This window comes from Paraburkholderia atlantica (assembly GCF_009362785.1).
GTDB classification, from domain to species: domain Bacteria; phylum Pseudomonadota; class Gammaproteobacteria; order Burkholderiales; family Burkholderiaceae; genus Paraburkholderia; species Paraburkholderia atlantica.
On record NZ_WHNQ01000004.1, the window covers coordinates 285,563 to 343,233 of the forward strand.

Annotated in this window: 50 protein-coding genes (2 of these 50 running past the window's edge); 23 read left to right on the forward strand and 27 right to left on the reverse strand. The window is 64.0% G+C overall.

What is annotated here, in order from left to right; genetic code table 11:
* Both GCT19_RS07915 and GCT19_RS07920 read right to left on the reverse strand, forming a co-directional pair.
* Positions 1–2,130: the 5' portion of a DUF802 domain-containing protein gene (locus tag GCT19_RS07915; RefSeq protein WP_152851558.1), read on the reverse strand. The gene continues 750 nt to the left of window position 1, outside the view; only the first 2,130 of its 2,880 coding nucleotides appear in the window; its start codon is at positions 2,128–2,130; its stop codon lies off the left edge, out of view.
* A gap of 10 nt (positions 2,131–2,140) precedes the next feature.
* A complete protein-coding gene (locus GCT19_RS07920; RefSeq protein WP_018434178.1) occupies positions 2,141–3,007 on the reverse strand; it encodes a DUF3348 domain-containing protein in 867 nt (288 codons plus the stop codon).
* Positions 3,008–3,260: 253 nt separating this feature from the next.
* Between GCT19_RS07920 and GCT19_RS07925 the strand changes: the two genes are divergently transcribed.
* The 4 genes from GCT19_RS07925 to GCT19_RS07940 all read left to right on the forward strand — a co-directional run bounded on the left by GCT19_RS07925 (position 3,261) and on the right by GCT19_RS07940 (position 8,684).
* The gene (locus GCT19_RS07925; RefSeq protein ID WP_152851559.1) at positions 3,261–4,493 is read left to right on the forward strand and encodes an NAD(P)/FAD-dependent oxidoreductase; all 1,233 of its coding nucleotides are present in this window, start codon (positions 3,261–3,263) and stop codon (positions 4,491–4,493) included.
* 428 nt (positions 4,494–4,921) lie between these two features.
* Positions 4,922–7,168, forward strand: coding sequence for a TonB-dependent receptor (locus tag GCT19_RS07930; RefSeq protein WP_152851560.1), 2,247 nt, complete (start codon positions 4,922–4,924; stop codon positions 7,166–7,168).
* Entirely contained in the window at positions 7,168–8,004 is an 837-nt protein-coding gene (locus tag GCT19_RS07935) for a tetratricopeptide repeat protein (RefSeq protein WP_152851561.1), read from the forward strand. The genes GCT19_RS07930 and GCT19_RS07935 overlap by 1 nt, the downstream gene beginning before the upstream one ends.
* Complete coding sequence (locus GCT19_RS07940) at positions 8,001–8,684, forward strand: Fe2+-dependent dioxygenase (RefSeq protein ID WP_152851562.1); 684 nt, start codon at positions 8,001–8,003, stop codon at positions 8,682–8,684. Before GCT19_RS07935 ends, GCT19_RS07940 begins: the two co-directional genes overlap by 4 nt.
* 90 nt (positions 8,685–8,774) lie before the next feature.
* Here the strand turns inward: GCT19_RS07940 and mctP are convergent, their stop codons facing one another.
* Positions 8,775–10,256, reverse strand: a complete 1,482-nt coding sequence (gene mctP, locus GCT19_RS07945) for a monocarboxylate uptake permease MctP (RefSeq protein WP_018434173.1) — start codon at positions 10,254–10,256, stop codon at positions 8,775–8,777.
* On the reverse strand, positions 10,253–10,450 hold the full coding sequence (locus GCT19_RS07950; RefSeq protein WP_018434172.1) for a DUF3311 domain-containing protein: 198 nt from the start codon (positions 10,448–10,450) through the stop codon (positions 10,253–10,255). Before GCT19_RS07950 ends, mctP begins: the two co-directional genes overlap by 4 nt.
* A gap of 205 nt (positions 10,451–10,655) precedes the next feature.
* Here GCT19_RS07950 and GCT19_RS07955 point away from each other — a divergent pair, with 205 nt between their 5' ends.
* From GCT19_RS07955 to GCT19_RS07985, 7 genes are all read left to right on the forward strand, one after another.
* The gene (locus GCT19_RS07955; protein ID WP_152851563.1) at positions 10,656–12,071 is read left to right on the forward strand and encodes a cache domain-containing protein; all 1,416 of its coding nucleotides are present in this window, start codon (positions 10,656–10,658) and stop codon (positions 12,069–12,071) included.
* On the forward strand, positions 12,068–12,721 hold the full coding sequence (locus tag GCT19_RS07960; protein ID WP_018434170.1) for a response regulator: 654 nt from the start codon (positions 12,068–12,070) through the stop codon (positions 12,719–12,721). Before GCT19_RS07955 ends, GCT19_RS07960 begins: the two co-directional genes overlap by 4 nt.
* Positions 12,722–12,771: 50 nt before the next feature.
* Positions 12,772–13,314, forward strand: coding sequence for a hypothetical protein (locus GCT19_RS07965; protein ID WP_152851564.1), 543 nt, complete (start codon positions 12,772–12,774; stop codon positions 13,312–13,314).
* A gap of 183 nt (positions 13,315–13,497) precedes the next feature.
* Positions 13,498–15,420, forward strand: a complete 1,923-nt coding sequence (locus GCT19_RS07970) for an arylsulfatase (protein ID WP_152851641.1) — start codon at positions 13,498–13,500, stop codon at positions 15,418–15,420.
* Between the two features lie 7 nt (positions 15,421–15,427).
* A complete protein-coding gene (locus tag GCT19_RS07975; protein WP_152851565.1) occupies positions 15,428–16,519 on the forward strand; it encodes a formylglycine-generating enzyme family protein in 1,092 nt (363 codons plus the stop codon).
* Positions 16,516–17,310: a MetQ/NlpA family lipoprotein gene (locus GCT19_RS07980; RefSeq protein WP_152851566.1), complete on the forward strand. Its 795-nt coding sequence runs from the start codon at positions 16,516–16,518 to the stop codon at positions 17,308–17,310. Before GCT19_RS07975 ends, GCT19_RS07980 begins: the two co-directional genes overlap by 4 nt.
* Before the next feature lie 56 nt (positions 17,311–17,366).
* Positions 17,367–18,257: a hypothetical protein gene (locus GCT19_RS07985; RefSeq protein ID WP_152851567.1), complete on the forward strand. Its 891-nt coding sequence runs from the start codon at positions 17,367–17,369 to the stop codon at positions 18,255–18,257.
* 33 nt (positions 18,258–18,290) lie between these two features.
* Here GCT19_RS07985 and cls read toward each other — a convergent pair whose 3' ends face one another.
* The 4 genes from cls to GCT19_RS08005 all read right to left on the reverse strand — a co-directional run bounded on the left by cls (position 18,291) and on the right by GCT19_RS08005 (position 21,636).
* Positions 18,291–19,565, reverse strand: a complete 1,275-nt coding sequence (gene cls / locus GCT19_RS07990) for a cardiolipin synthase (RefSeq protein WP_152851568.1) — start codon at positions 19,563–19,565, stop codon at positions 18,291–18,293.
* A 151-nt stretch (positions 19,566–19,716) separates the two neighbouring features.
* Positions 19,717–20,223, reverse strand: coding sequence for a hypothetical protein (locus GCT19_RS07995; RefSeq protein ID WP_152851569.1), 507 nt, complete (start codon positions 20,221–20,223; stop codon positions 19,717–19,719).
* 22 nt (positions 20,224–20,245) lie between these two features.
* Positions 20,246–21,088 carry an H-NS histone family protein gene (locus tag GCT19_RS08000; protein WP_152851570.1) on the reverse strand — a complete coding sequence of 281 codons (843 nt, stop codon included), beginning with the start codon at positions 21,086–21,088 and terminating at the stop codon, positions 20,246–20,248.
* 209 nt (positions 21,089–21,297) lie between these two features.
* Positions 21,298–21,636, reverse strand: coding sequence for a hypothetical protein (locus GCT19_RS08005; RefSeq protein ID WP_018434161.1), 339 nt, complete (start codon positions 21,634–21,636; stop codon positions 21,298–21,300).
* 405 nt (positions 21,637–22,041) lie between these two features.
* Between GCT19_RS08005 and GCT19_RS08010 the strand changes: the two genes are divergently transcribed.
* Complete coding sequence (locus GCT19_RS08010; RefSeq protein ID WP_026228443.1) at positions 22,042–22,293, forward strand: hypothetical protein; 252 nt, start codon at positions 22,042–22,044, stop codon at positions 22,291–22,293.
* A 21-nt stretch (positions 22,294–22,314) separates the two neighbouring features.
* On the opposite strand, the gene GCT19_RS08015 is transcribed toward GCT19_RS08010, so the two are convergent.
* The 3 genes from GCT19_RS08015 to GCT19_RS08025 all read right to left on the reverse strand — a co-directional run bounded on the left by GCT19_RS08015 (position 22,315) and on the right by GCT19_RS08025 (position 24,579).
* Positions 22,315–23,388, reverse strand: a complete 1,074-nt coding sequence (locus GCT19_RS08015; RefSeq protein WP_018434160.1) for a DUF6765 family protein — start codon at positions 23,386–23,388, stop codon at positions 22,315–22,317.
* A 275-nt stretch (positions 23,389–23,663) separates the two neighbouring features.
* Complete coding sequence (locus GCT19_RS08020; protein WP_152851571.1) at positions 23,664–24,125, reverse strand: DUF488 domain-containing protein; 462 nt, start codon at positions 24,123–24,125, stop codon at positions 23,664–23,666.
* Between the two features lie 103 nt (positions 24,126–24,228).
* Positions 24,229–24,579: an FKBP-type peptidyl-prolyl cis-trans isomerase gene (locus GCT19_RS08025; RefSeq protein WP_373685682.1), complete on the reverse strand. Its 351-nt coding sequence runs from the start codon at positions 24,577–24,579 to the stop codon at positions 24,229–24,231.
* 250 nt (positions 24,580–24,829) lie between these two features.
* Between GCT19_RS08025 and GCT19_RS08030 the strand changes: the two genes are divergently transcribed.
* From GCT19_RS08030 to GCT19_RS08055, 6 genes are all read left to right on the forward strand, one after another.
* A complete protein-coding gene (locus GCT19_RS08030) occupies positions 24,830–27,472 on the forward strand; it encodes a ligase-associated DNA damage response DEXH box helicase (protein ID WP_152851572.1) in 2,643 nt (880 codons plus the stop codon).
* Positions 27,469–28,131, forward strand: coding sequence for a ligase-associated DNA damage response endonuclease PdeM (gene pdeM / locus GCT19_RS08035; protein WP_152851573.1), 663 nt, complete (start codon positions 27,469–27,471; stop codon positions 28,129–28,131). Before GCT19_RS08030 ends, pdeM begins: the two co-directional genes overlap by 4 nt.
* Positions 28,132–28,364: 233 nt before the next feature.
* Positions 28,365–30,998: a hypothetical protein gene (locus GCT19_RS42650; protein ID WP_193727381.1), complete on the forward strand. Its 2,634-nt coding sequence runs from the start codon at positions 28,365–28,367 to the stop codon at positions 30,996–30,998.
* An 873-nt stretch (positions 30,999–31,871) separates the two neighbouring features.
* Positions 31,872–33,260: an FAD-binding oxidoreductase gene (locus GCT19_RS08045; protein WP_152851574.1), complete on the forward strand. Its 1,389-nt coding sequence runs from the start codon at positions 31,872–31,874 to the stop codon at positions 33,258–33,260.
* Positions 33,261–33,540: 280 nt separating this feature from the next.
* Positions 33,541–34,131 carry a BPSL1445 family SYLF domain-containing lipoprotein gene (locus GCT19_RS08050; protein ID WP_152851575.1) on the forward strand — a complete coding sequence of 197 codons (591 nt, stop codon included), beginning with the start codon at positions 33,541–33,543 and terminating at the stop codon, positions 34,129–34,131.
* 265 nt (positions 34,132–34,396) lie between these two features.
* The gene (locus GCT19_RS08055) at positions 34,397–35,884 is read left to right on the forward strand and encodes a SulP family inorganic anion transporter (RefSeq protein WP_152851576.1); all 1,488 of its coding nucleotides are present in this window, start codon (positions 34,397–34,399) and stop codon (positions 35,882–35,884) included.
* 70 nt (positions 35,885–35,954) lie between these two features.
* On the opposite strand, the gene GCT19_RS08060 is transcribed toward GCT19_RS08055, so the two are convergent.
* Both GCT19_RS08060 and GCT19_RS08065 read right to left on the reverse strand, forming a co-directional pair.
* Positions 35,955–37,514 (reverse strand): methyl-accepting chemotaxis protein, encoded by a 1,560-nt coding sequence (locus tag GCT19_RS08060; RefSeq protein WP_018434153.1) that lies wholly within the window; start codon positions 37,512–37,514, stop codon positions 35,955–35,957.
* Positions 37,515–37,640: 126 nt separating this feature from the next.
* Positions 37,641–38,180 carry a YbaK/EbsC family protein gene (locus tag GCT19_RS08065; protein ID WP_026228442.1) on the reverse strand — a complete coding sequence of 180 codons (540 nt, stop codon included), beginning with the start codon at positions 38,178–38,180 and terminating at the stop codon, positions 37,641–37,643.
* A 193-nt stretch (positions 38,181–38,373) separates the two neighbouring features.
* Here GCT19_RS08065 and GCT19_RS08070 point away from each other — a divergent pair, with 193 nt between their 5' ends.
* Positions 38,374–39,645: a YihY/virulence factor BrkB family protein gene (locus GCT19_RS08070; protein ID WP_152851577.1), complete on the forward strand. Its 1,272-nt coding sequence runs from the start codon at positions 38,374–38,376 to the stop codon at positions 39,643–39,645.
* Between the two features lie 387 nt (positions 39,646–40,032).
* Complete coding sequence (locus GCT19_RS08075; protein WP_018434150.1) at positions 40,033–41,220, forward strand: porin; 1,188 nt, start codon at positions 40,033–40,035, stop codon at positions 41,218–41,220.
* Between the two features lie 110 nt (positions 41,221–41,330).
* Here the strand turns inward: GCT19_RS08075 and GCT19_RS08080 are convergent, their stop codons facing one another.
* The 6 genes from GCT19_RS08080 to pdxR all read right to left on the reverse strand — a co-directional run bounded on the left by GCT19_RS08080 (position 41,331) and on the right by pdxR (position 48,341).
* Positions 41,331–42,203, reverse strand: a complete 873-nt coding sequence (locus GCT19_RS08080) for a proteasome-type protease (RefSeq protein ID WP_026228441.1) — start codon at positions 42,201–42,203, stop codon at positions 41,331–41,333.
* Positions 42,204–42,321: 118 nt separating this feature from the next.
* Positions 42,322–43,122, reverse strand: coding sequence for a transglutaminase family protein (locus GCT19_RS08085; protein ID WP_152851578.1), 801 nt, complete (start codon positions 43,120–43,122; stop codon positions 42,322–42,324).
* A gap of 12 nt (positions 43,123–43,134) precedes the next feature.
* The gene (locus GCT19_RS08090) at positions 43,135–44,085 is read right to left on the reverse strand and encodes an alpha-E domain-containing protein (RefSeq protein WP_018434147.1); all 951 of its coding nucleotides are present in this window, start codon (positions 44,083–44,085) and stop codon (positions 43,135–43,137) included.
* Positions 44,086–44,203: 118 nt separating this feature from the next.
* Positions 44,204–45,613 carry a circularly permuted type 2 ATP-grasp protein gene (locus tag GCT19_RS08095; RefSeq protein WP_026228440.1) on the reverse strand — a complete coding sequence of 470 codons (1,410 nt, stop codon included), beginning with the start codon at positions 45,611–45,613 and terminating at the stop codon, positions 44,204–44,206.
* 413 nt (positions 45,614–46,026) lie between these two features.
* A complete protein-coding gene (locus GCT19_RS08100; RefSeq protein ID WP_013092256.1) occupies positions 46,027–46,479 on the reverse strand; it encodes an HU family DNA-binding protein in 453 nt (150 codons plus the stop codon).
* A 374-nt stretch (positions 46,480–46,853) separates the two neighbouring features.
* Positions 46,854–48,341 (reverse strand): MocR-like pyridoxine biosynthesis transcription factor PdxR, encoded by a 1,488-nt coding sequence (gene pdxR, locus GCT19_RS08105; protein ID WP_152851579.1) that lies wholly within the window; start codon positions 48,339–48,341, stop codon positions 46,854–46,856.
* Positions 48,342–48,458: 117 nt separating this feature from the next.
* Here pdxR and GCT19_RS08110 point away from each other — a divergent pair, with 117 nt between their 5' ends.
* Positions 48,459–48,896 (forward strand): carboxymuconolactone decarboxylase family protein, encoded by a 438-nt coding sequence (locus GCT19_RS08110; protein ID WP_152851580.1) that lies wholly within the window; start codon positions 48,459–48,461, stop codon positions 48,894–48,896.
* Between the two features lie 27 nt (positions 48,897–48,923).
* Here GCT19_RS08110 and GCT19_RS08115 read toward each other — a convergent pair whose 3' ends face one another.
* From GCT19_RS08115 to GCT19_RS44790, 3 genes are all read right to left on the reverse strand, one after another.
* The gene (locus tag GCT19_RS08115) at positions 48,924–49,223 is read right to left on the reverse strand and encodes a hypothetical protein (protein WP_026228439.1); all 300 of its coding nucleotides are present in this window, start codon (positions 49,221–49,223) and stop codon (positions 48,924–48,926) included.
* An 88-nt stretch (positions 49,224–49,311) separates the two neighbouring features.
* Complete coding sequence (panE, locus tag GCT19_RS08120; protein ID WP_152851581.1) at positions 49,312–50,247, reverse strand: 2-dehydropantoate 2-reductase; 936 nt, start codon at positions 50,245–50,247, stop codon at positions 49,312–49,314.
* 253 nt (positions 50,248–50,500) lie between these two features.
* Entirely contained in the window at positions 50,501–50,575 is a 75-nt protein-coding gene (locus GCT19_RS44790) for a DUF2778 domain-containing protein (protein WP_265102381.1), read from the reverse strand.
* Here GCT19_RS44790 and GCT19_RS44365 point away from each other — a divergent pair.
* On the forward strand, positions 50,568–50,777 hold the full coding sequence (locus GCT19_RS44365) for a hypothetical protein (RefSeq protein WP_265334611.1): 210 nt from the start codon (positions 50,568–50,570) through the stop codon (positions 50,775–50,777). The genes GCT19_RS44790 and GCT19_RS44365 overlap by 8 nt on opposite strands.
* Positions 50,778–51,033: 256 nt before the next feature.
* Here the strand turns inward: GCT19_RS44365 and GCT19_RS08130 are convergent, their stop codons facing one another.
* The 5 genes from GCT19_RS08130 to GCT19_RS08150 all read right to left on the reverse strand — a co-directional run bounded on the left by GCT19_RS08130 (position 51,034) and on the right by GCT19_RS08150 (position 56,153).
* Complete coding sequence (locus tag GCT19_RS08130; protein WP_152851582.1) at positions 51,034–52,455, reverse strand: efflux transporter outer membrane subunit; 1,422 nt, start codon at positions 52,453–52,455, stop codon at positions 51,034–51,036.
* A 9-nt stretch (positions 52,456–52,464) separates the two neighbouring features.
* Positions 52,465–54,036, reverse strand: a complete 1,572-nt coding sequence (locus GCT19_RS08135) for a DHA2 family efflux MFS transporter permease subunit (RefSeq protein ID WP_026228437.1) — start codon at positions 54,034–54,036, stop codon at positions 52,465–52,467.
* Positions 54,037–54,043: 7 nt separating this feature from the next.
* Entirely contained in the window at positions 54,044–55,144 is a 1,101-nt protein-coding gene (locus tag GCT19_RS08140) for an HlyD family secretion protein (protein WP_026228436.1), read from the reverse strand.
* An 81-nt stretch (positions 55,145–55,225) separates the two neighbouring features.
* Positions 55,226–55,648, reverse strand: coding sequence for a MarR family winged helix-turn-helix transcriptional regulator (locus tag GCT19_RS08145; protein WP_152851583.1), 423 nt, complete (start codon positions 55,646–55,648; stop codon positions 55,226–55,228).
* Between the two features lie 82 nt (positions 55,649–55,730).
* Positions 55,731–56,153 (reverse strand): MarR family winged helix-turn-helix transcriptional regulator, encoded by a 423-nt coding sequence (locus GCT19_RS08150; RefSeq protein ID WP_152851584.1) that lies wholly within the window; start codon positions 56,151–56,153, stop codon positions 55,731–55,733.
* A 424-nt stretch (positions 56,154–56,577) separates the two neighbouring features.
* Between GCT19_RS08150 and GCT19_RS08155 the strand changes: the two genes are divergently transcribed.
* Positions 56,578–57,671: the start of a TonB-dependent receptor gene (locus GCT19_RS08155; RefSeq protein WP_018434135.1), read on the forward strand. Its footprint extends 1,252 nt past the window's final position; the window shows 1,094 of its 2,346 coding nt (coding positions 1–1,094); the start codon lies at positions 56,578–56,580; its stop codon lies beyond the right edge, outside the window.

Below are 57,671 nucleotides of genomic sequence, written 5' to 3' on the forward strand. Positions count from 1 at the left end.
GCGCTGTTCGTCGCGCGCGGCGAGTTCGGCTTGCAGGTTTGCTGCGGCCTTCGGTGCTTCGGCCGCTGCCTGGACCAATCGATCGATTTCGGCGATCGTCGCGCTGGCATGCGATTGCGTCTGCGCGGAAAGATCGCGTGCGGTTTGCGCGAGTGCGTCGCAGATCTGCTGCTGATGGCTTGCTGCTTGCGAACCCGTCTGCTGCCATTGTTCGCTGAGCTTCGCGGTCAGTGCACCGAGCGCTTCGGTCCATGCGGCGAAGCGCTGTTCGTCGCGCGCCGCGAGTTCGGCTTGCAGGTTTGCCGCCGCCTTCGGTGCTTCAGCCGCGACTTGCACCAACCTATCGATTTCCGTGATCGTCGCGCTGGCATGCGCTTGCGTCTGCGCGGAGATATCGCGCGCGGTTTGGGCAAGCGCATCGCAGATCTGCTGCTGATGGCTTGCAGCTTGCGAACCCGTCTGCTGCCATTGTTCGTTGAGCTTCGCCGTCATCGCGCCGAGTGCTTCGGTCCACGCGACGAAGCGCTGTTCGTCGCGCGCGGCGAGTTCGGCTTGCAGGTTCGCTGCGGCCTTCGGTGCTTCGGCTGCTGCCTGCACAAGTCGATCGATTTCCGCGATCGTCGCGCTCGCATGCGTTTGCGTCTGCGCGGAGATTTCGCGTGCCGTCTGTGCGAGCGCGTCGCAGATTTGCTGCTGATGGCTGGCGGCTTGCGCACCCGTCTGCCGCCATTGTTCGCCGAGCTTCGCGCCCATCGCGTCGAGCGCCTGCGCCCATGCGCCCAAACGCTGCTCGTCGCGCGCGGTCAGTTCCGTTTGCAGGTTCGTGTGCGAGCTGCCGACAGCACTCAGCAACGCCGCGGCATGTTGTTCGAACGTCGCGGCGGCGCGCGCCAATGCCTGTTCGTTGTTGGCGGCGAGTTTGTCGCCCGCGCTTTGCTGCTTTGCCAACGCGTCGCCCCAGGCCTGCGACATGCCGCTCGCCGTCGCTTCGAGCCGCGCGGACACACCGTCGAGCAACGCGGCCGAGCGCTGTTCAAACGCTTCGACAACGCGTTCGACCGAAGCGCGCTGTTGCGCGGCCAACTCGTCGCTCGCCTGCCGATGTCCGGCGAGCGCGCTGTTGCAAATCTCGGCGACGTTCGCGCTGGTCGCCGCGAAGCCGCTCGACATGCCGTCGAGCTGGCGCTGCACGGCCTGAGTCACCGCGTCGTGCAACGCGGCGGTCTCGCGCGAGAGACCGGCCATCGTCGCTTCGACGACCGGTTGCAGGGCCCTGCCCGCAGCCTGCGCGCTGCCGGCCACGCTGTCTTTCAGCGACTGTTCGATCACACCGGCCAGACGCAGATAAGCCGCTTCGGTGCGGCCGTAAAACGCGTCGAGGCTCGCGATCTGCCGCTCGTTCGACGCGGCGCTTTGCCGTTCGAGCGCGCTCATCATCGTCTGCAGCCGTTCGACCAGCAGCGGCGTCGCTTCGGCCTGGCGCTGCAGCAGCCGGAAGCTTTCGTCGCGCTGATGGCTCTGCGAGTACACGCGCAAAGTCGTCGCGATCTTCACGTCGAGCTGTTGCGCCGCTTCGAGCCGCTCGCGGCGGCATAGCGCGGACAGCAGCCCGAGCATCGCCGAGGTCGCGACGCCCGCGATCGACGTGCCGAACGCGAAGCTCAGCCCCTTGACCGGCGCGGCCAGCGATGCGCGGATCGCCTGCAGGTCGCTCGCGCTCTCCAGCGCGAGGCCGGTGCCGCGCAGCGTCATCACCATGCCTAGCAGCGTGCCGAGCATGCCGAGCAGCACCAGCAGGCCGACCAGATACGGCGTCAGCGCGGGACCAGGCAACGCGACGCGCTCGCCTTCGACGCGCAGCCGCACGCTATTGCGCAGACTCGGATGGACGGGATCGAGAAACGCGGCAAGGCTCGGTGGTGGTCCGGACAGCGCGGCGAGCGCACCCGTCAGCGTAGTAGTGGCATGGCTATAGCGGCGCAATTCGAGCGCGCCCAGCACATAGCAGACGCCGATCAGCAGCGTGACGGCGAACGCGAGCGGATTGGAGACGGCGTAGCCGACGGCGATCCAGCACGCCGCGGCGAGCCCCGCGAGAAATACAACGAGATCGATACGATATCTGGACATGGGGTCCCAGTTAGCAGGCGCGAAGAGCCGCGAGCAGCCCTTCGACCGGTTGAAAACGAACGTCTAGCTCGGCCAGCAAAACGCTTTGCATGTCTTTGCGGAAGGCGTCGAGCCATGCATCGGACGCGAGCGGCGCGGCAGCGTTGCTGGCGTCGGTCGACCTGGCGAGTCGCGTGGCTGCGGTGCTTGCGTTGACGTGAGCCAAGGCTGACTCGGGTTGCGTGGCTCGAGCGCCGGCATCGGCCTCGACTTCGGCCGCTGCTTCCGCCTCCGCCACCCTCCGCGCCTCACCCTCTTTCAAGCGCTCGAAGTGCCCGCCGAGCAGACCCGGCACCGCGCCGAGCAAAGTCCGCTCGCGCTCGCCGAGCGCACGCTCCATCACCGCATCGACGACCGCGAGCCGCGCAAGCGCCGGCGCTTGCGTCGCCAGCAGCGCGCGCAGTCGGCCGCGCAATGTGCCGATCGCCGTTTCCATCGACTGCTGAAGTGCGAGATAGCGCTGCCGGAACACTGCGTAGTCGGCCTGCGTGTCGACGGCCACGCGCGGCGCCGGCATCCGGGCGGACAAAGACGACGAGCCACGCCGCCGCGAGCCTGCGAGCACGCTATCGCTGGCGATTGCGCTCACCAGCGAGCGGCGCACCCGCGTGCACTCTTCCTCTTCCGCGCGGCCGAACGCGCGCGCGCCACCAGCGACGGCCGGCGGCTTGCCGTCGAGCGCCGATGACAACGCGATAGCGTCGGTCCAGCCGAGCCACTGGCTCAGCCGATCCGCCAGCGATTGGCGCGATTCGGCGACGTCGGCCTCGCCGAGACGGGCCAGTAAGCGAACGAGCGCGGGCCCGCTGAGGGCGCTGCGCTGAGGGGCTTGCAACATACCACCGGACGCAAAAAAGTCAGCAGTTTACACGCTGACGCCAACGAGTCCGAAGTCGCTCGCTTGATCGTGCGTCGAAAGACACGGTTTTGCCCGATCGAACCTGGCATTCGCGCGTTTTCCCGAGCGCGGTTTTTTGCCAATAGCGAAGCGAGCCTATCCCTGTATAAGATGAAAGCCGGTGCCTCGCCTCGCACTCGAATGCTGCGGAGCGTCGACAACACACAGAACACACGCAAGGCGGACAGGGAGCATGAAATTCGATACCGTGGTGCTCGGCGCCGGCATTGTCGGGGTATGCGTCGCCGTGCATCTGCAGAAGCGCGGGCGCGCGGTTGCGCTGATCGACCGTAAGCAGCCGGGCAACGAAACGTCGTTCGGCAACGCCGGGCTGATCCAGCGCGAAGGCGTCTATCCGTACGCGTTTCCGCGCGGGCTCGGCTCGCTGCTGCGCTACGCGCGCAACCAGTCGCCCGACGTGCGCTATCACGCCGACGCGATGCTCCAGGTTGCACCGTTTCTATGGCGCTACTGGCGCAACTCACATCCAGCGACGCATGCGGAAATCGCGAAGTCGTACGCGACATTGATCGAGCATTGCGTCAGCGAACATCGCGCGCTCGCCGCGGACGCCGGTGCGAGCGCGCTGCTGCGGCCCATCGGCTGGATCAAGGTGTTTCGCAACACCGCCGCGCGCGATGCCGAAATCACTCTTGCCGAACGGTGGCATCGCGAATACGGCGTCGAGTTCGAAACGCTCGACGCCCCGCGCCTGCAGCAGCTCGAACCCGATCTCGACAAGCGGCTGCAAGGCGGGCTGCGCTATCCGCAATCCGATTCGGTCAGCGATCCGAACGCGCTCGTCACCGCGTACGCGCGGTACTTCGAAGCGCTCGGCGGCCGGTTCTTCATCGGCGATGCCGATACGCTGCGCGAAGGCTGGCAGGTCGATACGCGGGACGGGCCAATCTCGGCCGCCTCGGCGGTGATCGCGCTCGGGCCGTGGTCGGATCGCGCGAGCACGCGGCTTGGGTATCGACTGCCGCTTGCGGTCAAGCGTGGCTATCACATGCACTACGCAGCGCGTCGGACCGCGCGCCTCAACCATCCGATTCTCGACGTCGACCATGGTTATGTGCTCGCGCCGATGGCGCGCGGCATCCGGTTGACCACTGGCGTCGAAATCGCGCGTCCCGAGGCGGCCAAGACGCCGGTGCAACTCGATGCGGCCGAGCCCATCGCGCGCACGCTGTTTCCGCTCGGCGAACGTCTGGACCCGGAACCGTGGATGGGACGGCGCCCGTGCACGCCGGACATGATGCCGATCATCGGGCCCGCGACGAAACACCAGGGACTGTGGTTCGCGTTCGGCCATGCGCATCATGGCCTGACGCTCGGACCGGTGACGGGGCGGCTGATCGCCGAGATGATGACCGGAGAGCCGACGCTGGTCGATCCGCGGCCGTTTCGGGTCGAGCGGTTTTAGCCGGACGGTCTGAGGGCGGCTCGAGCGAGCGCAAGGTTTTGTTATTTCCATGAAAGAAACGCCGGAGGGCCTCGAACAGGCCTCTTGTGCGACCGCTTTTTGCCCTGTTCCGCGCCTGAGGCGAGGACAGCGGCTCTCACAACCTCTCTCGCCGCGCCCTGCAGCGCCCACCCTTCAACCGATGAACTATCCGCCATATAGGCGATAAGTTCCGGCCATCATCGCGTAATTCACGCGAATCTCACTCCAAATCCCTCTTCACCGCGCACCCTTCAAAGCTGCTCCCGGCAAAATTTCTATTGAGAACGCTTCTCAATTACGCGGCATTTGAATACAATCCGTCCCGAAATCACTTTGTAATAAACATGGAATGTCCGGGTAAGGAAGCTGTCACCCGCCCCGGCTTCCCGAACTCGACGGGGATAAACATGAAGTTGCGGTCCGACGATCCGAAGCTCGGCAAAATCAGCACGACACTATGCGGCGTACTGGCCGCCGGCCCCGCCCTCGCGCAGGGCACCACGGCCGCCGCGCCGCCCGAGCCCGAGGGCCAGCTCGCGCCGATTTCCGTGCAAGGCCAGTCGGACGATGGCTTCAAGACCGATCACTCCGCGTCGGTCAAATTCACCGCGCCACTCGTGGATACGCCCAAGTCGGTCACCGTGATTCCCGAGGAGCTGATTCGCAGCACCGGCGCATCGACGCTCACCGAAGCGCTGCGCACCGTGCCCGGCATCACGTTCGGCGCCGGCGAAGGCGGCAACCCGCTTGGCGACCGGCCGTTCATTCGCGGCTACGACGCGCAGGGCAGCACGTTCGTCGACGGCATGCGCGATATCGGCGCGACGACGCGCGAAGTGTTCAACATCGAAAGCATCGAAGTGACGAAGGGTTCGGACGGTGCGTTCGGCGGCCGTGGCGGCGCGGGCGGCAGCATCAATCTGATCACGAAGACGCCGCATCTGGGTACGACCGCCGACGGCAGCGTCGGCCTCGGCACCGACCGCTATCGCCGCTTCACCGCCGACGGCAACTGGCAGATGGCCGACCACGCGGCGTTCCGCCTGAACGTGATGAGCCACAACAACGACGTGGCCGGCCGCGATGCGGTCAACAACGAGCGCTGGGGCATCGCGCCGTCGTTCACGTACGGTCTCGGCACGCCGACCCGCGTGACCGCGAGCTACTACCACCTGACCACCGACGACCTGCCCGACAGCGGCATTCCGTACTTCTACACGACGACCAACAAGCCGGCGAACGTCAGCACGATCTTCCCGGCGCCGGTGGACCGCCACAACTTTTACGGCCTGATCGACCGCGATTTCCGCAAGACGAGTTCGGATATCGGCACCGTGCGTATCGAACACGACATCAACGGCGACCTGACGATCCGCAACACGACGCGTTACACGAAGTCGACCCAGGACTACATCTGGACCCAGCCCGACGACAGCCAGGGCAACGTCGTCAACGGCAAGGTGTGGCGCCGCGCGAATACGCGCGCGAGCAACGTGTACAGCCTCGCGAACCAGACCGAACTGTTCGGCGAGTTCAAGACTGGCTTCCTGAAGCACAGCTTCACGACCGGCATCGAGTTGTCGCGCGAAACCAGCGTCAACGATTCGTACACGGTGGCGGCCGCGACCGGCGCGATCTGCGCAACCAATGGCATTGGCGCGGCGTCGGGCTATAACTGCACGAGTCTCTGGACGCCGAATCCGAACGATCCATGGGCGGGATCGATCAAGCAAACCAACGACCCGAGCCAGCAGCGCACCACCACTAAATCGATCTACGCGTTCGATACCATCGAGCTGACGAAGCGCTGGCAGGCCAACGTCGGCCTGCGCGTCGACGATTACTCGACCGATCTGCGCACTACCGTCGCCAACGGCGCGACGCGTGTGTCGCGCGACGACACGCTGTTCAACTACCAGTTCGGCCTCGTGTTCAAGCCGGCATCGAACGGCAGCATCTATGCGTCGATCTCGACGTCGTCGACGCCGGCTGGCGCACTGCTCGGCCAGGGCAGCGAAACGCAGTCGCTGATTCCGTCCCGCGGCGTCGGCCCGAACGCGGCGCTGTTGTCGCCGGAAAAGAACCGAAGCGTCGAAGCGGGCAGCAAGTGGAACGTGCTCGACAACAAGCTGTCGCTGACCGGCGCGCTGTTCCAGATCGACACGACCAATGCGCGCGTCACGCTGCCGGACAACACGTACGCGATGGTCGGCAACAAGCGCGTGCAGGGGTTCGAGTTCGGCGTGGCGGGTCAGTTGACCAACAAGTGGCAGGTGTTCGGCGGCTACACGTATCTGAAGAGCGAGTTGCGCAACAACGGCAAGACCACCTCGGATAACGGCCATCAGTTCCCGAACACGCCGAAGAACAGCATCAGCCTGTGGACCAATTACGAAGTGCTGCCGAAGTTCACGATCGGCGGCGGCGCGTTCTACATGTCGCAGGTGTATGGCGATACCGCGAATCTGCGGGCGGTGCCGTCGTACTGGCGCTTCGACGGCATGGCGACGTATCGCGTGAACAAGCACGTCGATCTGCAGCTGAACGTGCAGAACATTTTCAACCGCACCTATTACGACCAGGCGTACGCGTCGCACTACGCGTCGATCGCGCCGGGACGCTCCGCGTTCCTGACGCTCAACGCGCACTACTGATGCCGCGCGCGCTGAACGAGGTCTCGGTGCGGGCGCTCGCGAGCGTGTCGCGCGATGAATTCGCCGCGATCCTCGCGGGGCCACCCGAGCGTGCCGCCGCGTGGGTCGCGGCGGCCGCGCGCAACGGCATCGTCGAGGCGCAGGCCGTGTACGGTCAGTACCTGCTCGACGGTCACGGCGTCGAGCGCGACGTCGACGAAGCGTTCGTCTGGTTCCGGCACGCGGCGCGGCGCGATCATCCGATGGCGATGAACATGCTCGGCCGCTGCTACGAGCATGGCTGGGGCACGGCCGCGTGCGCGCCGGTCGCCGTGTACTGGTATCGGCTCGCGGCGCAAGCCGGGCTCGACTGGGGCATGTACAACTATGCGTCGGCGTTGGCGCTCGGTCATGGCATCGAATGCGATCGCGCGCAGGCATTGCAGTGGTTCTTGCGTGCGGCCGAACTCGGGCACGCGAAGTCGCTGAACTTCGTCGGCAGCTTTTACGAGGATGGCTGGAGCGTCGATGCGGATGCGGAGATCGCGCTGGACTTCTATCGACGCGCCGCGCAAGGCGGCGATTTTCGCGGGCAGTTCAACTACGCACGGTTGCTTGCGGAGCGTGGCGAAATCGCCGCAGCACTGCAATGGTTGCAACGTGTGCCGCGCACCGCGACTGGCGCGTTCGTCGCGAAGATGCGCGCATGGCTGGCCGCTTCGCCCGTTAGCGCGTTTCGCGCGCTCGAACGCAGCCTTGACGCAAACGCCAATGCGAATGCCAATGCGAATGCGAGCCTCAACATGAACACACAAATCAGCGCCACGCCAAACCTGACTCAGGAGTCGCGCACATGATGCTGCATTTGCCAGCCGTACTCACCAAACAGCAGGTCGCGCAATGCCGCGAAATGCTCGACGCGGCGCAATGGATCGACGGCAATGCGACTTCCGGCCAGCAATCGGCGCAAGCCAAGCGCAACCAGCAGCTGCCCGAAGGCTCGCCCGCCGCGCGTGCGATCGGCGATGCGATCCAGGACGCGCTCGGCCGCAACGCGCGCTTCTTTTCCGCCGCGCTGCCGCTGAAAGTCTTCCCGCCGCTCTTCAATCGTTATACCGGCGGCGACGGTTTCGGCACACACGTCGACAATGCGATCCGCCAGCTACGCGGCACGGACTTCCGCATCCGCAGCGACCTGTCGGCGACGCTGTTCCTCGCCGAACCCGACACCTACGACGGCGGCGAGCTTTGCATCGAGGACACCTACGGCGTGCATCGCGCGAAACTGCCGGCCGGCGACATGGTGCTCTACCCCGCTTCGAGTCTGCATCACGTGAGCCCGGTCACGCGCGGCGTGCGCGTCGCGTCGTTCTTCTGGATTCAGAGCATGGTGCGCGACGACGGCCAGCGCGCGACACTGTTCCAGCTCGACAACGACGTGCAGACGCTCGCGGCCGAACGAGGCTCGACCGACGCGACCGTCGTGAGCCTCACCGGCATCTATCACAATCTGCTGCGTCGCTGGGCCGACGCCTGATCGGCGCCAGGCCAGCAGCCGTCGATGCAATAAAAAACGCCGCGGGCCAACAGCCCCGCGGCGTTTTTCATCGAGCCGGAGAAACCTCGATCAGGCCGTCACGGCAGCCCGACGCGGTGACACTGCCGACACGACGAAGCTCACGACGATGTTCGCGACCAGCGCGATCAGGCCGATATACAGCGGATAGTTCTCGTGGCCGAAATGCAGGCCATACACCGGCTTGAGCCCTTGCGAAATCGCGAGGCCGGTGCCGAGCACGATACCGACGAGCCAGCCGAGGAACAGACCCGGCGTGTTCAGACGGCGCGTGTACAGCGTGAACACGATGGCCGGGAAAATCTGCAGAATCCACACACCGCCGAGCAGTTGCAGGTCGATCGCGTACTGCGTCGGCAGGAACACGATGAACAGCAGCGCGCCGAACTTGACGACCAGCGAGACGATCTTCGCATTGGCCGCTTCCGCTTGAGGCGAGAGGTTCGGCGACACCAGCGGACGCCACAGATTACGCGTGAACAGATTCGCCGCGCCGATCGACATGATCGCGGCCGGCACCAGCGCGCTGATCGCAATCGCAGCGGCCGCGAAGCCGACGAACCACGACGGGAACAGCGTACCGAACAGCGTCGGCACCACGTCGCTTGCCGACTTCACGTTCACGCCCGCGGCGATCGCCATATAGCCGAGCAGCGCGATCAGGCCGAGCAGCACCGTGTAGGCAGGCAGGAAGATCGCGTTCTTGCGAACCGTCTTTGCCGACGACGACGACAGCACCGCCGTCATCGTATGCGGATACATGAACGCAGCGAGCGCCGAGCCGAGCGCGAGCGATGCGAACGCGGTGTACTGGTTCGGCTTCAGCAGAATGCCGGTCGCGCCGCCCTTCGCCTGGAAGTGCGCATCGGCCAGTTCGAACACGTGCCCATAGCCGCCGAGCTTCACCGGAATCAGCCATACCGCCGCGATCACGACGATATAGATCATGATGTCCTTGACGAACGCGATCATCGCCGGCGCGCGCAGGCCGCTCGCATACGTATAGAGCGCGAGGATCACGAACGCGACGATCAACGGCAATTCGCCGCTGACTCCTAGCCCCTTGATCACGACCTGCATGCCGACCAGCTGCAGCGCGATATACGGCATCGTCGCAACGATGCCCGTCAGCGCGATCGCTGCCGGGAACCACTTGCCGCCGTATTCGCCGTGCACGTAGTCGGCCGCGGTGATGTGGTTCTTCGCGTGCGCAACCCTCCACAGCTTCGGCATCACCGCGAACACGAACGGATAAACGATGATCGTGTACGGCAGCGCGAAGAAGCCATACGCGCCCACCGAAAAAACGAGCGCGGGCACTGCGATCACCGTATAAGCGGTGTAGAAATCGCCGCCGACCAGGAACCACGAAATGACCGTGCCGAACTGCCGGCCGCCGAGGCCCCACTCGTGCAACTGCGTCAGATCGCCACGCTTCCAGCGCGCCGCGAAAAAGCCGATTACCGTGACGAGCACGAAGAACGCGATGAAGACCGTCATCGCAACCGGGTTCACAGGATTGATATCACTCATTTGAGACCTCGATACACGATGTAAATCAGCAGCGAGGTCAACGGCACCCACAGAAACTGATACCAGTAGAAGAACGGAAAGCCTGCGAGCGACGGATGCGTGTCGTTATAGAACGGCAGCCACAGCAGCGCGATATAAGGGATCAGCAAAATGAGCCAGAGCCATGAACGGCCGGCCGGCGGGGAGGTCTCCACGAACGTCTCCTTGAGTATTATCGACAGCACGCGCGATGGCGCGTGCGGGGAAATCGGGAACGCCGCACACTCCCCCGCCAGGCATGGCTCAGCGCGGGATGCGACGGGCATGTAGTATTCGCCTTCGCGCGTTTCCTTACAAGCGCGCAACTACGTAAGCCGTCTACGTAATAATACGTAGCCCGTTGACTGGCTTTTTTCAACGATGAAACTCAAAGCAAAGATTGTGCTGCTGGCGATCGTGCCCTTTCTGGCCGCGATCGCCAGCATCGAGACCGGCGTGCGCCGCGAAGCGACGGCGCTCGCCGAGCGCCAGCACGCGACCACCCAGGCCGCCTACATGGCCAGCAAGGAGGTCGAGCTCAAGCACTACGTCGAGCTCGCGACCACCGCGGTCGCGCCGCTCTACGAAGCCGGCGGCGACAACGCCCGCGACGACGCGCTGCTGCGCACGCGCGCGCTCGCGGTGCTGGAAAAGATGAATTTCGGCGAGGACGGCTACTTTTTCGTGTACGACCTGCACGGCCGCACGCTGATGCATCCGCGCGAGCCGGATCTGGTGGGCCGGGACCTGTGGTCGTTGCGCGACAGCCACGGCGCGCCGACGATCCAGCAGCTGCTCGCCGCGGCCGCGCGCGGCGGCGGCTACGTGCGCTATCTGTGGCATCGGCCGTCGACCGGCAAAGAAGAGTCGAAACTCGGCTACGTGGTGCCGCTCGAACGCTGGGGCTGGATGCTCGGCACCGGCATTTATCTCGACGACGTCGACGCGGCGCTCGCGCATATCGACGCCGAGGCCGCGGCCAATATCGCTCGCACGATGAAGTGGATCGACGCGATCGCGGTGGCCGGCCTTGCGGTCATCGCGCTGTGCGCGCTGGTGCTGAACGTCACCGAATATCGCAGCGCCGACGCGAAGCTGAAGCGGCTCGCGCAGCAGGTCGTCGAGTCGCAGGAAAACGAGCGCGCGCGCCTGTCGCGCGAACTGCACGACGGCATCAGCCAGATGATGGTGTCCGTGAAGCTGCTGCTCGAATCGGCGCTCGCGCGGCTTGAACGCGGCGACGCGCGCGTGCCCGCCGCCGAGGCCGCGTTGTCCACCGGACTCACGCGGCTCGGCGATACGCTGCGCGAAGTCCGGCGCATTTCTCATGCGCTGCGTCCGTCGATGCTCGACGATCTTGGCGTTGCCGCCGCGATCGAACAGCTGACGCGCGAACTCGGCGACGAGTCCGGTATCGCGATCGGCTTCACGCAGATCGCGCACACGCATGCGGCCACGCTGCCCGATACGGTCAACACGGTGCTATTTCGCATCGCCCAGGAAGCGCTGACCAACATCGTGCGGCATGCGCAGGCGTCGAGCGCGGCGCTTGCGCTCGAAGTGTCGCGCGATGCGGTCGCGCTGACGATCTCCGACAACGGCCGCGGCTTCGACGTGGCCGACGCATTCGTCGGCGGACTCGAAGGCGTCGGCCTGCGCAACATGCGCGAACGGCTCGAAGCGCTCGGCGGCACGCTGTCGCTGAATTCGCAGCCGGGACACACCGTCGTTACCGCGCGCGTGCCGCTGCCAACGACGCACGCCACGGTGCCGCCCCTGCAGGAACTCTCATCATGAACGACACGACCTCTCCTTCGATCGCGCGTCTGCTGCTCGTCGACGATCATCCGCTCGTGCGCGACGGTCTGCGCGCACGTCTCGAAGCGGTGCGCCACTTCGAAGTGGTCGGCGAAGCGGGCGACGCGCAGCAAGCGCTCGCGCTGGCCGAACGACAGGCGCCGCATCTGGCGCTGATGGATGTCGGCATGAAAAGCGGCATGAACGGCATTGCGTTGGCAGGCCTTTTTCACGAGCGCTTTCCGGCGATTCGCGTGCTGATGCTGTCGATGCACGACAACCTCGAATATGTGACTCAGGCGGTGCGCGCGGGTGCCAGCGGTTACGTGCTGAAGGATTCGCCGGCGCTCGAAATCATTCAGGCGATCGGCGCGGTACTCGACGGCAAGACGTTCTTCAGCGCGGAGATCAGTGCCCGGTTGATCCAGGCGTCGGCGACGCAATCGCCGGTCGAACGTTTGACCCCGCGCGAGCGCGACATTCTCGATGCGCTTGCCGAGGGACTGTCGAGCAAGCAGATCGCGCAGCGCAACGATCTGTCGGTGCGAACCGTGGAGACACATAGGCTGAATCTGAAGCGCAAGCTCGATATCGAAGGACAGGCCGAGTTGATCAAGTTCGCGGTCGAGAATCGGCGCAACAAGCGTTGAGGTTCGCGGGCGCGCGATAATGGGCGGTCCACACCTGGAGCGACTACAGCATGAAACGCGTGTTCGAACTGAGTCTCGCCAGCCTGATGCTTTGCGTGGCCGCGGCTCGCGTTTATGGCGAACCCGCGCGCGTCAATCGCGGCCACGATCCATTTCTGCCGATCTCCAAAGCTGTCGCCGATTGCCCGACGCCGCTTGGCCCATTCGAAACCGAAAAGGAATGGCTCGACGATAGCCATTACCGGATCGAACGCGGCAATAGCTGCTGGATAGAAGGCCGTTGCCGTTTGCCGAACGCGTATCTGTACGACGCGGAAATCGCCGACAGTGTGCAACGGCGTCTCGCGAATCTGAACGTCGCGACGCACTGGCGCGAGCAATCCACGCTATGGCTCACGCTGCAACGCCGCTTTATCTACGTCGAAGGCTGCGTCGCGCCGGGCTTCGACAAGAAGACCTTCCTCACCGAACTGGCCAAGACAGCGGACGTCGAGCGCGTGATCGACAACACGATTACCGATCCTCACGCCACGCAGTTGCCGTACCGCACGCAGGCAGACCCGGATAAGTCCGTGCTCAATCCGGGCAATTAGCGCGGCAACTGGCGATGTTCGCCCCTGGCATCTACTGTCTGCTATATCGGCAAACGTCGATAGCAACGCAGAAATCGTTCGTTGGGCCCTTATAACGTCATTGCTAACATCGGCGGCCCTATCCTACGGTCCGCAATAACAATGACAACACCTCGATTTCGCCGTACCAGCTATCGCCCTTCAATGCGTCTCGGCATGATCGGCGCCGCCGTAGCGAGCCTCGTCACGCTCGCGTCGTGCGGCGAAGACAACCTGCCGAGCGCGGCACCCGCGTCCACGCCGGTCGTCGCGCAGAAGCGGCCGAACATCCTGTACATCATGGCCGATGACCTCGGCTACTCCGACATTCACGCATTCGGCGGCGAAATCAACACGCCCAATCTCGATGCGCTCGTGCAAAGCGGCCGCATCCTGACGAATCACCACACGGGCACCGTCTGCGCCATCACGCGTTCGATGCTGATCTCGGGCACCGATCACCATCTGGTTGGCGAAGGCACGATGGGCGCGCCGACCGACGAGCGCAAAGGACTGCCGGGATACGAAGGCTACCTGAACGATCGCGCGCTATCGGTTGCGCAGTTGCTGAAGGACGGCGGCTATCACACGTACATGGCCGGCAAGTGGCACATCGGCTCGGGCATCGTCGGCAGCTCGACGGGCAGCGGGCAGACGCCGGACCAATGGGGTTTCGAGCACAGCTACGCGCTGCTCGGCGGCGCCGCGTCCAATCACTTCGCGCACGAACTGGCCGGCTCGAAGAACTACACCGAAGACGGCAAGTACGTGCAGCCGGGTCAGCCCGGTCAACCGGGCGGCGCGGGCGGCAGCCCAGCCGTGTTCTACTCGACCGATTTCTACACGCAGCGCCTGATCTCCTATATCGATTCGAACAAGGGCGACGGTAAGCCGTTCTTCGCGTACGCGGCCTATACGTCACCGCACTGGCCGCTGCAAGTGCCCGATCCTTATCTGCACAATTACGTCGGCAAATACGATGCCGGTTATGACGCGATCCGCGATGCGCGTATCGCCCGGCAAAAAGCGCTCGGCATCATCCCGCAAGACTTCGTGCCGTACGGCGGCGCATCGGAGACGCTGGCCGCGAGTCCGGCCACGGCAAACAACGGCACCACGAACGCGAAATACGTGAGCGCCGTGAACAGCGCCGTGCAGGGCTACACAGATTACGGTCCCGGCTTCGTGAACAAGAAGTGGGACAGCCTGTCGCCGGCCGAGAAGAAGGCGCAGGCACGCTATATGGAAATCTACGCTGGTATGGTCGAGAACCTCGATCACAACATCGGCCTGTTGATCCAGCATCTGAAGGACATCGGCGAATACGACAATACGTTCATCGTGTTCCAGTCGGATAACGGCGCGGAAGGCTGGCCGATCGATTCCGGCGCGGACCCGACCGTCACCGACATCGCGAACGCGGCCGATCCAACCTACTCGCAACTCGGCACCGACAACGGCAAGCAGAACGCGCAACGTCTGCAATACGGCTTGCGTTGGGCCGAAGTGAGCGCGGCGCCGTTCCGCCTGACCAAGGGTTATTCGGGCGAAGGCGGCGTGTCGACCCCGTTGATCGTGCATCTGCCGGGACAGACTTCGCAGAAGCCGACGCTGCGTGAATTCACGCACGTGACCGACAACACTGCGACGTTCCTCGCGGTCGCGCAAATCGCGCCGCCGACCACGCCCGCGCCCGCGCTGATCAACACGCTGACTGGCGTCGATCAGAACAAGGGCAAGGTGGTCTACAACAACCGCTATGTGTATCCGATCACCGGAAAATCGCTGCTGCCGCAGCTCGAAGATCGGAGCACGGCGCCCGTGCATAGTGCGTCGTTCGGCGACGAAGCCTACGGCCGCGGTTATCTGCGCAGCGCCGACGGCCGCTGGAAAGCCCTGTGGACCGAACCGCCGCTCGGCCCCGTCGACGGTCACTGGCAGTTGTACGACATGAACGCCGATCGCGGCGAAACGCAGGACGTGTCGGCGCAGAATCCGTCGATCATCGATGGTCTCGTGCAGCAGTGGAACGACTATATGACTAGCGTCGGCGGCGTCGAGCCGTTGCGTCCGCGCGGTTACTACTGAGCACCCGATGGCGTTTTCATTCAAGCTCAAGGGCGGCGTGGCGCTGTATGGCGCATACGCCGCGGTCGCGGCGGTTGCATTCGCCGCCGCGTTCGCCGCGCCTTCCATCGGTGCGGCGAGCGCGGCGGTATTCGGCGGCGGCCCATCCAGCGCATTCGACAGCCTGAACCGCTCGCGTCCACTCGCCGCGCTCGGCTCCGAACAGCAATGCGAGCGTTACTCGGGCCTGCCCGCGCGCTGGCGCGACGACCCGCACGCCGGCATGGTGCATCTGCATGGCGGCGACTTCGTGTTCGGCAGCAAGCTCGGTTACGAAGACGAGCGCCCGGCCGGCGACGGCAAGACGCACGTTGCGGGTTTCTGGATCGACCAGACCGACGTCACGAATGCGCAGTTCGCCGCGTTCGTGCGCGCGACCGGCTACGTCAGCGATGCGGAGCGCCAGGGCGGTGCGGTCGTTTTTCACACGCCGACGCGCGAGGAAATGAACGCGCGTGATCTCGCCTGGTGGAGTTGGGTCAAAGGAGCCGCGTGGAATCATCCGGGCGGCCCCGGCAGCAATCTCGACGGCCGCATGAATCAACCGGTGACGATGGTCACGCAGGCCGATGCACTCGCGTACGCACACTGGCTCGGCCGCGATCTGCCGACCGAAGCCGAATGGGAATACGCGGGCAAAGCCGGCCATGAAGGCGCGGATCTCGACACCGCGCCGCGCGACGCGCACGGCAAGCCGAGCGCGAACTACTGGCAAGGCGTGTTTCCGGTGCTCAACACCAGCGAGGATGGTCATGTCGGCCTGTCACCGGTCGGCTGCTATGCGGCGAACGACTTCAGGCTTTACGACATGATCGGCAATGCGTGGGAATGGACCAAGGACGTGTACAGTGGTCCGCACCAGTCGCATACGAACGGCGATACCGCGGCCGTGGCGCCGCTCAGTCGCCGGCACGATACGCCGATGGTCATCAAGGGCGGCTCGTTCCTGTGCGCGCGCGACTATTGCGTCAGATATCGCGCAGCGTCGCGCGAGCAGCAGGAAGCCGATTTGCCGGCTTCGCATATCGGTTTTCGCACGGTGTCGAGGGATCAGTCATGAAGCGATATGCGATTGCCGCGCTAGCGCTCGCGGTGCTGACTGCGTGGCTGCCTGACCCCGCGCATGCTGCCGCGCAGACGATCAGGGTCGGCGTGAGTTCGGGCGCGCAAGCGGAGATCATGAACGAAGTGCGCCGCGTCGCCGCGACCGAGGGTCTGGCGCTCGACGTCGTGGTGTTCGATCAGCCATCGCGGATCGACGCAGCGCTCGTCGCGAAACAGATCGACGTCGCGAGCTTCGAAGACGAACCCGCCCTCGACGCGCAACGCAAATTGCATGGTTACGCACTGACGAGCGTGGCCACGACCGTCACGTTTCCGGTTGCGCTCTATTCGCGTAAGCTGACGAGTCTCGTCCAATTGCAGCGCGGCTCGACGATCGCGATTCCCGACGATCCCGCCGGCACCGCACGCGCGCTGATCCTTCTGCAAAACGAAACGCTGCTGACGTTCCGCGACAGCGCGGGCCTGCACGCGACGCTCGCCGACATCACGAGCAACCGTCTCCATCTGAAGATTCGTCAGGTGCCGCGCGCGCGTCTGTACGACTCGTTGAACAGCGTCGCGTTCGCTGTGATCGACAGCGACACGGCGGCGCGCTCGGGTCTTCGCCCCGCGCGCGACGGCCTCAGTCTCGAAGACGCGCGCTCGCCGTACGCGAACGTGCTGACCGTGCGCGACAGCGATCGCCAGCACGCATGGGTCGCGCAACTGGTCGCCGCCTATCATTCGAATGACGTCGCGCATTTCATCCTCACGCGTTATCAGGACTCGGTGCGTCGGCCGTGGTGAACACGTTTTCGTTTTCCTGCTCCGCGTGCGGTCGATGCTGCAACAGCCCGCCGTCGATGACGCTGGCTGAGTTGTTTCGCCATCCCGACCGGTTTATCGGCTGCATCGCGATCGGACGCGTGGCGCGCAGGCGGCCCGGCGAACGGCTGCGTGTCGGCCGGCATGAAGCGGTGCTCGACGACGCCGACTGCGCGGCGTTCGAGGCGCTCGCCGATACGCTGCTGTATCGCGCGGGCGACACCTTCAGCATCGTCGCCCAGGGCTTCGACTATCCGTCGCTCGCGCGCTGCCCTGCTCTCGCGGACGACGGACGCTGCTCGATTCATCTGCAAGGCAAGCCGCTGACCTGCGAGGTGGTGCCGCTCGAGCCGCTCGTGCCGGACAGCCTGCAATATCTGGTGCTGGCTGAACGCGGCGACAGCGCCATCTACGTCGGCAGCGCATGTATACAGCAAGGCAAACGCGACGATGCGGCGTTGCTGGTCGACGCAGGCCGCATTGCCGATCCGCAAGCTGAAGATGCGCTCGCGCGGCGGCGTCGCGCGCTCGAACAGGAGCGCGCAATCTGGACGCAAGCCGTATTCGATGCATTGCGCGCCGACCTGTTCGGCTCACCCGCCGCGCTCGCCCGCATCCCAGCGGGGGGTTTTCTGACGATCTCGCTCGTGCCGGCACTGCTGAGCGTCGCGGCGGCATCCTCGCGCTGCCGCGAGCTGTGCATCGACTATATCGACAGCCAGTTGACGTTGATCGATCGCAGCATCGCGCAAGCTCTCACACGACGCCGCCTCGACGATCGTCCGGTCACGCAGCAACTGCGCGGCTTTGCCAATGCGTATCGGCACGCGAAAGCTCGCCTCGTCGATGTGGCTGCCATTGAGCAACACCACGGCACACTGGCCGCGCGGCGCGACATTGAAGCGTACCTGAGCAGCGCCGTTCACTGATCCGCCGGCGCCTCGACACATTGGCGCAGGTATTCAAAGCTGCGTGTCCAGCAGCCGTACGAACTTTTCGACGATCTTCTCGGTGATCGAACGCCGCGTCCATGCTTCGAGTGTGATGCGCTTCGACTTCGCGATGTCGTCATTGAACGCGGCGGTCTGCTGCCTGGCGAAATCGCGGTCGTAGATGTTCAGGTTCGCTTCGTCGTTCAGCTTGAACGAGCGGTTATCGAAGTTCGTCGAGCCGACCGACACCAGGTACTCGTCGACCACCAGCAGCTTGCAATGGAACATGGTCGGCTGGTACTCGTAGATCTCGACGCCTACTTGCAATAGATCGCCCCAGCACGCCCGCGACGCTTCGCGCACCGTGTGCGTGTCGATGCGTTTTCCCGGCGTGACGATCTGTACTTTGACGCCGCGTTTCGCGGCTTCGACGATCGCGTTGATGGTGAGCTTGTCGGGCACGAAGTACGCGCTCGCAAGCCGCAAACTGCGCGTGGCGGCAGTGATGGCCATCAGGTACATCAACCGCATGTCGTCGCTGCCGCCCGACGGCGAACTGCTGAACATATGCGCGAAACCCTCGCCCGCTCCTTTCGGCTCGGCGTCGATGTGCGGAAAATACCTGGGACCGTGCAATACGTTGCCGGTCGCCTTGATCCAGTTATCCATGAACACGGCCTGCATATGGGCGACCGCCGGACCGGTCAAGCGGAAATGCGTATCGCGCCAATGCTTTTCGTCCTGCGCATGGCCAGTCCACTCCGGTGCAATGCCGACCCCGCCCGTAAAACCGATCCGGCCGTCGATCACCAATAGTTTCCGGTGCGTACGATCGTTCATGCGACCGAGTCCGGTCCAATGCGGCTTGTGAAACTTGACCACTTCGGCGCCGGCCTCGCGCAGCAGTTCCAAATAGCGCCGATCCATTTTCGACGAACCGACCCAGTCGAGCAGTACATGCACGGCGACGCCTTCACGCGCCTTATCGGCAAGCGCGCGCGCAATCTGCTCGCCGATCTCGCCGGACCAGTAAATGAACGTTTCAAATGTGATGGTTTCGCGCGCCGACCGAATACCTTCGAGCATCGACGGAAAGATCTGGTCACCGTTGAGCAGCATCTCGAAGCGATTACCCGCCACCACGGGTGGACCGAGCAATAGACCCATCGAGCGGAGGAATTGTGGATCTTCGCTCTTATAGAGCCGCTCGATCTTGTGTTCTATTTTCTTCTCGCCGCTCGACAGATTGGCGATCACGAGAACGATCACCAGCGTGACGAACGCGGTAATAACAATGGTCAGCATGCGTGGCCTCGATGGCAGGCGGCGGAACACGGCACGCGCACCCCTGGTCCGACAGGAAAGTGCCGGACTCGTGCCTGGCATTCACGATCTTCCCGTCATGCACGGCGCGTGCCCGCATCGGGACCGCGCCTTGCTTTCCGGTTCCAACGCCCTATCTGACCAATGCGAATGCCTCGCGACTTGCTATTTCACCCGCGCCGAATACGCCGATGACGGTATAGTCCGACGCCACGCATTCGAACGTCGATGCCCGAAACGTAATGACGAAATGTCGCCGCGCCGGTGCCGCAGCAGCAATGGCGATAGAGTCCGTCGCGACGGCGGCAATCTCCGCGCACAACGACGAATTGACGACTTCATGCACCGCGTAGCCGGCGAGACCTTGCGCCGAGAGCGGATGAATGGCGAGATCGTCATCGCCCGGCGGCCCGAGACGATGAAACACGGCGTCGGCGAACAACACCGCGCAAAAAGGATCGTCGTCGGGATCGAATGGCCCGAACCGTTCAAAGTCCGACTCCGAGATCGGATAAGTGAGGATTACACGGCGATCGCTGGCGACGATGAATGGCTCGGCGGCATCGGCGGCCGGATGAGGAACGGAGTCCAGCAGGAAGACCTGATCTTCCTGCCGGGATGCATCGAAGGTGCTAACCATCTACTTCACGACTCCGCGGCTATTACGCGCCTGCTTGCGTTTCGGGCGTTTGCGGAGCCGCTGCGACGGGGGCGGCCGTGCTCTTTGCGGAAGCCTTGCGGGCCGGTGCTTTTCTTGCGATCTTCACTGCGCTTTTGCGGCCAGCGGTTTTCTTCACCGCGGCTTTCCGGCTTGCCGGCGTCGCCTTTTTGGCTGCGGTCTTTTTCACGGCCGTCTTGCGCGTTGCTTTTTTCGCCACTGCTTTTTTGGCCGTGATCTTCTTGCCTACCGCGCTTGCGGTCGCTTTCGCCTGGCCGCTCTTGGCCGCCGCTTTCGGCGCAGCAGCCGCGCTCGCGCCATCGATCAGGAATTTGCTGCGATCCTTAACGGAAGCGAGCCATGCCGGCGCCGGACCGCGACCGCTCCAGGTCGCGCCGGTTTTCGGATCCAGGTACTTCGGCGGCTGGGCACCTTTCGGCTGACCTTTGCCGCGCTTCGACACGGGAGTAGCCGCGGCTTTGCTTGCGCTCGCAGCGTCGATCAGGAACACCGTGCGGTCCTTCGCGCCGGCGATCCAGCCGGGCGCGCGGCCGTGACCTGTCCAGGTCGCGCCGGTTTTAGGGTCGCGGTACTTCGCCGGCGTTGCCGACTTGGCGGCTTTGCTCGCGCCAGCAGGTCTTCCCCGTCCCGTACCCGCATTGCCATTCAGACCTCGCGCGACACGTCGTGCCTTTGCCTGTGCTTCGATGTCGGCAGTCGTGAGACCGTGCTTGAGCATCAACTCGCGAATCTGGTCGACCGCGGCTTGTGCTTTTCTGGCAATGAGAACGTCAGCTTGCGCCTGGAGCTTCTTAAGCTTTGCTTGGATTTGCTCTAACGAAGGCATTTGATTGCTCCTTATGTGGTAATCGTCGAACTATGCCATGAATGACGGAAGAAAGGCAGTCTATTGACCTATCCTGAGCTTCAGTACATCGATACGAGCGCCGATTCAGCTTTCAAAATAACAAAGCTTTCAGGTTTTCTACCGGGTCATCGAAGCTTTCTTCCTTTTCCTTCCCTCGTGATTCTTCTTTTTCATTTCGGTTCCACCACTCAGATAGGTGTAAAAACGACGACCTGGCGATCGGCAATGTACCTCACACTCCGTATAAAACGGTAGTGTTGACCGTCCGCCGTTATCCGGTTCAGGCCGAGGCGGGTCAGTGCCAGCATTTCATCTGCCTGGAAAGCGTCGACGACACCGGATTCCGTTAAATCCTCCAATGCACCGGATGGATTTCCGACATAAACGCTGCGCGCCTGCTTGCCGATCCGCATGACGACCACGCTTTTTCCCTCGTCGAGTGCCAATTCGAGAAACCCCGCGAGCGTACGCAACGACTCCGGCGTGCAAGTCCTGGTCTGATAGATCGCTGCATTCGATGGCGTCATTTGTGTTTCCCCGTCATCCGCATCGGCGACAAAAAGCGCGCCGTCATGCTTTCTGGCATTAGTCGCTTCTACTATAGCCCGGCATTTGGATATTCAAAGGAGAGTAGCCCACTTTTTAATTGAAAACGGTCTTTTTTTGGTGGCCCGCTATAGCAAACGGATTCCAGCGCGTGCGAAACGCCTCTGACGATGCGTGCAAAGCCCGGCGCCGGTAACGTGCCGTTACCGATCTTGCAGCACCTGTTGCTCCTGCTCTGTTCAAGACCATTTACACTTCGTGTCCGTGCCCAGCGGCGAATGAATAGCCAATGGAGAGTCCTTTGTCAGCCGCTCTGCTCGCGGCGGCTATTGAAAAAGACGCCGGGCCACCCTAATTTTGATCCACTCAAACACATGGTACTTGCGATGAAAGCTGGCTTTATTCGGACCGCCCTGGGGGCACTGGCAGTCTCGTTGGCAATGGCAGGCACCGCGAACGCGGCCGGTTGCCTGAAAGGAGCGGTAGTGGGCGGCGTCGCCGGGCACTATGCGGGACATCATGCGGTGGTCGGCGCCGTCGGCGGCTGTATCGTCGGACGGCATATGGCCAAAAAGCACGCGGAAGAACAGCAGGCGGCGGCTCAGGCCGCGCCGCATCAGCAAGCCAAAATGCAGTAACTGGAGAATGCGGGCGACCACTCAGGCAATGCGTAATCCGCGCGCGGGCAAGATCTCCTGGGTGGTTACGAAACGGTGCTGTTTGACCGCGTCGTGAAAGAGCCGGTAGTCGCTCTTCTCGAAGGCGGTCGTCCACTCCGGTCTGTCCCCGGTGTCGTCATCGCACAACAAACCGGTGGCCTGGTACTTCCACGAACCGTGTCCTTTGGCGATATACCCGGGCACAAGTTCTTTCAAACCCGGAATACGGCCGGCACTCACCCATTCGCAAACGGTTCTCAGACGCAGATTGTCGTCGGGTTCGCGGTTCGTATCGAGCAGTCGGGTCAGTGCGTCTTTGACGTCCTCCGGCATGCCGGGCTGGTTTTCGAAATCTTCACGTCCTGCCAGATAAGCTCGCACGACACGGCAACTCATGTCTGCCGCTTGCACGAAATCCGGCAAATTATGTCGTGAGATGAAGTGATTGCAGCCGTCGATGTAATGCCAGCGTGCCCACGGCTGGTCCGGATAGTGCAACGCGGCGCCGTGGCCGACCGGCAACGCGATTGTCAGAACGTCCGTCTCGACGCGCTCGATCAGATGCGCGACCGCCAGTTCCAGGCTCGCGAGCCAGCCTTTGCGCGTGCAGTCCTGCGCTTCGAGAAGATGCACGCGATTCCACGGGCTTTCGATGCCCGCGAATCCCTGGTGCGCCCAGGTATCGACATATGTGTGAAGCGTCACGCCGAGCCTGTGCAACGCGGTCTCCGAATCGCGCTGCCGGATCGCGCGCCGCACGACTTCGCGCGCGACTTCACTGTCGGGCCGGCAAACCGCCTTTTCCTCGAGACTGTCACCCACCCCGGCCGGCAGAAAATGGAACGGCGCCCACACGAGCCGATTCTGGTCGTTCTCGGTATTGGCGTAATCGAATAACTTGTGCGCGGTCGCGAATCGCTCGAATGTCTCGCCGCCTTTGAACCGCAGTATTCCGCTCGTCGTTGCGTCGTCGACGTATTGGCAGGCATGCGCGACGGTTTGCGCATCGCCGGCCGTCATGCCGCCGACGCGCGCGGCAATGTAGACCACGCCGTAATGGAAGTCGATATTCATGGCAGGCGCTCCTGGCGCGCGTAATCACATCCGGTTTGCGGCCGGCGATAGGGCGAGACGAATACAGGGAGCTGCGCGTGAGTAGATAGTAGACGAGCGAGTGGCACCCGACTTGAAATAACATGCGTATCGGTCGTGTTTTTCCACGTTTCTCGCCACCCTACTATTCGGGCTACTGAGGGAAAACTCCGGCGGTACCAGCGAGATGCAACCTGCCGGCACGGAAAGCCGCCGGGCGATGAGGCGGAAAACGTAACCCGGCCGACCGCCGGCGGTCAGGTCAAATGTGTAACGGAAAAACGATTGTTCCAGTGCTGGTTCAGATACTCGAGCGCGAACATCCGGTGACAATGATGTGGTAAATGTTCACTGCAAAGCAGGCAGCCCGATTCAAATAGCGCGATATCCAGATTGCTTTCCACACGGCGGCGCGCGATGAGGTCGAGATATTCCTCCCGAAAGTTCTCCCAGCTCAACTGCTTGCCCTGGTAGCGTTTGAGCAGTTCCGGCTCGGGAGCCAGCTCCGGTATTTCCACGTACGCCGCATCGCACAACTGCTCGAGAAAGAAAGGCAGATCCTGCTTTTTCGCAAAGCCCGCCAGTTGCGACGTGTTGTTGAGGCGAATGTCGAGCACCGTGCGCACCTGGGCGTCTTTCAACAAGCCGAAGAACTTCTGGGCGCTCTTGCCGGTAAATCCAATGCTGGCCACCTGCACGATGCTTTTGTCACGTTTCATGGTGAATCCCCTTGGCGCGCCATTCGGTGCCCATAAAAAAGCCCCGCTGCGATTGGCGCAGCGAGGCTCGGTGGCAGTGCATCTTTAGCGCCGCTCGCGCGCTTTACTTGACGATGTCGACCAGTTCGACTTCGAAGGTCAGATCGGTATTCGGCGGAATCGGGCCGACGCCGCGATCGCCGTATGCGGTCGCCGCCGGGCACGTGAGTCGCGCCTTGCCGCCGACTTTCATCTTCTGCACGCCTTGCGTCCAGCACGGAATCACGCGATTGAGCGGAAACGTGGCCGGCCCGCCATGCTTGGCCGAGCTATCGAACTCAGTGCCGTTGGGCAGCGTGCCGCGGTAGTTGACTTTTACCACGTCGGTCGCGGACGGTTGCGGGCCCGTGCCTTGCGTCAGATGTTCGACGATGACGCCGGACGGCAGCTTCTCCGTGGTCGGCGCGGCAGCCATCGCGGTCGAGGACAGAACGGCTGCGGCCAGCAAAGCAACGAGTGATTTCAAAGCTAATCTCCAATGGGGTAGTCCGTTTGATTGTAACGGATCGGGTGTCGGCCGAGGCTGCCAAATATTGCCGGATGCCGCGGGTCGCTGCGCGCCTGTCAGGTCCTCGCTGAACCGCTGCGCGACCCCGCGGTCCACATGAACATCCGGCGCGAGTCGCCGGCACACGAATCCGCCACACCCGTAGAGAGCGCTTTCGATGACCGAGCCGGCCAATTCCGACGACCCCGCTGACAACTCCACCGCCGCCCCGGCGCCCTCCGACGAGCGCGTTCGCGCGCCAAGGCCGCGCAGGATTCCGCGCAGCCGCGCCCAACAGGCGCGGCTCGATGCGCGCGAACCCGCCTTCGAGCCGCTGCCGTTCCCCTCATATTCACCTGACGCAGCGCGCCGCCCATTCGCGGACAAACTCGACGCATGGTTCGCTTCGCGCCATTGGCAGCCGTTCGAGTTTCAGCGCGAGGTATGGCGCAACATCGCCGCTGGCGCGAGCGGTGTGCTGCACGCAAGCACCGGGGCTGGCAAAACCTGGGCGGTGTGGTTCGGCGCGCTCGCCGCGTTCGCTAGCGCCGCGTCGACGCCCCGCAAGCATCCCGAACCGTTGACGGTGCTCTGGATCACGCCGATGCGCGCGCTCGCGGCCGACACCGCGCGCGCGTTGCAAAGCTCCGCCGCCGAACTCGCCGTACCCTGGAGCGTCGGTCTGCGCACCGGCGATACGTCGGCCGCCGAACGCGAGCGGCAAAATCGGCGCATGCCGTCCGCGCTCGTCACGACCCCCGAGAGTTTGACGCTGATCCTGACGCGCGCTGATGCGCGCGAAGTACTGTCTCAGGTACGGCTCGTGATCGTCGATGAATGGCACGAACTGCTCGGCAACAAACGTGGGACACAGACGCAACTCGCGCTCGCGCGTCTCACGCATTGGCGGGCCGGCTTGCAGGTGTGGGGGCTGTCGGCGACGCTCGGCAATCTGTCGTTCGCGACCGAAGTCCTGCTCGCGCCGGTCGCGACGCCGCGCGTCAGTGTGCATGGCGCGCTGCCGAAGGCGCTGATCGTCGATACGATCATTCCCGACACGATCGAGCGCTTTCCGTGGGGCGGTCATATGGGCATGCGTCAGGTCGATGCGGTCGCGCGCGCGATCGACGAAGCGCGCACCTCGCTCGTCTTCACGAACACGCGCTCGCAATGCGAGGTGTGGTATCAGGCGCTGCTCGACGCGCGCCCCGAATGGGCCGGCGTGATCGCGCTGCATCACGGCTCGCTCGATCAGCAGGTACGCGAGTGGGTCGAACGCGGGTTGAAGAACGGCTTGCTAAAGGTTGTGGTGTGTACGTCGAGTCTCGATCTCGGCGTCGATTTTCTGCCGGTGGAACGCGTGTTCCAGATCGGCTCGCCAAAGGGCGTTGCGCGTTTGATGCAGCGCGCGGGCCGCTCGGGACACGCGCCCGGTTTGCCGTCACGGGTGACGATCGTGCCGACGCATGCGCTCGAATTGATTGAAGCGGCGGCCGCGCGTGAAGCCGTCGACAAACGGCAGATCGAAAGCCGCGATACGCCGCACAAGCCGTTCGACGTGCTGGTTCAGCATCTCGTCACCGTCGCGATCGGCGGCGGCTTCGATGCGCGCGAGCTGTACGATGAACTTCTGCATGCCTATGCATATCGCGATCTGACGCAGCAGGAGTTCGACTGGGCGCTGGGTTTCGTCGAAGGCGGCGGCGCGACGCTGCGGGCGTATCCCGACTACCATCGAGTCGCGCGCGATAGCGACGGCCTGTACCGCGTGCCGCGCAACGATCTCGCGCGCCGGCATCGCAACAACATCGGCACGATCGTCGCGAATGGCACGCTGAATGTGGCGTATCTATCGGGCGGGCGCATTGGTGCCATCGAGGAATCGTTCGTCTCACGACTCAAGCCCGGCGATGTGTTCACGTTCGGCGGCCGCGCGCTGGAACTGATCCGCGTGCAGGACATGACGGCGTGGGTGCGACGTGCGAGCTCATCGCGTGGGGCAATGCCGCAATGGGCCGGCAGCCGCATGCCGTTATCGTCCGACCTCGCCGACGCGACTCTGACGATGCTCGCGCGCGCCGCCGACGACATCTACGACGAACCTGAAATGCGCGCGGTGCGGCCGCTGCTCGAATTGCAGCAGAAATGGTCAGCATTGCCCGAGCCGGGCGTGCTGGTCATCGAGTTGCTGAAATCGCGCGAGGGTCACCACTTCTTCTGCTATCCATTCGCAGGGCGCACCGCGCATATCGGGCTTGGCGCTGTGCTCGCGTGGCGAGTCGCGCGTGACAAACCCGGCACGTTTTCGATTTCGATGAACGACTACGGTTTCGAATTGCTATGCACGCAGGCGTTCGACTGGGACGCGCAACTGCAGAATGGCCTGCTTTCACCTGACGAACTCGATCACGACATTCTTGCGAGCCTCAATTCGTCCGAACTCTCTTTGCGACGTTTTCGCGAGATTGCGCGGGTGTCGGGACTCGTATTCCAGGCGCATCCGGGACAGCAGAAAAGCGCGCGGCAATTGCAGGCATCGAGCGGGCTTTTCTACGAGATCTTTCGTCAGCACGATCGCGGCAATCTGCTGCTGGGCCAGGCCGATACCGAAGTACTGCTGCAGGAACTCGACGTGCGGCGCATTCGTATTGCGCTCGAACGAATGAACGCGAGCCGCGTCGTGCTCACGCGGCCCAGAAAGCCGACGCCGTTCGCATTTCCGTTGATCGTCGGACGCCTGCGCGAAAAAGTCAGCACCGAGAAGCTCGCGGATCGCGTCGAACGAATGCTGGCAGAACTCGAAAGGGCGGCGCAACGATGACGGCGACCTCGCTTGCGATCGACGTCGGCGGACGACCTCTCGTGCTATCGAGCTTGCGCGCGTGTTTCGATCCGGTGCTGCGCGCGCTTTTTATCGCCGATGCGCATTTCGGCAAGGATGCGGTATTTCGCGCGCGCGGCATTCCGGTGCCGACTGGTTCGACTGCGGAGAATCTGCTGCGGATCGATCGTCTGATCGCCGAGTTCGAGCCGGCGACGCTGGTGCTCCTCGGCGATCTACTGCATGCGCGCGAGTCGCTTTCGACGCTCACGCTCGATGCGTTGCATGCATGGCGCGCGCGGCATGCGTCGCTGCGCGTGGTGCTAGTCGAAGGCAATCACGATCGGCATGCCGGTGCGTTGCCGCTTACGTTGGATGTCGAGTCTGTGCGCGAGCCGTGGCATTTCGGGGCGTGGGCGCTGTGTCATCACCCGCATGCGGTCGATCGCGCGTATGTGCTCGCGGGGCATGTGCATCCAGTCTATCGGATCGCGACGCGGACCGATTCAGTGCGGGTGCCGTGCTTTCGCTTTGGGATCGATCGGGGGGTGCTGCCGGCGTTCGGGAGCTTTACTGGAGGCGCGCGTGAGACGGGGCGCGTTTCGGGGGAGAGGGTTTTTCTGGTGGTGCAGGAGAGGGTGATCGAGTTGAGGGGTTGAGTGGACGGCGGGGGCCGTCCACTTTGTTGCCTGATTGGGTTTCGTTTGCGGGTTGGTTTGCTGATTCGCTAGCTGGTTTTTTTGCTGGGTTTCTTGCTGGGTTTTTCGCGGCAAACTTCCCGCGGTGCTCGAGCGGGATTGGTGTAGAGGCCGGGCGGCGCCGGCCTGCTCTCCTGGAAGGAGTCCCGCAAAGTTCGCGGGACTCTTGCCACTGCTTAGTGGTTGCTGCCGCCGTGGCCGCCATTGCCGGAGCCACCGCCGCCGTAGCCGCCATGACCTCCGTGGCCACCGTTTCCGAAGCCGCCGTTTCCGAAGCCGCCGCTGCCGAAGCCGCCGCTGCCGAAGCCGCCGTTGCCGAAGCCGCCACCGCTGCCGCCACCGTTGCCGCCATGGCCGCCGTGACCTCCGTTGCCTGGACCACCGCTGCCTTGGCCGCCGCCGTTGCCTTCGCCACCTCCGTTGCCGCCATGGCCGCCGTGACCTCCGTTGCCTGGACCACCGCTGCCTTGGCCGCCGCCGTTGCCTTCGCCACCTCCGTTGCCGCCATGGCCGCCGTGTCCGGAGCCTCCGTTGCCCTGGCCGCCGCCGTCACCGCCATCGCCACCGTTGCCGGAACCACCGTTCCCGTGGCCGCCACCGCCTTCGCCGCCATGGCCGCCGTGTCCGGAACCGCCGCTGCCCTGGCCGCCGCCTTCACCACCATGGCCACCGTTGCCGGAACCGCCGTTGCCCTGGCCGCCACCGCCTTCGCCGCCATGGCCGCCGTGTCCGGAACCGCCGTTGCCCTGGCCGCCACCGCCTTCGCCACCATGGCCGCCGTTGCCGGAACCGCCGCTGCCCTGGCCGCCACCGCCTTCGCCACCATGGCCGCCGTTGCCGGAACCGCCGCTGCCCTGGCCGCCACCGCCTTCACCGCCGTGGCCGCCGTGTCCGGAACCGCCGCTGCCCTGGCCACCGCCTTCACCGCCATGGCCACCGTTGCCGGAACCGCCGTTGCCTTGGCCGCCGCCTTCACCGCCATGGCCACCATGTCCAGAGCCGCCGCTGCCCTGGCCGCCGCCTTCGCCGCCATGGCCACCGTGTCCGAAACCGCCGCTGCCCTGGCCGCCACCGCCTTCACCGCCATGGCCGCCATGGCCGCCATGTCCAGAGCCTCCGCTGCCCTGGCCGCCGCCTTCGCCACCATGGCCGCCGTTACCGGAACCGCCTTTGCCTTCGCCACCGCTGCTACCGTGGCCAGCATCGCCATGGCCACCGTCACCATGACCGCTGTCGCCGTGACCGCTTTCGCCATGACCGCTTTCGCCGTGACTGCCGTCACCACCGTGGCCATGTCCATGACCACCGTCACCATCGCCACCGTGGCCGTGACCATGTCCGCCATCGCCGTCACCATCACCACCGTGGCCGTGACCATGTCCGCCATCGCCGTCACCATCACCACCGTGGCCGTGGCCATGACCGCCATCGCCGTCACCATCACCACCGTGGCCGTGGCCATGACCGCCATCGCCGTCACCGTCACCACCGTGGCCGTGGCCATGACCGCCATCGCCGTCACCGTCACCACCGTGGCCGTGGCCATGACCGCCGTCGCCGTCACCGTCACCACCGTGGCCGTGACCATGACCGCCGTCGCCGTCGCCATCACCGCCGTGGCCGTGCCCATGACCACCGTCGCCGTCGCCATCACCGCCGTGGCCGTGCCCATGACCACCGTCGCCTTCGCCATCACCGCCGTGGCCGTGCCCATGACCACCGTCGCCTTCGCCATCACCGCCGTGGCCATGTCCATGACCACCGTCGCCGTCGCCATCGCCGCCGTGGGCATGTCCATGACCACCGTCGCCGTCGCCATCACCACCATGGCCATGTCCATGACCGCCATCGCCGTCACCATCGCCACCATGGCCATGACCGCCATCGCCGTCACCATTGCCATCGTGGCCGTGACCATGACCACCGTCGCCGTCACCATCGCCACCGTGGCCATGTCCATGACCGCCATCGCCGTCACCATCGCCACCATGGCCATGACCATGACCGCCATCGCCGTCACCATCACCACCATGGCCATGACCATGACCGCCATCGCCGTCACCATCACCACCGTGGCCGTGGCCATGACCGCCGTCGCCGTCACCATCGCCACCATGGCCATGACCATGACCGCCATCACCGCCATGGCCATGTCCATGCCCATGCCCACCACCACCGTCCCCACCATCCCCGCCGTTATCACCGCCACCATTGTTGCCGCCATCGCCGCCCGTGCCGCCATTCCCCGAGCCATCGCCACCGCTTCCAGCGCCACCGTTACCGTTGTCGCCAGATCCGCCATTGCCGTTGTTGCCGCCGGTACCTCCCGAGCCCACCCCTCCCGTGCCGGAATTAGCCGAACTATTTCCGCCACTGCTGCCCGCGCCCGTCGACGACGTTCCGTTGCCCGCCGACGAACCGGTCGACGACGTCGGGCCGAGCCCCGCCGCCGCGATGCCAAGGGCGCCCGCCCCGAGCTGTCCGAATCCCTGCGACGTGCAGCCCGGCCCGCCGCCCGACGGACATCCGCCGTGCACGCTCGCTTCAGCGAGCACCATCACTCCAGGATTGGTTGCCGGCGCGGCGGTGCTCCCCGAATTCGTCTGCGCACCCGCCATCGCCGCATAAAGACTGACAGCGACCGCCAAAGCCGCCCGCCGCGTGCCAAGTATCCACGCGTCCCCGTTTTGCTTTTTCATTTCACCCTCCTAATTATTTCCCCTGAGCGACCGGTCCAATTAACGAGTGAATATCCGCTCGTCAAAAAAACGAAAGTCAAAGCCTTTGCGCAACTTCGCCTTATGCGAATTAAAATGCGCTCGCACTAAATACTTCTCTCACGGAAAATCCCCGGTCCGATTTGGCGTGCTTCGAGAGAATGGGCTGGCCGTGCGCGCACGTGATCGTGAGAGCCGCACAGCGAGGCTTGATGGACGTTGAAGTTATTCGCAGTGCAATCGCGCGACCGTGCGTTAGACCACGCAATGCGATATTGGCGATGCGGCTTGCCAGGCAGGGGGAAACGACGATGCGTCCGTCAAATCCGCTAATCCAGATTCTTCAGACGGGAAGCCAAAACTATCACCCGCGACACAATTGAACCGACAAAAAGAAAATTAACATTTGGTTTGATCTTACGAATTCAGTCTATTTAACATCGTCCGTTTTATTCATGTGGCCATTCGCACATAAAAATGAAAATTCAAAAATCGGAATGAGAGCAATCCAATAGACAACGCAATGAAAATCACCGAAATGCGCACGCGAAACATTACGCGTCGTTGCATAACGCGTGTGCGTCGCAAAAAGCGATGTGGCGATGCGCGCTGCCTCGCACAGTCGTCGAACGTGCGCCTCAGCCGCACACGATCGCGACCCACGCGGTATCCAAAGTGTCGTGGCGCAACCACCAGCGCGTCAGATAACCAACACATCGGCGCGCGCGCTTTTCCCGGAGCATTCCCACCATCTTCGGCGCTACCGCCGCGTATCGTCGTTGCGCGGCCCGCAAACGCCTGTCCCCGCGAGCCCCTGCGCGGGATTGCCTCCATACGCGGGTAAACCTTTGTTTGACTTCGACGCGCCGCCCCGTTTACTGCACGCAGCCGAATCTCTCAATCCGCTTTCATTCACGCCCGCATTTTGTTTGGTCTGCCGAGCAGTGTTCTGCGAGCGCCCTCCCCTCACCGACGAGGTACAACATGGTTACTATCTCCAGCAGCGCCGTCGACGAATTCAAATCCACATTGCGCGGCCAGCTTCTGCTGCCCGACACGCCGGGCTTCGACGCGGCGCGCAGCATCTGGAACGCGATGATCGACCGTACACCCGCGATGATCCTGCGCTGCGCAGGTGTTGCCGACGTGCGCAGCGGCGTCGCTTTCGCGCGCGACAACGGCCTGCCGCTCGCCATTCGCGGCGGCGGTCACAACATTGGCGGCAGCGCTGTGTGCGACGATGGCCTCGTGCTCGATCTATCCACGATGAAATCGGTGCGTATCGACCCGCAAGCACGGCGCGCGTATGTCGAACCTGGCGCGACGCTGCATGATTTCGATCACGAAGCGCAGGCATTCGGACTCGCGACGCCACTCGGCATCAACTCGACGACCGGCGTCGCGGGTCTGACGCTCGGCGGCGGTTTCGGCTGGCTGAGCCGCCGCTACGGCATGACGATCGACAACCTCGTCGCGGCCGACATCGTCACCGCCGACGGTGAGCTGCGCCACGTGAGCGCGACCTCGCACGACGATCTGTTCTGGGCGATTCGCGGCGGCGGCGGCAATTTCGGCGTCGTTACGCTATTCGAGTTCGCGCTGCATGAGGTCGGCCCGCTCGTCTATGGCGGCCTTGTCGTGTTGCCGCTCGCCGACGCGAAGGAAGCACTGATCAAATACCGCGACGCCACGCCCACGATGCCCGACGAGCTCGCCGTATGGGCCGTCGCGCGGCTCGCGCCGCCGCTGCCCTTCCTGCCGCCCGAGGTGCACGGCAAACCCGTGCTGGTGTTCGCGATGTGCTACAACGGGCCGGTCGACAAAGGCCCAGCCGCGGTGGAAGCCGTGCGCGGCTTCGGCAAGCCGCTCGGCGAACATCTTGGTCCGATGCCCTATGAAATGTGGCAACAGGCCTTTGATCCGCTGCTCACGCCAGGCGCGCGCAACTACTGGAAGTCGCACAACCTCGGCACCATCGACGATGGTCTGATCGACGCGCTGATCCGCGCGATCGACACGCTGCCGTCCGCGCAATGCGAAATTTTCTTCGGGCTGATCGGCGCGCAAACGCAGCGCGTCGCGGTCGACGCGACCGCTTACCCGGCCCGCGAGACGCTCTACGGGATGAACGTGCACGGCCGCTGGGACGACGCGCGCGACGACGAGCGCTGCGTCGCATGGGCGCGCGACTTTTTCAATGCGTCGCGCCCGTTCGCGCTAGGCAGCGTGTACGTCAACTTCATGACGGAGGAAGAAGGCGGCCGCATCGCGGATGCTTATGGGCCGAACTATGAGCGCCTCGTCGCCCTGAAAAACCGCTACGATCCGCACAACCTGTTTCGCCATAACCAGAACATTCGCCCAACGGTGTAGCGACGACGCGCAACAGCAAGCCGCGCGAAACTGCGAACTGCAAATGGCCGCGACGCCCTGGCGCAAGGCGGCGCGGCGCTTGGGCACGCTCCCTGCTACCTTGTCGGCTGTAGATGCCCGCGATGCGTGCGTCGCACGTCGCGGCATGCCCGCTCAACGACAATCGTCGCGCGCACGGAACCTCTCGTACGCAAATGAGAACAAAGCAAAGCAAGGCAGGCAATTCGCCGCACTCTTCCATAACGTACAACATGCGTGAGAAACGCAAAGGAAAACAGTCATGCGCAGACGACAATTCATCATGACCGGCAGCGCTGCATTGGCCGTCGCAGGCCTGAGCCTCACCGGTTGCACGACGACTTCGCCGTCCTCGAACGCATCACCATCGGCCAATGCCGGCAAGCGCGACACGATCAACGCGGGCGTCGACTCGACGCTCGCACGTCTCTACGAAAACGTCGACGGTTCGCGCGACCTCGTTGCGAAAGCGCGCGGCGTGCTGGTGTTCCCGTCAGTGATCTCGGCCGGCTTCTGGGTCGGCGCACAGTATGGTGAAGGGGCGATGCGCATCGGCGGCCGTACGGTCGGCTACTTCAGCACGGTCGCAGGCTCATTCGGCTTGCAGATCGGCGCCCAGTCGAAGGCGCTCGTGTTTCTGTTCATGACGCAGGAAGCGCTCGACGAATTCATGCACAGCCAGGGCTGGGCGGTCGGCGCAAACGCGACCGTCGCCGTGCTGAAGGTCGGCGCGAATGGCGCGGTCGATTCATCGACCGCGACGAGCCCAGTGCAGGCTTTCGTGCTGACCAATGGCGGTTTGATGGCCGGGGTGTCGCTCGAAGGCACGAAGGTGTCCAGGCTGACTATCTGAGTATCTGAGCGGAGCCTCCGCTCATGCGGATTTGTGGTGCGCGCGCGCCGCGCGAATGCACGACAGATCCGCGCCGCGCGTTCAAGCCATCGCGTTCCCGCCCGCTTCCCCGGCGCCATTCATCGCGCTACGGTAAAATCCACGCCTTTCGCAAACCGTCCGCGCCCCGCGGACGCATCCTTCGCGCAGCCGCGCGCGTTGCCAAACCCGTTCAGCGCAGCCCATGCGGGCCTCAGCATTGCGCTCGCGCGCCACCTCGAAAAACATGATCATCGCTAGTCCCGCTTCCGGTCGGCCCGCCTGGCTGTCCGGCATTCGCAGCAATGTGCTCGCAGGCCTGACCTCGTCGTTCGCGCTGGTGCCCGAATGCATCGCCTTTGCGCTCGTCGCCCATCTGAATCCGTTGATGGGTCTGTACGGCGCATTCTTCATCTGCACTATCACCGCGCTATTCGGCGGACGTCCCGGCATGATTTCGGGCGCGGCGGGCTCGATGGCCGTCGTGATCGTCGCGCTCGTCGTCGAGCACGGCGCGCAGTATCTGCTCGCGACCGTGATTCTGAGCGGCCTGCTGATGATGCTGTTCGGCGTACTGCGGCTCGGCAAACTGATCCGCATGGTCCCGCATCCGGTGATGCTCGGCTTCGTCAACGGACTGGCGATCGTCATCGCGACCGCGCAGCTCGCGCACTTCAAGACGGCCACGCCGCACGGCGAAGCATGGCTGCACGGCAGCGCGCTCGCGACGATGTGCGCGCTGGTCGCGCTGACGATGGCGATCGTCTATCTGCTGCCGCGGCTCACGCGCGCCGCGCCGCCGGCGCTCGTCGCCATTGTCGGCATCGGCCTTTTCACGCAACTGCTGCATCTGCCGACGCGCACGCTCGGCGATATGGCGCATATCGCCGGCAATCTGCCGACGCTGCATCTGCCCGACGTGCCGCTCGATCTCGAAACGCTGCGCATCATCCTGCCGTACGCGGTGCTGATCGCGATCGTCGGTCTGCTCGAAACGCTGCTGACCTTCAACCTGACCGACGAAATCACCGAAACGCGCGGTCAGCCGAATCGCGAATGCGTCGCGCTCGGCGCGGCGAATATCGCCTCGGGACTGTTCGGCGGCATGGGCGGTTGCGCGATGATCGGCCAGACCATGATCAACCTGAATTCGGGGGGACGTTTGCGGCTGTCGGGAATCGTCAGCGGCGTGATGATCCTGCTGTACATCCTGTTCCTGTCGCCGCTGATCGAGCGGATTCCGCTCGCGGCGCTGGTCGGCGTGATGTTCGTGGTCGCGCAGCAGACCTTCGCGTGGGGCTCGCTGCGCGTGCTCGGCAAGGTGCCGCGCAACGACGCGCTCGTGATCGTCGCGGTCACGGTCATTACCGTGTTTGCCGATCTCGCGGTCGCGGTGATGTGCGGCATCGTGATCGCCGCGCTCGACTTCGCGTGGCAGCATGCGCGCGAAATTCACGCGCACGCGGAGGATCGCGCGGGCCATAAGACCTATGTGCCGCGCGGCACGCTGTTTTTCGCGTCGACGGCGCGTTTTCACGAGCTGTTCGATCCCGCGCGCGACCCGGCGAGCGTGACCGTCGATTGCAGTCATCTGCTGCTCGCCGATCATTCGGCGCTCGCCGCGTTGCAGGGGCTGGCCGAACGCTATCGCAAGGCGGGCAAAGAGTTGCGGATGCAGAACCTGTCGGAGCGCAACCGCCAATTGTTGAGCCGCGCGGGAATCGGCTTCGCGTGAGACACGCAGCGCGTTGCGAGCGCGCGTGCGGTGAATGCTCGCGCGTGCATCGACAACGCGGCCTGGCGCTTTAGCGCTGCTCCGGCAACTTGAACACCGCGATCGCCGCCGACAATTGCCCGGTCTGCGTCTTCAGCACATCGGCCGACGCGCTCGCTTCCTCTACGAGCGCCGCATTCTGCTGCGTCGTCTGATCCATGCTCGCGACCGCGATGTTGACCTGCTCGATGCCCGAGGTCTGCTCGACCGACGCCGCGCTGATCTCGCCCATGATGTCGTTGACACGACGTACCGCCTGCACGACTTCCTGCATCGTGTCGCCCGCGCGTCCGACGTGCTCCGAACCGCCCGCGATCTGCGCGGCCGATTCCTCGATCAGCGCCTTGATTTCCTTAGCGGCAGCCGCGCTGCGTTGCGCGAGCGTACGCACTTCGCCCGCGACCACCGCGAAACCGCGGCCCTCCTCGCCCGCGCGCGCCGCCTCGACGGCCGCGTTCAACGCGAGAATATTGGTCTGAAACGCAATCCCTTCGATCACGCCGATGATGTCGCCGATCCGATGCGACGACTGTGAAATCCCGCGCATCGTGTCGATCACCTGACCGACCACCGCGCCGCCGCGCGCCGCGGTTTCCGACGCGTTGTGCGCGAGCTGGCTCGCCTGCTTCGCGTTGTCGGCGTTCTGACGCACGGTCGCGGTGATCTGCTCCATGCTCGACGCGGTCTCGCCGAGCGCGGCCGCCTGCTGCTCGGTGCGGCGCGACAGGTCCGAATTGCCCGCGGCGATCTCGTTCGATACCGACGAAATCAGCGTCGCGCCGCTGCGAATCTGCTCGATCGCCTGCGCGAGACGCTGCTGCATCCGTTTCATCGCGGCGAGCAGACTGGTACTGTCGCCGGTCTTCGTATCGACGATCACGTCGAGGTCGCCGTCCGCGATACGCGACGCGATCTGCACCGCGTACGCCGGTTCGCCGCCAAGCTGACGCAGAATGCTGCGCACGATCACGCCGATCACCAGCGACACGAGCGCGCACAGCACCAGCGCCGCGATCACGTATTGCGCGAGGGTGCGGTAGAACACCGCCTCGATGTCGTCCGTGAACACGCCGGTGACGATGGTCCAGTCCCACGGCTTGTAAAGGCGCATGTAGTTGCTCTTCGGCGCGAGCTGGTTGGTGCCGGGCTTCGGGAACATCAGATGGACGAATGCCTCGCCTTCGCGCTGAGTCTGTTCGGAACCTTCCTTGAACACATGACGGCCGTCAGGATCGGTGACGGTGCTCATGTCCTTGCCGACGAGGTCGGCGCGCGTGGCATGCATCAGCACGTGCGCGCGGCTGTCTTCGAGCACGAGATAGCCGCCGGCACCGTCGTAGCGCATTGCGCGCAGGTCGTCCATCGCGGCGCGCTGCGCGTCGGCGAGCGGCATCGTGCCGGCCGTGGCGAGCGCGTTATAGCGATCGAGCACGCTGTATGCGATGCTGACCACGTTTTTCAGCTCGCCCTCGCGATCGGCGATCATCGTGTCGCGCGTTTTGTATGCGCCCCACAGGCCGATCGCCAGAATCCCCATGCACATCACCGCGAGTGCGAGCCACAGTCGCACTTTCAGGCGAAACCGTTCCATCTTCCGTATCCCTTGTCGTGGTTTGCGGTTGTCCGCGCGAGCGGACAGCCGCAAACGTTTCATGTCGTTGTCGGGATTAACGGCGCGACGGCGGAAAACTTCAGTGCTACTCCAAGGTTGCGGGTTTCAGTCCGCCGGCAGCGTCAGCGCCGCCACCTCGCAGCGCGGCCATTGCCGCAGCACGTCGGGCGACATCAGCAGCTTGGCCGCGCGCACGCCGGCGCCCATCACGATCTGCGTGCGCTCCATCACCGCGGCGTCGACCAGGACGCGCCAGTCGGCCGGCAGACCGAAGGCGGTAATGCCGCCGAACTCCATCCGGCTATGCTCGACCGCCGCCTCGCGCTTCGCGAATGACAGCCGCTGCGCGCCGAGTTCGGCCTTCACCGCGCCGTTGATGTCGAGCCGCCGCGAGCCGAGCGACACCAGCGCCGCGAAGTGCTCGCCACCGTCTTTCTTATAGCGGATCACGATCGTGTTCGCGCAGTCTTCGAGGCCGAAGCCATAGCGCGCGCTGAATGCGGCGGTGTCGGAGGCGTCGTCGGTGACGGCGAACACCGTGATTCCGTGCGCCGGCAATTGTTCGATGACATGCGCGGACAAATGCGCGCGCCACTGGTCGCGCTCGATGACGTCCAGTTGCTGTACCAGTTCGTGCGAATGCATGATGAGCGGAAAGATGACATTAACCCGCTGCATTCTAGCGGTACGCGCGGGCGGCCGCGAAACGGGCCATCGAAGCAGGCCATGAAAACAGGCCGTGAAGCCCGCCGCTTAACTTGTATAGTGACGGGCACGAGGTTTGCGAAAAGCGACAAGGCAAACACCGTGAAAGCGCCGTCACGATTCAGACACGATCATGGACATCGATACCCTTTCTCGCGAGAACCTCCAGCAGGCCGCGCGTCACCAGGCCAATTGGGCGATGGGCGCACTGCGGCAATTCACGGAGAACCGCTGCCTGGAGATGGCGGCGAGCATCGCGTTCTATGCGGCGTTTTCGCTCGCGCCGACGCTCGTGATGGTGATCGCGGTGGCCGGCTGGTTCTTCGGCCCGGCGGCCGCGCGCGGCGAGCTGTTCGGCCACATCAACGGCCTGATCGGCGACCAGGCCGCAGCCGGCGTGCAGACGATCGTCGAGAACGCGCATCACGCGGGCGCCAAAGGGGGCATCGCGACGATCATTTCGTTCTCGCTGCTGGCGATCGGCGCGTCGGCGACGTTCTCGTCGCTGAACAGCGCGCTCAATATAGTGTGGCCCTACACCGGGCCGCGCACGGCCAGCTGGCTCGCGCTCGTGCGGGTACGGCTGATTTCGTTCGGACTCGTGCTCGGCGTCGCGTTCCTGCTGATCGTATCGCTGGTGCTCGATACGGTCATCGCCTTTATCGGCGAGTGGCTGTGGGGCGACTCGCCCTATGTCGTGATCGGCAATCTGCTGCAGCTCGGCGTCGGGCTGCTCGTGCTGATGTTCGCATTCGCCGCACTGCTGAAGTTCCTGCCCGACGCTCGGGTGCTGTGGCGCGATGCGCTGGTGGGCGGCGTCGTCGCGGCCGTGCTGTTCACGGGCGGCAGAAAGCTGTTCGCGCTCTATCTCGCGCATGCGGGAATGGCCAGCGCGTTCGGCGCGGCCGGCTCGCTCGCGGTGCTGCTGATGTGGCTGTACTTCTCGGCGCTGGTGCTGCTGCTCGGCGCGGAGTTCTCGGCGGCGCGCGGCAGGCTGCACGATCCGCGCGGCGGCTGGGGCATGCAGGGGGAAGCGCCGCCGGGCAGCCGCGCGAAGCTTGCGTCGGTGCTGGCGGCATCGACCGTCGCGGGGAACGCCGTTTCGTCGGCTCGCACGGCTGTGCGTGTTGCCAGCCAAACGACCGCGCCGCTGCCGCCGTCAGGGATCGGCGTGGCCGCGAAAACGCGCTCCGCGCATGAGACCGCGGTGGACGTTACGCGCAAGGTGCTCGACGTCGAAGCGCAAGCCACCCGTCTCGCGGCGTCGGCCATCGTCGAAGCACGCCGCCAGGCGACGGCCGCCGACCGCTACGTGCGACGCAACCCGTGGACCTCGGTGCTGCTCGCGGCCGCCGCGGGACTCACGGCCGCGGCCATGGCGCGCCGTGGCGCCGATAGGCGCTGAAATGTGTTGCGCCGTCAAACCACTCGATGGCGCTTGGACACAACGCGCTTCTTCTGTCCAGCCTGGCTAGTCATTTCGCCGACTATTTCTTTTATGTTTTCACTACAAAGTCGAGCGGACGTGTAGACGACTAGATTACATTTAGCATGCAAAACGATGCCGAAAGTGCGTTAAGTCCCCCGGTCACTATCAACAAATCAACAATAATGCGCATCAGACCAATAAATGTTGCGCAAATAGAAATAATCGTTGATGGGCTTTAAATACAAGGGTTTGCATCGATTGTCAGTTTTTGGCGACACTCTTTTTTTTCCGTTTCTACCCGGCGGATGCGCTGAGCTATTCTGCTTTCCGCAACAACGAACAATCATCTGCGTGGAGAAATGGATGAAACGAATCGCACTGTCTACCCTCTCGCTGGCGCTCCTCGGCGTCGCCGGTGTCGCACACGCGCAAAGCAGCGTGACCCTGTATGGCGTGCTGGATGAATCGATCCAGTACGTGAACAACGCTACGCCGCACGGCGGCAGCCTCGTTCAACTGTTTGGCGGCAACATCCAAGGTAACCGTTTCGGCCTGAAGGGCACGGAAGACCTGGGCGGTGGCCTGAAGGCAATTTTCCAGTTGGAAAACGGCTTTGACATCAACACCGGCAAGCTGCAGCAAGGTGGCTCGATGTTCGGTCGTCAGGCTTACGTCGGTTTGACGGGCGACGTCTGGGGCACGTTCACGGCTGGTCGTCAGTACGACCCGCTGGTCGACATGGTCCAGCCGCTGACGGGCGACAACTACTTCGGTAGCACGTTCGCTACGCCGGGCGACGTCGACAACAACGACAACAGCTTCCGCGTCATCAACTCGTTGAAGTACGTGTCGCCGGTCTGGTCGGGCTTCCAGATCGAAGGTCTGTATGCTCTGGGCGGCGTCGCAGGCGCGACGGGTTCGGGCCAGACGTGGTCGGGCGCGGCAACGTATGCAACGGGTCCGTTCAGCGTCGCTGCTGGCTACCTGCACGCAAGCAATGCGAATTCGGTGGCTGCGCGTACGGCTGCTGGCGGCTGGGCAGGTACGGCAGCGCCGGGCGCCACGTTTGACTCCAACTTCCCGACCTTCGCCGGCATCAACTCGGCTTACGCTGCATCGAAGTCGATCGGCATCGCATCGGCTGCGGTTCAGTACGTGACGGGCCCGTGGACGGGTAACCTGTCGTACAGCAACGCACAGTACCGTCCGGACGCGAACTCGGGCTTCGCGACGACGCAGAAGTTCAACGTCGGCCGCGCGTACCTGGGCTACCAGCTCACGCCGGCAGCGCTGATCGGTCTCGGCTATGCGTACACGCACGGCTCGGGCGACGCAAGCGCGACGTACAACCAGGTTTCGCTGGGCGGCGATTACAACCTCTCGAAGCGCACCGACGTGTACACGGTTGCCGCATGGCAGCACGCAAGCGGCAACCAGCGTACGCCTGGCGGCGGCCTCGTGTCGGCAACGGCTTCGATCGGTTCGTACGGCAACCAGTCGAGCACCAACAACCAGGTCATGGTCAGCCTGGGTATCCGTCACAAGTTCTAATCGAACTTCGAGTCGGACCTGATACGCGGCTGACGAGCCGCGTTATCAAAAACCAGCCAGAGGCAATGCCGATGGCTGGTTTTTTTTCGTCCTGAGGTTTCGGTGCGCAGCTAGCGTCGCTGCGCCTTGCCCTTGTCGGCTTGCGCGAGAATCTGCGCGGGCGCCACATCCTGCTCATGCTCGACGCCATCGGCGCCGACCGGCGCGCGATACAGCACCAGCGCGCGCTCCGGATGCGGCGACGGCGCATCCAGCGACTGCTGCCAGTCCGGATCGGGAATCTCGGCGAACACCTGGCGCAAACGCTCGCCCCACGTGCGGTGAATCATGTCGAAGTACGCGTTGTCGCGATCGATCGACACGAATCGCGTAACGCGCAGCGCATCCTTCTCGTACACCAGCAGATCGAGCGGCAAGCCCACCGACAGGTTCGAGCGCAGCGTCGAGTCCATCGAGATCAGCGCGCACTTCGCGGCCTCGTCGAGCGGTGTGGACGGCGTCAGCACGCGGTCGATGATCGGCTTGCCATACTTGGCCTCGCCGATCTGAAAATACGGATTCACCGCCGACGCCTCGATGAAATTGCCCGCCGCGTAGATCATGAAAAGCCGCATGCGGTTGCCCGCGATCTGCCCGCCGAGAATGAAGCTGCAATTGAAGTCGACGCCGAACTTCTGCAGCGCCGCGGCCTCGCGCTCGTGCACGCGGCGCACCGCGCTGCCGACCACGCGCGCGGCGTCGGCCATCGTCGGCACGCTCCACAGCGTCGGCTCGCTGGCATCGGCGGGCTCGGACAACTCGTGCAGCACCGCCTGGGTGATCGACAGATTGCCGGCGCCGAGCAGCACCAGCATGCGTTCGCCGGGCTGCTCGAACACCGACATCTTGCGCGCGGTACTGATGTGATCCACGCCCGCATTGGTACGCGTATCGGACAGGAATACGAGGCCGTCGTTGACGGCCATCGCCACGCAGTAAGTCATAAGGAATCCGCGGAACGCGAGGGAACGAGGCTATTGTAATGCGGCGCACAGGCGCCTTTTATCCGTGTTTACGGACTTTTTGGTGGCCATTTTTGCGGCCTTTAGCGTTGCAACGCGGCTACTGCGACATCTGCGTACTGACCGCCACCGCCACGTGAAGCTCCTCTTCGAGCCCGCCGATGCGTCGGCCGCGCACCGGTGCCGCCGCCTCATAATCGCGCGCGACAGCGAGCCGGCAATAGATCTCGCTGGCAAACCCGGCATGCGTGACGTCGAGCGAAATCCAGCCTTTGTCTTCGAGCCAAACGTCGACCCATGCATGACTCGCGCCATGCGGCACGTCGCCGGGTTCGATATAACCGCTGACGTAGCGCGCCGGCACGCCGCGCGCGCGGCAGCACGCGAGCATCAGATGCGCATGGTCCTGGCACACGCCGTTGCCGAGCGCGAGCGCCTCGGCGGCCGTGCTGGTGACCTCGGTCACGCCGGGCCGGTACTGCACCCGCTGCACGATCTGCTCGGCAAGCGTGATCAGGCTTGCCGGGCTCGCAAGACTCGCCACCGACTCCGCCAGTTCGCGGATCGCGCCATCGGCTTCGGTCAGACGCGTCGCGCAGGTGAAATGCTCGAGCGGAATCGGGCCGGGCGGATCGCGCAGCACGCCGTCGACGAGCGGCATCGTGTCCACCTCGCCCGACACGCGCAGATGAATCTCGTCGTGCGGCTTGTTGATGACGAGCGTATGCAGCACGTTGCCGTAGGCGTCGAGCGTGGCGTCGAGCTTGCCCGGCGCGTCGATGCTCCAGCGCCGCACGGTCTGCCCCGTGCCGCTCGTGGGCGTCAGGCGCAACTGCTGGATCGAATAATGAACCGTCGCTTCGTAGCGGTAAGAGGTGTCGTGGCGGATCGTCAGATACATGAGAAAACTCCGTCAGGCCACTGGCAGCATCAGATAAGTACGCGCCACCAGGTTGCCCAGCTCGAACACGCGAGCGAGGAACTGCGTCAGATAGCCGTGCAAACCGCTTTCGAATATCTGCCGGATGTCGGCATACAGCAGCTCGGCGCGCAGCTTGCCGGCGAAGCGCTCGCACTGGTTCGAGCCTGACGTGCGCAGCATCGCGAGATTGGTGCACACGCCGTCGAGCGAGGCGAGCAGCGAGCGCGGCATCTGCTGATTGAGGATCATCAGTTCGACGACGCGCGCCGGCGTCACGACGTCGCGATACACCTTGCGATAGATTTCGAGCGCCGACACCGAGCTCAGGATCGAGGTCCAGTAATAGAAGTCCTCGAGCTGGCGCGCGGCGTCGCGCGAATTCGGCTCGACGTTCGCGAAACGCACATCGAGAATCCGCGCGGTGTTGTCGGCGCGCTCCAGATACGTGCCGAGCTGCGTGAAGAAGAACGCGTCGTCCTGCAGCGCGGTGCCGATCGTGACGCCCCGCGACAGATGCGAGCGGAACTTGACCCATTCGAACAACGAGCCCGGACTGCTCGCGGCCTGCCCGCTCGCGAGCCGCTCGTTGAATTCGAGCCACGTGTCGTTGATGGTTTCCCACCACTCGGTCGTCAGCGTGCCGCGCACCGCGCGGGCGTTTTCACGCGCGGCCTGCAGGCATGAATGAATGCTCGACGGATTGCTCGCGTCGGCGACCATGAAGTCGAGCACGTGGTCGCGCGTCGGTTCGTCGTAACGCTGCGCGAAGGCGCTTTCGAGCTCGGAGATGCGCAGCACCGAGCGCTGCGCGCGCGCCTCCTGTTCGGCCGTCTGCGGCAGCAGTTGCGCCTTCAGGTTGATGTCGAGCATGCGCGCGGTGTTCTCCGCGCGCTCCATATAGCGGGCCATCCAGAAGAGGTGATCGGCGGTTCGGCTAAGCATGACGGCGTTCCATGTCTGTGATCTGAACGCGCGAGACCTTCGTCAGCGACGAAAGTCCGCGCTGGTTATCCGTTGAGCGACGGCGGCGCATCGCGCATTGCGTGCCGCTTGCGGCGCATCAGTCGACCATCCAGGTATCCTTGGTTCCGCCTCCCTGCGATGAATTGACGACGAGCGAGCCCTCCTGCAGAGCAACGCGTGTGAGGCCGCCCGCCACCATCGTGGTGGACTTGCCCGATAGCACGAACGGCCGCAGGTCGATATGGCGCGGCGCGATGCCCGCTTCGACGAAGGTCGGACACGCGGACAGCGCTAGAGTGGGCTGTGCGATATAACCAGCCGGACGCGCGATCAGCCGCTCGCGGAAGGCCTCGACCTCGGCCTTCGTCGAGGCCGGGCCGACCAGCATCCCGTAGCCGCCCGCGCCGTGCACTTCCTTGACCACCAACTCCGGCAGATGCGCGAGCGTATAGGCGAGATCCTCGGGCTTGCGGCACTGATAGGTCGGCACGTTGTTCAGAATCGGCTTTTCGCCGAGATAGAACTCGATCATGTCGGGCACGTACGGGTAGATCGATTTGTCGTCGGCGATGCCGGTGCCCATCGCGTTCGCGAGCGCGACGCGGCCGGCGCGATACGCGGTCAGCAGACCCGGTACGCCGAGCGCGGAATCGGCGCGAAACGCGAGCGGATCGAGAAAGTCGTCGTCGACGCGCCGGTAGATCACGTCGACGCGCTTCGGTCCCTGCGTGGTGCGCATGAACACGTAGTTGTCGTCGACGAACAGATCCTTGCCTTCGACCAGCTCGACGCCCATCTGCTGCGCGAGGAACGTATGCTCGAAATACGCGGAGTTGTACATGCCGGGCGTCAGCACGACGACGACCGGATCATCGACGCCTTCGGGCGCGACCGAGCGCAGCGTATCGAGCAGCAGATCGGGGTAATGCGCGACCGGCGCGATGCGGTTCTGCACGAACAGTTCGGGGAAGAGCCGCATCATCATCTTGCGGTTTTCGAGCATGTACGACACGCCCGACGGCACACGCAGATTGTCTTCGAGTACGTAGAACTCGCCTTCGTCGCCGGCGCGCACCACGTCGACACCCGCGATATGCGCGTAAACACCGAGCGGCACGTCGACGCCCTGCATCTCCGGACGATACTGCGCGTTGGTATAGACCTGCTCGGCCGACACGATGCCCGCGCGCACGATGTTGCGATCGTGATAGACGTCGTGGATAAACAGATTGAGAGCCCGCACGCGCTGTCGCAAACCGGCTTCGAGCGTCTGCCATTCGCCGCGCGGGATGATGCGCGGAATCAGATCGAAGGGAATCAGCCGCTCGGTGCCGGACAGGTCGCCGTTCACCGCGAACGTGATGCCGACGCGCCTGAACAGCAGGTCCGCTTCCGCGCGCTTGCGTGCGATCGCTTCGTCGCCCTGGCTGTCCAACCATCGCTCAAAGCGCGCGTAATGCGGCCGTACGCCATCGTCGTGATAGCGCATCTCGTCATAGCATCGCATGTCAGCCCCAGTCTTGTTTGTCGAATAGAAGGCGAATGCGCTGCGCATTCGGGATTCGACCTTGATCAAGCAAGCGTTATGCCATTGAATATGTCGTGATGATGCGCGTTGACGTGCACGCTATCGGCACATCCGCAGGGCGTCGAATTGCGTTGATCGTACTGTCGTGGACCATGATGCGCCAGTCAGGTGCGCGCGCGCCATCAGGGAGCACACTATGAGAAATGCGCCTGCCGTTTCGCCAATGGATTTCGACGAACGCTACGAAGCGAGCGCATAAAAAAGTCCCCGTGGATTTTCATCCACGGGGACTTCGATCACCTGCATGCAGGCGCTTTTTTACGCGCTCAAACGTCAGGCATGGTTAAGCACAACCGCGCCATGCCGACGCGTGAGCCGCGTGAGCAACGCGCTTAGGCAGCCGCTGCGTCCTTCAGCTTCTTCAGCGCGCGGGCCTTGATGCGCACGCTTGCCGGCTTGGCCGGGAACCAGCGCTCTTCGCCCGTGAACGGGTCCTTGCCGAAGCGCTTCTTCTTCGCCGGCACAGCCTGCACGACGATCTTCAGAAGACCCGACAGCGTGAATTCGCCAGCGCCCTTCTTGTGCACCGTGCCGAGGATCGTGTCTTCGAGCGCGGCCAGCACAGCCTTGGCGGTCTTCGGTTCCACTGCAGCACGTTCAGCGATGTGAGCTGCCAACGAGGCCTTCGTGAAGGTGTCCTTGATCGGCGTCGGTGCGCCAGACGCCTTCACGGCGACCTTCTTGGCTGCGACGGCTTTCTTCGCAGGAACTTTCTTTGCAGCAACCTTCTTGGTCGGTACCGGGGCAGCAGCCTTCTTGGCCACCTTTTTTGCGGAAGTCGGCATGTTTCTCCTACCTGTTGTGGTCAGTGAATTGCTCGAAGCGCACACCGTATGTGCACGCTTCAACGCCGGATTCTACAAGCGCTAAAGCGATTTGCGCGACTCTTTTATGTATTGCGATGAAGTTTTTTGCGTGGCACCAACGGTCCAACACGTTTTAGTACCTGTTTTAGCGGCTAAAACGTGCGCGGCAAGGTCTTCAACATGCAGGAGTAACGCTCGTTACAGTTCGTTTCGGCGGCGGTTTCGAGGTGGCGTGGCGAAGCGAGCTGATGTTTTCGCCCCTTGAATCAGGGCGTTTTCTTCGCTTGACGCGTCAAGCAACGCAACCCCGACGCTTTGACGATGCCCACGCCGCGCTTGCGGCGAGTTCCGTTTCAGCGTGCGATGCGCGGCAGGATGCCGGCGAGCGCCGTCAGCGCCGTGTCGATATGTTCGGCCGCGATGCTGCCATAGCCGAACATCAGCCCGGGCTGCGGTGTCACGCGATGGTGAAATGGCGCGAGTCCATAGAGGCCGATCGACGCTTCACGCGCGGCGGCGACGAGCGCCTCTTCGCCGAGCGACGCCAACGACCCCTTCAGCCGCGCCGCCAGATGGATGCCGGCAGTCGGCACGATCGGTTCGAACCAGCGCGCGAGGTCGCCTTGCAGATGCTCGAGCAGCACCGCGCGGCGCGCCGCATAAGCCTTGTGCATGCGCCGTAGATGGCGCGCGAAGTCGCCATTGAGCATGAACGACGCGAGCGCCGTTTGCGTCAGCGTGCAGCCGTGACAATCGGCGATCTGCCGTGCCTTCAGCAGCGGGCCGTGCAACGACGCCGGCGGCACCAGGTAGCCGATGCGCAACTCAGGGAAGATCGTCTTCGAAAAAGTGCCGACGTAGGCGACCAGACCGGCGCGATCGAGGCTCTTCAGCGGCTCCATCGGCCGGCCTTCGAAACGGTACTCGCAGTCGTAGTCGTCCTCGATGATGACCGCGCCGCGTTTTTGCGCCCATTCGAGCAGTTCGACGCGACGCTCGAGGCTCATCGGCATGCCGAGCGGAAACTGATGCGAAGGCGTCACGTAGACGAGCCGTGCCTTGTCCGGCAGCTTGCCGACGATCAGGCCTTCGCTATCGACCGGAACCGGCACCACGCGCGCGCCCGTCACCGTGAAGCAGGCATGCGCGGGTGGGTAACCGGGATCTTCGATCGCCACGATTTCGCCGGGCCGCAGCGTGATGCGCGCCATCAGATCGAGCGCGTGCTGCGCGCCCTGCGTGACGATCACGTCTTCCCAGTTGCTCGACACCGCGCGGTTGAAGGCAAGGTAGCGCGAGATCGCGAGACGCAGCTGCTGCTCACCGGCGGCGTCGCGATAGGTGCCGGGGCTGCGCGCCTGGCCGCGCAGCGCGTGATTCACACAGCGGCGCCAGACGTCGAAGGGAAACAGCGACTTGTCGGTCGCGCCGCCGATGAAGTCGAGCGGCGACGGCACCGACGGCCGCGGCAACGGCAGACTGTCGGGCATCTGCTCCCACAGCGGCTGCGCACGTGCCGCGGCCTTCGCCTGCGCCGCGTCCCGCTCGCGCGAACGAGCCGCCGCGCGCGCCTGCGCGGAGCGCTCGGCGGGCAGCCGTTCGAGCCCGTCGGCGACGAAGGTGCCCGAACCGGCGCGCGCGCTCAGATAGCCTTCGGACAGCAGCCGCTCGAAAACGTCGAGCGTGGTCTTGCGCGACACGCCGAGCTGCGTCGCGAGATCGCGCGTGGACGGCAGACGCGTGCCGCCGGCAAGCCGCCCTTCGAGAATGCCCGCGCGCAACTGCCGATAAATCTGTCCGGACAGATCGTGATGGCCTTCGACCGCGATGTGAATGTCCATTCGGGTGGTTACCTCAAATAACGGCGAAATGGTTATTTCGACCGACCAGTGGCGAACGTAAGCTTACCTCCACGGACGCCCATTTGGACGCCCTCGCACATTCACGAGGACTCTCTGATGCAAGCACGTCTCGACTTTTACAAGGCCTGCCCGAGCGGCACCCGCGCGATGCTCGCGCTCGAGGAAACGATCGGCAAAAGCACGATCGACAAGACCCTCGCCGAACTCGTGCGGATTCGCGCGTCGCAGTTGAACGGCTGCGCGTTCTGCCTCGACATGCACGTGACCGATGCGCGCAAGCACGGCGAAACCGAACGGCGTCTCGCCACGGTGGCCGCGTGGCGCGAAGCGCCGTTTTTCACCGCGCGCGAACGCGCGGCGCTCGAATGGACGGAGGCAGTGACGCTGGTCGCGCAAACGCGCGTGCCGGATACGGTATGGGAAGCAGTGAAGCCGCATTTCAGCGAGCAGGAAATCAGCGACCTGACGCTGCTGATCGTTGCGATCAACGGCTGGAACCGGATTGCGGTGTCGTTCAGGAAGATGCCGGAGTAAGCGGCGCGCCTTTGTAGTCGCGAGACCTCAGAAGATCACGGAAACCGCCACCGCGAGCCAGATCGAGGTCACGCCCGCTAGAAACAGATGCCGCGCGATCCGCACGCGGGAGTCGCTGTTCTCCGGCTCGACGGGACTCGTCGCCATCCAAGGCACGAGGCCGAGGCACGCGAAGCCGGCCAGCGCGAGCACGAAGACCACGATATCGGCCTTGTGCCAGGCGGTCGGCTCGTACATGCCCCAGTAGCCGAGAAACACGATGCCGATCGAGAACACGGTCGCGGAAGCGGCGCTGAGCGCGGGCACCGATCCAGTGGGAGTCGGCATGCTTGACCTCCGATCGTCAGATTGCGGCGGCGCTCGCGCGCGGCGCGCCATTCGCCCGACCCGCGTTCGCGCCGGCCGCGGCGAGCCGTCAGGAAGTGCGGGTCTGGCGCGCTTCGTACGTCTTCAGATGACTATAGGCGATGCGCAGCAGCGACAGGGCGTGTTCGCCCTTTTGCGCGTCGCCGCCGCGCGTGATCAGGTCGCCGAGAATATGATCCGCCTCGGTGTGCGAGCGGTTTTCGACGTCGCGCAGCATCGACGCGGTCAGCGGTGACGGCGTCAGCAGCACCTGGATGGCGCGCGCGTCGAAGTCCGCGTCCATCGTGAAGCCGTTGTGTTCGGCCACCGCGCGGCATTCGCCGAGCAGATTCTCGATCACGCGCCTGCCGTCAGGCGCAGCCAGAATATCGCCGACCGAACCGCGCATCAAGCAGGTACTCCCGGCCAAAGTGGCGAGGAACACCCATTTCTCCCACATGCGCAGCAGGATGTTGTCGCTGACCGCGACGTCGAACTGCGCGCCCGACATCGCATCGGCGATCGCCTGGGTGCGCTCCGAGGTGCCGCCCACGAGTTCGCCGAACGTAATCGCCTGCATGTCGTTCAGATGCACGATGTGCTGCTCCGCATTGAGCGTCGCGGCGATCACGCACTGGCCGCCGAGCACGCGCTCCTTGCCGAAGCGCGCGGTCAGCACCTCGATATGGCGCATGCCGTTGAGCATCGGCAGGATCAGCGTATCTTCGCCGACGAATGGCGTGAACGAATCGATCGCGTCGTCGAGACTGTAGGCCTTGCAGCTCAGCAGCACGAGGTCGAACGGCTCGCTGGCGACACCGGCCAGTATCGTCTTCACGTCGCGCAACTGGAGATTGCCCCGTGGGCTGTTGATCACGAGGCCGTCGCGCCGCAGCTTTTCCGCGCGACCGGCGCGCACGAGGAAGGTCACGTCCTGCCCCCCCGCCACCAGACGTCCGCCGAAATAACCGCCTACCGCGCCCGCCCCTACTACCAGAATTCGCATCGTGAGCCTCTTGAAAGATTTCGGTTTGCCGATCATGCGCGTCGCTGGTGGACGCATCCCGATGGGTGCCGCGTCCATGCGCGTCGCTGATGGACGCATCCCGATGGGTGCCGCGTATGTGCTTCTTGTGCAGAATGTAGCAAAGATTGGGAATCGGTTCCGGGGAGCGTTGCCCGTGGGTCCACGGTGCCCGTTGCATGGCGTGCGCGCAGCAGCCCGAACAGACCGGCGCGCCGCGCGAATCCAGCAAGTTTTACGACGGAACGCCACCCGATTGGCGATCTACGAGATAGTAAGTCCCACGCGGGATAGCGCCGACCATGGGCATCGAAGCAGCATCAGGATTATCGCGCCCCACGCCGCGACCGGAATACGCTTCGACCTTACCAAATCCAGGACAATCGAAACTCGACATCTCGCGCTTATTGAGCGTGAAGGTGCAGAAAACAGGCATTTTTCTTCTCTCCCTCAGCACTGGTGTCCGCGCACATCAATCAAATCGCTACTGTCTGCGCCGCGATCGCACTTGAACCAAAGATGCAGGGCTATCTTCATGATTACGGATTCCTTGAATCGTGAGTAGGACTGCCCTTTTACCATCGCTTGCCGGCCGAATACATGACCTCGCGCGCTTGCTTCTCACATTTGACGATCCGTTACATTGAAGCAGCGCTCGAACGAGCACACAATGCATGCACCATCCACCGCTCCAGTAACATCAGACGTCCCCCACGCGAATCCCCCACTTGACGCTTGGACGACCCAGCGTCACACGCCCCGCTGCCGTCACTGCGCCGCCACCGTTTCTCCCTGCTCCCACCCGCCCCCCAGCGACCGGTACAGCGCGATCGCCGAAAGCGCGTGCTCGCGCCGGGCCTGATTCAACGACTCCGAGTCGCGCAGATACGCTTGCTGCGCGTCGAGCACATCGAGGAAGCTCGACGCGCCGCCCTTGTACAACTCGGTCGACAGACGCAGCGCATGATTCGACGCATCGAGCGCACCGGCCAGGCGCTGCACCTGCGCCGCGCCGCTGACGAGATCGCTGCGATTGTCCTCGACCTCCTTCAGCGCTTGCAGCATCGTCTGCTGCAAGCCGAGCTGCGATTCGCGCATGCGGCTCTCGCTCGCGTCGATGTTCGCGGTGATGCGCCCGGCGTTGAAGATCGGGCTCGTTGCATTCAACGCGGCGCTGAACAGATTGTCGGTCAGCGTCGGCATGCCAAGGTACGACGATGCGAGCAGCCCATTGGTCAGGTTGATCTTGAACTGCGGATAGCGCTGGGCCTTCGATACCCCCACTTCCGCCGCACGCTGTTCGACGAGCGCATAAGCGGTGCGCACGTCCGGCCGATGCAGCAACGCGTCGGACGGCAACACCTGCGGCGCGCTTTGCGCAGGCACCGGAATCTCGCGCGCGCTGGAAAGCAGCAGCGTATCGAGACTTTCCGGCGTACGCCCCGAATACACGGCGATCAGGCTCAGTTGATGCTGGACCGTCGATTGCATGCGCGGAATCTGTGCCTGCAAGTCCTGCAACTGATTCTGCGCACGGGCGACGTCGAGCTGGGTCGACAGTCCGTAATGCAGGCGCGCCTGCGTGAGCTTCAGCGCGCGGCTGCGGATCTGCTCGTTGTCGTCGAGGATCTGCAATTGCGCCTGCGCCCAGCGCAGATCGATGTATGCAGCCGCCGTGTTCGCCGCGAGCGCGAGCCGCAACTGGTTCAGCGCCGCAACGCTACCCGACACCTGCGCCTGCGACGCCAGCACCGCGAGTCGTTCGCCGCCGAACACGTCAGGCGTCCAGCTCGCGGCGAGGCCGAAGCCGGCCTGGCGCACGTAGCCGAGCGGCGGCGGCGTATTCTGCCGCGTGGTCGACGCGCCCGCGTTCGCATTCAGCTCCGGCAGCAGCGCCGCGCGATTCTGCGTCACCAGATCCTGCGACTGCTTGACGCGCTCGGCCGCGGCCTGCACGTCGAGGTTGCCGGTCAACACCGATTCGATCAGCTGATGCATGACCGGGTCGCCGAATTGCGCCCACCATGCATCGGTGTTCACGCTATCTTGCGGTGCGTCGACGCTCCAGGCGGCCGGCGCCAGCGTCTGCACCGTATGCGGCAAATCGGCGTGCGTGGCCGGTTGCACCGCGCAGGCCGCGAGCGTCAAAAGAGCCGCGCTCGCCACTAACTTCATCACCATTCGTTTCATGTTGGACTCCTAGTGGGCATCGGGCGGGGGCGCGGTGTGGCCGAACGGGCGCGAAAACAGCACGCTCAGCAAAGCGACCACGAAGCACAGCGCAACCGCCAGAAATGCGTCGGAAAACGCGAGCACCAGCGCTTCGCGCATCAGTGCCTCGTGCAATTGGGCCAGCCCCGCATTCGCGGCATTCAACACGTTGCCGCCGACTGCCGACAGATATTCAGCCTGCTTCTGCAAGATCGATTCGACGACCGGACGGCCCGCGTTCAGATGCTCGTCGAGCCGTTCGTAATGAAGGTTCAGACGGTCGTTCAACATCGTGCTGCTGACCGCGATGCCGATCGCGCCGCCGAGGTTACGCATCAGATTGAACAGTCCGCTCGCGGAGCGTAGCCGCGACGGCGGCAACGCGCCGAGCGCCATCGTCACGATCGGCGGAATACAGAACTGCTGGCCGATTCCGCGCAACGCCTGCGGAATCAGCAACTGCTGCCAGCCCCATTGGTTCGTCAGCGGCACGTACAGATAGCAGCCGATGCCAAACAGCGCGAGGCCGAACACCATCAGCATGCGCATGTCGACGAAGCGCGCGAGCGTCGAGTACGCGGCAAGCGCGAGCAACTGAAAACAGCCGACGGACAGCAACGCGAGGCCGATCTGCAACGAATCGAAGCCGCGCACACGGGCAAGAAACACCGGTGTCAGGAACACGGTGCAGAAGATGCCGATCCCGGTGATGAACGACAGCAGACTGCCGATACCGAAGTTGCGCAACGCCAGCGCGCGCAGGTCGACGATCGGTTCCTTCGCGGTGAACGCATGCACGAGGAACAGAAACCCGCAGATCGCCGCGACCCACGCGCACAGCACGATCACGTCGTCGCCGAACCAGTTCTTGCGCGGCCCTTCTTCGAGCACGTATTCGAGGCAGCCGAGAAAACCCGACATCAGCAGGATGCCGATGTAGTCGCCCTTCTTCAGCAGCGACAGATCGACCCTGTCGATATGCACGTACTTCGGCACCAGCAGCGTGACGGCGACGCCCGGCACCAGGTTCAGATAGAACAGCCAGTGCCACGACCATTGCGACGTGATCCAGCCGCCGATCACCGGACCGATCGTCGGCGCCAGCGACGCGAGCGCGCCGATCGTCGTCGATGCGATCAAACGCTGCTTGCCGGGAAACAGCACGAACGCGGTCGTGAACACGGTCGGAATCATCGCCGCACCGGTCGCGCCTTGCAGCCCGCGAAACAGGATCATCGAGTTGATGTCCCATGCGAGGCCGCATAGCATGCTCGTCACCGTGAAGCCGAGCGCGGAGAACGTGAAGAGCCACCGCGTCGAGAACACGCGCGTGAGCCACCCCGACATCGGAATCACGATGATCTCCGCGATCAGATACGAGGTCTGCACCCACGACAGTTCATCCTGACTCGCGGACAGCCCGCCACCGATATCGCGCAGCGACGACGCGACGATCTGGATATCGAGCGTCGCCATGAAAAAGCCCACGCACATCAGCGCGAATGCGAAGACCTTGGTGCGGGTCGGCTGGTCGGCGGGGTTGTCGAGATCGTGAGTCATGATCGGTTCATCCTTGCGCGGCCGGATGGCCCGCATCGACGTGCACTTTCACCGTCGCGGAGAGGCCCGGACGCAACACGCCTTGCATGTCCTTCGGCACGTCGAGGCGCACCCGCACCGGCACGCGCTGCACGATCTTCGTGAAGTTGCCGGTCGCGTTTTCCGCGGGCAATACGCTGAAGGTCGCGCCAGTCGCGGGCGCAAGGCTTTCGACCACGCCGTGCAGCGCGGTACTCGACGCGTCGAGCTGGACCTCGACGCGGTCGCCCGCGCGCATCTTGCGCAGCTGGTCTTCCTTGAAGTTCGCGTCGATCCACAGGCCGCTCGCGGGCACGACGGTCAGCAGCGACACTCCCGTGTTCGCGAGCAGACCGACGCGCGCGGTGCGATTGCCGACGTAGCCGTCGATCGGCGAGCGGATCGTCGTGTATTCCACGTTCAACGCGGCGACGCGCTGCGCGGCCTGTGCGGTCGCGATGCGCGCTTTCGCATCGCCGATCTGCGCGTCGAGCACTGCGATCTGGCGTTGCGCTGCCAGCAGCGCCGCGCCGCTCTTATCGACCGCGGCGCGCGCTTTGGTCAGATCGGCATCGGCTTTCTCGACCACCTGATTCGACACCGCGTCGTCCTTCACCAGCTCACGGTAGCGTATCTGGTCGGCCGCGCTGCGCGTCAGCTCGGCGCCCGACGCGCGGACCTCCGCGGCCTGTTCGTTGATCGCCGCGAGTTGCAGCGATTTCTTCGCTTCGAGCTCGGTGACGGCGGCCTGCGCGCTCTCCACTTCCGCGTTGGCCTGCGCGAGACGCGCGTCGTAGTCGCGCGCATCGAGACGCACGAGCACCTGGTTCGCATGCACGAACTCGTTGTCGCGCACCAGCACGTCGGTGACGAAGCCGTTGACCTTCGGCGCCATCACCGTGACGTCGCCGCCGACGTAGGCATCATCGGTCGTCTCGACGAAGCGGCCGACGAAAAACCAGTACGACGTGGCCAGCGCCAGCACGACGAGAACGGACAGGACCGCGAGCAGCATCCACGGGATACGCCGCGCCGCTCGGGCGGGTTGTACCGCGCTCGGGGGCGCGACGGTCGAGGGAGTTGTGGACATGATGTCGATATGTGCGTATGCACTTTTCAGGTTGAAAAAAAAGGCGCAGAGCGCCGGCCTCCGCTACCTTCAGCGTTTATGTCAAAGCGAATCTTTGGTGATGGCAAATAGCTCGTTGCGCAGCGCGGCCGCGCGCTCCTCGCCGAAGCGGTGCTCGAACTCGGCTTGGGCGGCGTACCAGTGGGCGCGGCCCGCGGCTAGCCGCTGTTCACCTTCGGTGGTCAGCGAGATCAGCAGCGTGCGCGCATCCGCGCCCAGCACCTCGCTCGACACGAGCCCGTCGCGGCGCAGCGGCTGGATCGTGCGGACCAGCGTGGTGCGCTGCATGCGCATGGCTTCGGCGATCTGCTTCATCGTCATCGGACCGGTGCGCTTCAGACGCCCCAGCAGCGAAAACTGCGTGATGGTCAGGCCGACATTCGACAAATGCCGATCGTAGATCTGCGATACGTGACGTGCGGCCTGGCGGATCGCAAAGCAGTCGTCGTCCAAGAGCGCTTCCATTCGCTGCACTTCCTTTGCTAGTTAGTGCATATGCACATGAAACGGCGTTATAAAACCCGCCGAGGCGGGTTCCGGTGCCGATCTAGTCCGTGATGCTGAACAGCTCCGCGCGCAGCGTCTTCGCGCGGGCGCGACCGAACTTCTTTTCGAATTCGTCCTGCGCGGCGCGCCATGCGACCGAGGCCTGGTCAAATGTGGTCTCGCCCTTTTCCGTCAGGCTGAACAGCAGCGTGCGGTTGTCGTGGTCCGCCGCTTCGGCCAGCACGAGGCCGTCGCGCTGCAGCGGCTTCATTGCGCGGACCAGCGTAGTGCGCTCCATGACCATCGCGTCGGCGAGCTCCGCCATCGGCAGGTTCGGGGTGCGCGCGAGCTTTGCCAGGATCGTGAACTGCGCAGCCGTCAGCCCCACGCTGCCGAGATGGCGCTCGTAGACTTGCGTGACGTGCCGCGCCGCCTGGCGCAGCGCGAAGCAGTTGCATTCGTCGTAGGAGATAGGGCGGTTCATGCAAGCAAGTCTATGTGTGCATATGCACGGTGTCAAGTTTTTCTGTGAGCGGCTGGCAAATGCCTTGTCGGCAGCGCGACGGCGCGCGCGTTCAGTTTGCGACTTGCCAACCACAATTGTTATGTTATAACATTTTTGGAGATCAGTGCTCCGGCGCTGTCGCTGTCTCAGAAGCGCCCACCGCGACGCTCGACAAAATCCGTCCGACCTATGAGCGGACTGTCCATACTCAATAGCCGCTTATGACCAGGTTGCCTCCCGTTCCCATCGAAACGTCGTCCTGATTGATCGACGGGCTTGCCATCGCCCGTCGTCCACCTCCAGTTCGCCTGTCCTTCCCCTGCCAGCCAGGGGCGAGGTGGGTGAGCCATTGCCGAACACTTTCGATTCATCAATCGCATCGTCCATAGAGCGAGCAACAACAATGAAAAAACGCACAACGACCGCGCAGGCGGCGATCGTGTTCTGTGCCGTCGTCTCGGGCGCATGGGGCGCGCCGGGCAACGCCGTACTGATGGGCACTGTCTCCGATCCTCTGGGACATCCCGTCGCTCACGCGAAAGTCGAGATACAGGACGCGAGCGGCGCCTCCGTCAACATGTCCAGCTCGGACACGTCGGGCCATTTCTCGATCGACGGGGTGGCACCCGGCACGTATGCGGTCGTCGTCACCGCTACCGGCTTTGCGAGCGGCAGCAGCATCGCGACGACCCAATCCGGCTCCCCGGCGAGCGTCAGTGTGCAACTGCAAAAGAGCGACACACTGGACGTGCAGGTCAACGCTCGACGTCTGAACGCCGTGCGCAACGGCTTGCTGCCCGAGACAGGCAGCAGCGTCTACCGCTTCACTCAGGCCGATATCGACACGATGCCGGCGGGCGCGAACACGCCGCTCAATCAGGTGTTGCTGCAAGCGCCCGGCGTCGCCAACGACTCCTATGGCCAGGTGCACGTGCGCGGCGAGCACGCCAACCTGCAATACCGGATCAACGGCATCATTATTCCGGAACCGATCAGCGGCTTCGGCCAGTCGCTCGACACGCGCATCATCGATCAGATGAACCTGCTGACGGGCGCCCTGCCCGCGCAATACGGCTACCGCACGGCTGGAATCGTCGACATCCGCACCAAATCGGGTGACACAGGCAACGGCGGCTCCATCGACGTATTCGGCGGCAGCCATCAGACCGTCAGAACGAGTGCCGACGTGTTCGGCAGCGAGGGACCGTTCAGCTACTACCTGAGCGGCTCGCTCGGCATGAACAATCTCGGCATCGAGAATCCGACTGCAAGCGCCAATGCGATTCACGATCACACGCGCGAGGGCAATGCGTTCGGCTATCTGTCGTATCTGATCAACCCGCTCACGCGCGTGAGCCTGCTGTTCGGCGCGACCAGCAACCAGTTCGAGATTCCGAACACGCCGGGGTTGACGCCGAACTTCGCGCTCGCCGACCACACCACGTTCGATTCGTCGCAACTTAACGAAACGCAATCGGAGCTGAACAACTTCGCGGC

Bases quoted from the DNA above. Each gene is read 5' to 3' on its own strand.
- GCT19_RS08080 (WP_026228441.1), bottom strand. From the start codon at position 42,203: ATGACTTACTGCGTGGCGATGGCCGTCAACGACGGCCTCGTATTCCTG.
- GCT19_RS08025 (WP_373685682.1), bottom strand. From the start codon at position 24,579: ATGGCTGCCGCGCCGACCACGGAGAAGCTGCCGTCCGGCGTCATCGTC.
- GCT19_RS08070 (WP_152851577.1), top strand. From the start codon at position 38,374: ATGGACATCGATACCCTTTCTCGCGAGAACCTCCAGCAGGCCGCGCGT.
- GCT19_RS08075 (WP_018434150.1), top strand. From the start codon at position 40,033: ATGAAACGAATCGCACTGTCTACCCTCTCGCTGGCGCTCCTCGGCGTC.
- GCT19_RS44365 (WP_265334611.1), top strand. From the start codon at position 50,568: ATGGGCATCGAAGCAGCATCAGGATTATCGCGCCCCACGCCGCGACCG.
- GCT19_RS08090 (WP_018434147.1), bottom strand. From the start codon at position 44,085: ATGCTTAGCCGAACCGCCGATCACCTCTTCTGGATGGCCCGCTATATG.
- GCT19_RS08135 (WP_026228437.1), bottom strand. From the start codon at position 54,036: ATGACTCACGATCTCGACAACCCCGCCGACCAGCCGACCCGCACCAAG.
- GCT19_RS07940 (WP_152851562.1), top strand. From the start codon at position 8,001: ATGATGCTGCATTTGCCAGCCGTACTCACCAAACAGCAGGTCGCGCAA.
- GCT19_RS07980 (WP_152851566.1), top strand. From the start codon at position 16,516: ATGAAGCGATATGCGATTGCCGCGCTAGCGCTCGCGGTGCTGACTGCG.
- GCT19_RS08060 (WP_018434153.1), bottom strand. From the start codon at position 37,514: ATGGAACGGTTTCGCCTGAAAGTGCGACTGTGGCTCGCACTCGCGGTG.
- GCT19_RS08000 (WP_152851570.1), bottom strand. From the start codon at position 21,088: ATGCCTTCGTTAGAGCAAATCCAAGCAAAGCTTAAGAAGCTCCAGGCG.
- GCT19_RS07930 (WP_152851560.1), top strand. From the start codon at position 4,922: ATGAAGTTGCGGTCCGACGATCCGAAGCTCGGCAAAATCAGCACGACA.
- GCT19_RS08055 (WP_152851576.1), top strand. From the start codon at position 34,397: ATGATCATCGCTAGTCCCGCTTCCGGTCGGCCCGCCTGGCTGTCCGGC.
- GCT19_RS07920 (WP_018434178.1), bottom strand. From the start codon at position 3,007: ATGTTGCAAGCCCCTCAGCGCAGCGCCCTCAGCGGGCCCGCGCTCGTT.
- GCT19_RS08085 (WP_152851578.1), bottom strand. From the start codon at position 43,122: ATGTATCTGACGATCCGCCACGACACCTCTTACCGCTACGAAGCGACG.
- panE (WP_152851581.1), bottom strand. From the start codon at position 50,247: ATGCGAATTCTGGTAGTAGGGGCGGGCGCGGTAGGCGGTTATTTCGGC.
- pdeM (WP_152851573.1), top strand. From the start codon at position 27,469: ATGACGGCGACCTCGCTTGCGATCGACGTCGGCGGACGACCTCTCGTG.
- GCT19_RS07955 (WP_152851563.1), top strand. From the start codon at position 10,656: ATGAAACTCAAAGCAAAGATTGTGCTGCTGGCGATCGTGCCCTTTCTG.
- GCT19_RS08145 (WP_152851583.1), bottom strand. From the start codon at position 55,648: ATGGAAGCGCTCTTGGACGACGACTGCTTTGCGATCCGCCAGGCCGCA.
- GCT19_RS08115 (WP_026228439.1), bottom strand. From the start codon at position 49,223: ATGCCGACTCCCACTGGATCGGTGCCCGCGCTCAGCGCCGCTTCCGCG.
- GCT19_RS08110 (WP_152851580.1), top strand. From the start codon at position 48,459: ATGCAAGCACGTCTCGACTTTTACAAGGCCTGCCCGAGCGGCACCCGC.
- GCT19_RS08095 (WP_026228440.1), bottom strand. From the start codon at position 45,613: ATGCGATGCTATGACGAGATGCGCTATCACGACGATGGCGTACGGCCG.
- GCT19_RS08005 (WP_018434161.1), bottom strand. From the start codon at position 21,636: ATGACGCCATCGAATGCAGCGATCTATCAGACCAGGACTTGCACGCCG.
- GCT19_RS07960 (WP_018434170.1), top strand. From the start codon at position 12,068: ATGAACGACACGACCTCTCCTTCGATCGCGCGTCTGCTGCTCGTCGAC.
- GCT19_RS07970 (WP_152851641.1), top strand. From the start codon at position 13,498: ATGCGTCTCGGCATGATCGGCGCCGCCGTAGCGAGCCTCGTCACGCTC.
- GCT19_RS08050 (WP_152851575.1), top strand. From the start codon at position 33,541: ATGCGCAGACGACAATTCATCATGACCGGCAGCGCTGCATTGGCCGTC.
- GCT19_RS08150 (WP_152851584.1), bottom strand. From the start codon at position 56,153: ATGAACCGCCCTATCTCCTACGACGAATGCAACTGCTTCGCGCTGCGC.
- GCT19_RS07995 (WP_152851569.1), bottom strand. From the start codon at position 20,223: ATGGTTAGCACCTTCGATGCATCCCGGCAGGAAGATCAGGTCTTCCTG.
- GCT19_RS07965 (WP_152851564.1), top strand. From the start codon at position 12,772: ATGAAACGCGTGTTCGAACTGAGTCTCGCCAGCCTGATGCTTTGCGTG.
- GCT19_RS07975 (WP_152851565.1), top strand. From the start codon at position 15,428: ATGGCGTTTTCATTCAAGCTCAAGGGCGGCGTGGCGCTGTATGGCGCA.
- mctP (WP_018434173.1), bottom strand. From the start codon at position 10,256: ATGAGTGATATCAATCCTGTGAACCCGGTTGCGATGACGGTCTTCATC.
- GCT19_RS07985 (WP_152851567.1), top strand. From the start codon at position 17,367: ATGACGCTGGCTGAGTTGTTTCGCCATCCCGACCGGTTTATCGGCTGC.
- GCT19_RS08010 (WP_026228443.1), top strand. From the start codon at position 22,042: ATGAAAGCTGGCTTTATTCGGACCGCCCTGGGGGCACTGGCAGTCTCG.
- GCT19_RS07935 (WP_152851561.1), top strand. From the start codon at position 7,168: ATGCCGCGCGCGCTGAACGAGGTCTCGGTGCGGGCGCTCGCGAGCGTG.
- GCT19_RS08140 (WP_026228436.1), bottom strand. From the start codon at position 55,144: ATGTCCACAACTCCCTCGACCGTCGCGCCCCCGAGCGCGGTACAACCC.
- GCT19_RS08015 (WP_018434160.1), bottom strand. From the start codon at position 23,388: ATGAATATCGACTTCCATTACGGCGTGGTCTACATTGCCGCGCGCGTC.
- GCT19_RS08020 (WP_152851571.1), bottom strand. From the start codon at position 24,125: ATGAAACGTGACAAAAGCATCGTGCAGGTGGCCAGCATTGGATTTACC.
- GCT19_RS08130 (WP_152851582.1), bottom strand. From the start codon at position 52,455: ATGAAACGAATGGTGATGAAGTTAGTGGCGAGCGCGGCTCTTTTGACG.
- GCT19_RS08065 (WP_026228442.1), bottom strand. From the start codon at position 38,180: ATGCATTCGCACGAACTGGTACAGCAACTGGACGTCATCGAGCGCGAC.
- GCT19_RS07925 (WP_152851559.1), top strand. From the start codon at position 3,261: ATGAAATTCGATACCGTGGTGCTCGGCGCCGGCATTGTCGGGGTATGC.
- GCT19_RS08030 (WP_152851572.1), top strand. From the start codon at position 24,830: ATGACCGAGCCGGCCAATTCCGACGACCCCGCTGACAACTCCACCGCC.
- pdxR (WP_152851579.1), bottom strand. From the start codon at position 48,341: ATGGACATTCACATCGCGGTCGAAGGCCATCACGATCTGTCCGGACAG.
- GCT19_RS08100 (WP_013092256.1), bottom strand. From the start codon at position 46,479: ATGCCGACTTCCGCAAAAAAGGTGGCCAAGAAGGCTGCTGCCCCGGTA.
- GCT19_RS08045 (WP_152851574.1), top strand. From the start codon at position 31,872: ATGGTTACTATCTCCAGCAGCGCCGTCGACGAATTCAAATCCACATTG.
- cls (WP_152851568.1), bottom strand. From the start codon at position 19,565: ATGCTGACCATTGTTATTACCGCGTTCGTCACGCTGGTGATCGTTCTC.